Here is a 55068-nt window from a genome sequence, read left to right as displayed (position 1 = left end):
CCTTGACCAGGCGCTCCCAACCATTGGGCAGGTCGTGGGCCACGCCGCCGATGCGGTACCAGGCCGGGTGCAGACGGAAGCCGGTGATGGCCTCGATGACCTTGTAGGCACGCTGACGGTCGGTGAAGGTGAAGAACACCGGGGTCATGGCGCCGACGTCCTGGATATAGGTACCCAGGAACAGCAGGTGGCTGGTGATGCGGAAGAACTCGGCCATCATGATGCGGATGGTGTCGACGCGGTCTGGCACTTTAATGCCGGCCAGCTTCTCGACCGAGAGCACGTACGGCAGGTTGTTCATCACGCCGCCGAGGTAGTCGATACGGTCGGTGTACGGGATGAAGCTGTGCCAGGACTGGCGCTCGGCCATCTTCTCGGCACCACGGTGGTGGTAGCCGATGTCCGGTACGCAGTCGACGATTTCTTCGCCATCCAGTTGCAGGATGATACGGAAGGCACCGTGAGCCGAAGGGTGGTTCGGGCCCAGGTTGAGGAACATGTAGTCCTCGTTGGTGCCGGAGCGCTTCATGCCCCAGTCTTCCGGACGGAAGCGCGCGGCTTCTTCTTCCAGCTGTTGCTTGGCCAGGTTGAGGCTGAACGGGTCGAATTCGGTGGCGCGGGCAGGGAAGTCCTTGCGCAGCGGGTGACCTTCCCAGGTCGGCGGCATCATGATGCGCGTCAGGTGCGGGTGGCCAGGGAAGTCGATACCGAACATGTCCCAGACTTCACGCTCGTACCAGCTGGCGTTCGGCCAGATACCGGTCACGGTCGGGACGCTCAGGTCGCTTTCGCTCAGCGCGACCTTGATCATCACGTCGCTGTTACGCTCCAGCGACATCAAGTGGTAGAACACGGTGAAATCGGCGCCGCTCGGCAGCCCCTGGCGCTTGGTGCGCAGACGCTCGTCCACGCCATGCAGGTCATAGAGCATGACATACGGCTTGGGCAGGTTGCGCAGGAAGGTCAGGACCTCGACGAGCTTGGCGCGCCCCACCCACAGCACCGGCATACCGGTGCGTGTGGCCTGGGCGGTGAAGGCGTCAGGGCCGAAACGGTTATTGAGTTCGACGACCACATCCTGGTCGTCTGCCTTATAAGGCGGGATATACAGAGCACTGCCTGTAGTCATGGTTTTTTATCGCTTTCGGTCAACGTAAAGAATGAGGCCAGGTTTTCGTTCTATAAAAGAAGCGGGCTGGATCAGACTTCGTCGGGGCTGCGCAGATTGGTGACTGCGATTCGCTGTTCGCGGCGCGCATCCTTTTGCGAAGGCATCTCGGCGCGATACACGCCTTGATCGCCGACGACCCAGGACAGCGGGCGACGCTCCTTGCCAATCGATTCCTGCAACAGCATCAAGCCTTGCAGAAATGCTTCGGGGCGGGGCGGGCAGCCAGGCACATAGACGTCCACGGGCAGGAACTTGTCCACCCCTTGAACGACCGAGTAGATGTCGTACATGCCACCGGAGTTGGCGCACGAACCCATGGAGATAACCCACTTCGGCTCGAGCATTTGCTCATAGAGACGCTGGATGATCGGCGCCATCTTGATGAAGCAGGTACCGGCGATAACCATGAAATCCGCCTGGCGCGGCGAGGCCCGGATAACTTCGGCGCCAAAGCGCGCGATGTCGTGGGGCGCCGTGAAGGCGGTGGTCATTTCCACGTAGCAGCACGAAAGGCCGAAGTTGTACGGCCACAGGGAGTTTTTACGCCCCCAGTTGACCGCGCCACTCAGCACGTCCTCCAGCTTGCCCATGTAGATGTTTTTGTGGACTTGGTCTTCTAACGGGTCGGAAACGGTTTCCCGTTCGCCGATGGGGTATTGCTCGTTAGGAGCATCCGGGTCGATCCTGGTGAGATTGTATTGCATCGCCAAAGCCTCATTGTTTCAGCTTCGCTTGCCGCTTACGACGAGCTTCCGGAGCCCAATCAAGGGCGCCCACTCGAAATAGGTAGACAAGGCCTGCCAACAGAATTGCTATGAAAACGAGGGCTTCGACGAATCCGGTCCAGCCGCTTTCGCGGACGGACACAGACCAGGCAAAGAGAAAAAGGGCTTCGATATCGAAGATCACGAAGAGCATCGCGACCAGATAGAATTTGGCTGAGAGCCGCAAGCGGGCGCCACCTGTAGGTAGCATGCCCGACTCGAACGGTTCGTTTTTGCTGCGGCCCCAGGCTTTTGACCCAAGGAGGCTGGAGACGCCGAGCATGAAGGCACAGAGGCCGACAACACCGAGGAGGAAAATGGCAAAGCCCCAGTTGTGGGCCATGAGTCCTGTCGCTTCGGTCATGCTGGAAATCCTTAACAGAGAGCAAAGGTCTCTGAGCTCGAAAAAGTAATGATGCAGTGACGATATGTCGCAGCGCAGTCAACCGCGGTGATTTTATGGCTAAACACCGGGCAAGTAAAATTGCGATAGCGAAATTATTCGTTGGAATAAGGACATAGTGCACCTCAATGGGGCTGTAACCCTTACAGGGTGGGCATTAGCGGGCATTTAATCAAATCTGTTTTGTTTAACCGGTAACGAAGCTTTTAAATGCCAAATGATAATGAATATTGTTTGCGCGGAGGTTTAAGCGAGTGTTTCTCGTGTGGCGCGGGAAGTTGCCGTTACTTGCTTGAATGTCGCGAGTGTTGGCGTGGATCTTTTAACCGATTTATCTGCAGCGAATACCGCTCTGGATCAAGATTTGCGCAAAATTTTCAGGCAGATCACATTTCCCCATGTGGGAGGGGGCTCAGTCCAGGCAAAAAAACGCCCCGAACCAGTCGGGGCGTGATTGTTGTGCGGCACGGCGGTTAGGTCTTCCCTGGGGCCGCCGTGGCCGTGTACCCGATCAATCAGTGAAACTGTTCTTCTTCGGTCGAGCCGGTCAGCGCGGTCACGGACGAGGTGCCGCCCTGGATCACGGTGGTCATGTCGTCGAAGTAGCCGGTGCCCACTTCCTGCTGGTGCGCCACGAAGGTGTAGCCCTTGGCGGCGTCAGCGAATTCCTGCTCCTGCAGCTTCACATAGGCGGTCATGTCGTTGCGGGCGTAGTCGTGCGCCAGGTTGAACATGCTGTGCCACATGTTGTGAATGCCGGCCAGGGTGATGAACTGGTGCTTGTAGCCCATGGCGGACAGTTCGCGCTGGAACTTGGCGATGGTCGCGTCGTCCAGGTTCTTCTTCCAGTTGAAAGAAGGCGAGCAGTTGTAGGACAGCAGTTGGTCCGGGTATTCCTTTTTGATCGCTTCAGCAAAGCGACGGGCTTCGTCCAGATCCGGCTTGGCGGTTTCGCACCAGATCAGGTCGGCGTACGGCGCGTAGGCCAGGCCGCGAGCGATAGCCTGGTCCAGGCCGGCGCGTACTTTGTAGAAGCCTTCCTGGGTACGTTCGCCGGTCACGAACGGCTGGTCGTACGGGTCGCAGTCCGACGTCAGCAGGTCAGCGGCGTTGGCATCGGTACGCGCCAGGATGATGGTCGGCGTCCCGGCAACGTCAGCGGCCAAGCGCGCAGCGGTCAGCTTCTGTACGGCTTCCTGGGTCGGAACCAGTACCTTGCCGCCCATGTGGCCGCATTTTTTCACGGAAGCCAGTTGGTCTTCGAAGTGAACGCCGGCAGCGCCTGCTTCGATCATGCTCTTCATCAGCTCGTAAGCGTTCAGTACGCCGCCGAAACCGGCCTCGGCGTCAGCCACGATCGGTGCGAAGTAGTCGATGTAGCCTTCGTCACCTGGGTTCTTGCCGGCTTTCCACTGGATCTGGTCGGCACGACGGAACGAGTTGTTGATGCGCTTGACCACGGTCGGCACGGAGTCCACCGGGTACAGCGATTGGTCGGGGTACATGGACTCGGCGGAGTTGTTGTCCGCCGCCACTTGCCAGCCGGACAGGTAGATCGCCTGGATACCGGCTTTCACCTGTTGGACTGCCTGGCCGCCAGTGAGGGCGCCCATGCAGTTGACGAAATCTTTGTCGGGGCGGAAGGAAGGCTTGGCACCTTGGGTGACCAGGTTCCACAGCTTCTCGGCGCCGAGTTTTGCAAAGGTGTGCTCGGGTTGAACCGAGCCACGCAGGCGGACGACGTCAGCAGCGGAATAAGCGCGGGTTACGCCTTTCCAGCGTGGGTTTTCAGCCCAATCTTTTTCAAGGGCTGCAATTTGCTGTTCGCGTGTCAGTGCCATGGGGAAAAACCTCGTCGCATAGGTCTAGGTGGAAAAGTCCTTTTGCCTGCCACGCAATCGTTGCGCGGTAGGGCGGCTCGCTGACCAGAGGCATAGGCGGTCAAGCCAGGTTCGACGGGGGAGGCGACGGGGTGAACGAAGGGCTCAAGGGAGAAAGTGAGCAGGTAGGGGCGAACCGAGAACAGTCTTTGGGCGTCGTGGGCCGTTGGACATTCTGCAGTGTGTTGCCGGGTTACCTGGTTAGCTTCCGTCCCTCGGGACAACTTCGTTCCAGTCGCAACCAACGTCAAACACACCTTGTGGGCGGTACAGACACGAATCGGCTCAGGTGGGTAGCTTAGAGCGGCGATCCGAAGACCCTTGCCAGGGCCTCTGATTAGCGGGAGCGAGGCCATCATGCCCATGCTTTTTTGGATCGTCAAATGTTTTGTAGTGCTTTTTTTGAAGCACTACATCTTTAGTCTAATACGACTCATCAGTCAGTTTTTGGTGCTTCAGTTCAGGGTGTCGACCTTGACCCGTAAAGTCAGGTCGTCGCGCCCCTGGGTAGCGTAGCTGCGGGTTGTGGAGGATTTATCGGCCTGGGTTTCACGATTGACGCCTGCCAGGGATATCCATTCGCCCAAGCGCCCGCTGACGGTTGTGTCGGTACTTTGCACGTTCACTACATCGGGACGTTCCTGGCTCATGCGGTCACGGTTGGTACTGATCGCCAGGTGTACGGTCTCGCCAGTGACGCTGGCGGTCACATAAAAGCCCTGGGTGACATTGCGATATTGGGTCTGGTTTTGCGGGCGCCCGTACGCGTCGGGTTGGGTGGTGGTCAGCGGGACGCTCTGGCCTACCTGGATCAGGGCCGGCACGCCTTCACTGGCCTGGATCTGCTGGATGCCGCCGTCGCGACTGGCGGTGCCATAGCTGATGATGCGGGTCTGGCTGTCGCCGCTGTTTTGCTGGTTGGTTTCGTTGGTGTCGACGGTGATCAGCAGGCGCTTGGCCGGCGTGTCGAGTTGGGCGAGCAGGGCGCGCAGCTCTTCGATCTTGCCGGGCTCGGCTTTGACAATAAGCTGGTTGCCGTAAGCGCTGACGGTGCCGTCCTTGCCGATGAAGTTCTGTGCTACAGGCAGCAGGTCGGCGCTGGTGCGGTTGCTCAGGTTGACGACTTGGGTGTCGGCCATGGCCGAGACGCTGGCGGTCAGCAGGAGTGCGGTGAGCAGGGTGCGTAGGGACATGTCCGTTATCTCTGCGAGTCATTTGGGCTTGATAGTGCCAGTTTGTCGGCCTGGCGGGTCGCATATTGAATCGTAGACGGCAAAATGCCCTGGCTGGCAGGGCATTTTGGGGTGTTGCTGAGATAGCTATCGGGAGCAAGCCCCCTCCCACACTTGACCGAGTACATCCTTTGGAATGCGGCCAATGTGGGAGGGGGCTTGCCCCCGATGGCGGCGACTCGGTCTTGAGTCAGCCCCCGCGCACCATATCGACGTGCGGAATCCCGACTTCAAGAAACTCGTCACTGACGATCTCGAAGCCCAGCCGCTCATAAAACGGTGCGGCATACACCTGAGCGCTGAGAAACTGCTTGGTCTGGCCGCGTTTTTCAGCTGCTTCGATCACGGCCTCCATCAGCTTGTCGCCCACCTTCAGCCCGCGCCAGTCCTTGAGCACCGACACGCGGCCGATCTCGCCGCTGGGCAGCAGGCGCGCGGTGCCAATCGCAAAGTCGCCTTCGAATGCGAGGAAATGCATGGCGTCCGCGTCGTCCGCGTCCCATTCCAGCTCCGGTGGAACCGATTGCTCAGCGATAAATACCGCTTCACGAATGCGCCGAATCTCGTCGATATCCTTTCGCCAGTCCGCGACACTTACGTGAATCTTATTCATCGGCAAACCCCAAGCTCCCTTGCTTGACCAATTCGCACAGCAGGTCGCGACCGTCTTCGTCGGCGAGCCACTCGCCGAGGTTTTCGCTGTGCAGCGCATCGGCCGAGCACACCAGTTTCAACAGCTCGCGCAGTTTGCCTGGCAGGTAACGGCTCTGGCCGCTGGCGAACAGCAGTACATCATCATCCACTTCGGACCAGGCCATGCGCGCGCTAGGGTTGCGCACCAGGATCGCGCCGTCCTGCAGGCTGCCGAGGAAGTCTTCTTCGCCCACGTCTTCGCCCGCTACCAGTTCCGGGTAGCGTGGCTCGGTCATGAACTGGCCGAACCAGGTCAGCAACATGCGCTCGTCGCTCATGTGCTCGGCCAGCAGGCTCTTGAGGCGATCAAGGGCGTCGCTCTGGATCTGATGCGGGTCGCTGACGGGCTGGGCGTCGGCGTCGGTGTAGCGCTCTTCGTCCGTCAGGTACTGGGCGAGGAAGTCGGTGAAGTGGGTCAGTACTTCGGCGGCGCTCGGGGCGCGGAAGCCGACCGAGTAGGTCATGCAGTCATCTTCAGCGATGCCGTAGTGTGCCAGGCGCGGCGGCAGGTAGAGCATGTCGCCCGGTTCCAGCACCCATTCGGCACTTTCTTCGAATTCGGCGAGGATGCGCAGGTCAGCGTGTTGCAGCAGTGGGCTTTCGGAGCTGCACATCTGGCCGATCTTCCAGTTGCGCTTGCCTTGGGCTTGCAGCAGGAACACGTCGTAGTTGTCGAAGTGCGGGCCTACGCTGCCGCCTGGCGCGGCGAAGCTGATCATCACGTCATCGATGCGCCAGCTAGGCAGGAAGCGGAACTGCTCCAGCAACTCGGCCACTTCCGGTACGAACTGGTCGACCGCTTGTACCAGCAGGGTCCACTCGCGTTCCGGCAGGGTGCTGAAGGCGTCTTCGGCGAACGGGCCGCGGCGCAGTTCCCATGGGCGCTCGCCGTGTTCGATCACCAGGCGCGATTCGACTTCTTCTTCCAGGGCCAGGCCGGCCAGTTCGTCGGCGTCTATCGGGCTTTCGAAGTCAGGGATGGCCTGACGGATCAGCAGCGGTTTTTTCTGCCAGTAATCGCGCAGGAATTCCCGTGCCGTGATGCCGCCCAAAAGTTGAAGAGGGATATCAGGATTCATGTGTAACCTATTGAAAAAAAGCACTTTTCAGACTGAAATAAAAACGCCCGGCGCGGCCGGGCGTCTCAAGGGTCTTGCGATGATCAGATGCGCTTGGCTTGGGCCACGGCGTTGCCGATGTAGTTGGCCGGGGTGAGCAATTTCAGCTCGGCCTTGGCAGCGTCCGGCATGTCCAGGCCGTCGATGAAAGTTTGCAGCGCTTGCGGGCTGATGCCCTTGCCACGGGTCAACTCTTTGAGCTTCTCGTAGGGGTTTTCGATGTTGTAGCGACGCATCACGGTCTGGATCGGCTCGGCCAGTACTTCCCAGCACGCGTCCAGGTCGGCGGCGATTTTCTGCTCGTTGAGCTCCAGCTTGCTGATGCCTTTGAGGCTGGCTTCGTACGCGATCACGCTGTGGGCAAAACCCACGCCGAGGTTACGCAGTACAGTGGAGTCGGTCAGGTCGCGCTGCCAGCGGGAGATCGGCAACTTGCTGGCCAGGTGCTGGAACAACGCGTTGGCGATGCCGAGGTTGCCTTCGGAGTTTTCGAAGTCGATCGGGTTGACCTTGTGCGGCATGGTCGACGAACCGATTTCACCGGCAATGGTGCGCTGCTTGAAGTAGCCCAGGGAGATGTAGCCCCAGATATCGCGATCGAAGTCGATCAGGATGGTGTTGAAACGCGCAATCGCGTCGAACAGCTCGGCAATATAGTCGTGCGGTTCGATCTGCGTGGTGTACGGGTTGAAGCCCAGGCCCAGTTCGTCTTCGATGAAGGCGCGGGCGTTGGCTTCCCAGTCGATCTCAGGGTAAGCCGACAGGTGGGCATTGTAGTTGCCGACAGCGCCGTTGATCTTGCCCAGCAGCGGAACGGCAGCGACTTGAGCGATTTGACGCTCCAGGCGGTACACCACGTTGGCCAGTTCTTTGCCCAGGGTGGTCGGGGAGGCGGGTTGACCGTGGGTGCGCGACAGCATCGGCACAGCAGCGAAGCGGATCGCCAGTTCGCGGATGGCTTCGGCGGTCTGGCGCATCAGCGGCAGCATCACGTCATCACGGCCTTCGCGCAGCATCAGGGCGTGGGACAGGTTGTTGATGTCCTCGCTGGTGCAGGCAAAGTGGATGAATTCACTGACCTGGGCCAGTTCCGGCAGCTTGGCCGCTTGCTCCTTGAGTAGGTACTCAATGGCTTTGACGTCGTGGTTGGTGGTGCGCTCGATCTCTTTGACACGCTCGGCGTGCTCCAGAGAGAAGTTTTCCGCCAGGGTGTTCAATACAGCGTTGGCCTCGGCGGAAAACGCCGGCACTTCGCTGATGGCGCGGTGACTGGCCAGGCGCTGGAGCCAGCGCACTTCAACCAGTACACGAGCACGGATCAAGCCGTATTCGCTGAAAATAGGGCGCAGGGCCTGGGTTTTGCCGGCGTAGCGGCCGTCAACAGGGGAAACCGCAGTGAGCGAAGAGAGCTGCATGGGGTGTTCTCGGACAGTCGGGCAACGAAATGGGGCGCGTATCATACATGAAAAAATCCGCCAGTCCGTTGCCAACTGACCGGCGTATTACGCGTAACGGCTTGAAAATAGCGTGCTGGTGCGACTTATTCGTTGCGCATCAACGGGTAAAGCTCTTTGAGCAATTTGCGCCGGCTGATCACTAGTTGCCAACGATGACCGCCCAACTGGCGCCACAACCGCGCCGAACGAATACCGGCCAGCAGCAGCGCACGGATTTTCGAGGCGTTGTTCGGTTGTTGCAGGTTGCGCATGTCGCCGTGCACCTGGATCCGTTGGCGCAAGGTACTCAAAGTATCCTGGTACAGCGCGCCGCAGGCGGCGATCACGTTTTCGTGAGCCGTGCCGAAGTGCTCGACCTGGGATTGGATCTGCGGCAGGCGTTTGCCGATGGTTTCCAGCATGTCGTCGCGCTTGGCCAGTTGCCGCTCGAGGCCGAGCATCGACAGGGCATAGCGCAGCGGCTCGCGCTGCAAGGTGCTCGGGTCGCGCTCCAAGGCGCCGATCAGCGCGCGGTAGCCTTCACGCAGCGCGAGGTCGTCGCCGCCGTAGACTTCGAGGGTGTCCTTGGGGTCGCGGATCAGCAGGCTGCCGAGCATGCAGGTCAGGCCCGCTTCGGTGACCTGGCCGGTCTTGGCGATCTTGTCCACCAGCACGGCAGACAGAAATACGCCGCCCAGTGCGGTCAATTGCTCCTGGGTCGGGCTCATGCCGGGTTGCTCCAGGCCTGCGCGACTTCAATCACGCCGCCGCCCAGGCAGATTTCACCGTCATAGAACACCACGGATTGGCCAGGCGTGACCGCGCGCTGCGGGTCATCGAAGGTGGCGCGGTAGCCCGAAGCGGTTTTTTCCAGGGTGCAGGGTTGGTCGCTCTGGCGATAACGCACTTTGGCGGTCAGGCGGCGCGGCGTGCTCAGGTCGATCGGGTTGACCCAATAGATTTCCGAAGCGAGCAGGGCGCCGGAGAACAGCAAAGGGTGTTCGTTGCCCTGGCCGACGATCAGTACGTTGTTTTCCAGGTCCTTGACCAGCACGTACCACGGCTCTTCACCGGCGTCTTTGAGGCCGCCTATGCCCAGACCCTGGCGTTGGCCGATGGTGTGGTACATAAGGCCGTGGTGGCGACCGATCACTTCACCATCGGTGGTTTTGATGTCGCCCGGTTGTGCCGGCAGGTATTGCTTGAGGAAGTCGCTGAAGCGGCGCTCACCGATAAAGCAGATCCCGGTGGAATCTTTCTTCTTGGCGGTGGCCAGGCCATGTTGCTCGGCGATCTTGCGGACCTCGGGCTTTTCCAGTTCGCCGACCGGGAACAGGGTCTTGGCGATCTGTTCGCCGCCGACGGCATGCAGGAAGTAGCTCTGGTCCTTGTTCGGGTCCAGGCCCTTGAGCAGTTCGGTGCGGCCGTCGATATCGCGGCGACGCACGTAGTGGCCGGTGGCGATCAGGTCGGCGCCGAGCATCATGGCGTAGTCGAGGAACGCCTTGAACTTGATCTCGCGGTTACACAGGATGTCCGGGTTCGGCGTGCGACCGGCCTTGTATTCGGCCAGGAAGTGCTCGAACACGTTGTCCCAGTACTCGGCGGCGAAATTGGCGGTGTGCAGCTTGATACCGATCTTGTCGCACACGGCCTGCGCATCCGCCAGGTCGTCCATGGCGGTGCAATATTCCGTTCCATCGTCTTCTTCCCAGTTCTTCATGAACAGGCCTTCCACCTCATAACCCTGCTCCATGAGCAGAACGGCGGAAACGGAAGAGTCCACGCCGCCGGACATGCCGACGATGACGCGCTTCTTTTGTGTGGCAGAAGGGGCTGGATCACGCATAGGGTTTCAACGGGTGTCTTGAAAAAGGACGCGATTCTAACAGGCCTGGGCCCGCAAGGCTAAAGAGAAGGGCGGATCAATTCCAGGCTGTGGCGCTGGCCGGCCAGATAATCATCGATACAGCGGATGATCAGCTCGCTGCGCCAGTCGTCGCGCAGGGCCATCAGTTCGTCACGGGTGAGCCAGCGGGCGCGGACGATGCCTTCGTCGAGTTGATAGCCCGGGTGGTGTTGCAGGGCCTTGGCGATAAAGCACACGCGCTGATAGGTCACGCCGTTGCTCGGTGCGGTGTACAGGTAGATGCCGACGATGCCGGTGGCTTCGACGTCCCAGCCGGTTTCTTCGAGGGTTTCACGCACGGCGGCTTCCGTCAGGGTTTCGTGCGGGTCGAGGTGGCCGGCGGGCTGGTTGAGCACGGCGCGGCCGCCCTTGAGTTCTTCGACCATCAGGAACTTGCCGTTGTCTTCGACGATGGTGGCGACGGTGATGTGGGGTTGCCAGGTCATGAATGGCTCTCGAATGCAGGTGGGGGCTAAATCATCCTGCATGATACGCCGGACATGGCTGGGCTGCTCAAAACGTAGCGGTGGCCTGGGCTTGCGGGGAGAACGTCAATATCACTTCGTTATTCGGCCCAGCCTGCCATTTCTGTACATCCTGCGGGTTCTTTTCGTTGCGAATAATGCACTTCCATTCCACCTTTTCATCGAGCTGGACGCCCGAAAAACGCACCTGGCCGGTCCATGTCGGGTAGTTGGATGGGCTGAGTAAAACGGCGTTGGCGGGGTCCCATTTTCCGACTTCTGGGTGCGAGCCAACCACATAAACGCTATATCCTTGCGTTGTGACGCCGTTCTGGCAGGTAAAGCTCGCGTTGAGGAAGTATGTCATCTGGACGTTTTGGCCAGCGTTTGCCAGGGGCAGCAGCGCAAGTAAGAAAGCGCCCAGTGGCAATAAATAGTAGGTGCGCAACATTTGATGGTCTCCCGGTCTCGGCTCAGTCGTCACGGGATAAGGATGGCCCTCAGGGGGCTGGGGGGCACCTGTTAGAACTTACAGTTCATTAGAGTTTTTCGCGATTGTTCTGCCATCGGGAGCAAGCTCCCTCCCACATTTGAATCCGGTTTATTTGCTGGAAACAGAAACCCCGGCACAAGGCCGGGGCTTCTTTTGCATCGTTACAACCTTACTTCAACTTGGCAATCGCCGCGTTGAGGGTGTTGCTTGGGCGCATGGCCTTGCTGGTCAGCTCTGGGTTCGGCGCGTAGTAGCCGCCGATGTCCACTGGCTTGCCCTGTACGGCGTTGAGTTCGGCAACGATGGTTGCTTCGTTCTCCGCCAGGGTCTTGGCCAGTTCGCCGAACTGCGCTTGCAGTGCAGTGTCTTCGGTCTGGGCGGCCAGGGCTTGGGCCCAGTACAGCGCCAGGTAGAAGTGGCTGCCGCGGTTGTCGATGTTGCCGACTTTGCGCGATGGCGACTTGTTGTTGTCCAGGAACTGGCCGGTGGCCTGGTCCAGGGTCTTGGACAGTACCAAGGCTTTCGGGTTGTTGTAGGTCACACCCAAATGCTCAAGGGAGGCGGCCAGGGCCAGGAACTCGCCCAGGGAGTCCCAACGCAGGAAGTTTTCTTCCAGCAATTGCTGCACGTGCTTGGGTGCCGAACCGCCGGCGCCGGTTTCGAACAGGCCACCGCCATTCATCAGTGGCACGATCGACAGCATCTTGGCGCTGGTGCCCAGTTCCATGATCGGGAACAGGTCGGTCAGGTAGTCGCGCAGTACGTTGCCGGTTACCGAGATGGTGTCCAGGCCCTTGCGGGTGCGTTCCAAGGTGAACTTCATGGCGTCGACCGGCGACATGATGCGGATGTCCAGGCCTTCGGTGTTGTGGTCTTTCAGGTAAGCCTGAACTTTCTCGACCACGACGCCGTCGTGCGCACGCTTGGGGTCCAGCCAGAAGATGGCCGGGGTGTTGCTGGCGCGGGCACGGTTGACGGCCAGCTTGACCCAGTCCTGGATCGGCGCGTCCTTGGTCTGGCACATGCGGAAGATGTCGCCGGCTTCGACGTTCTGTTCCATCAGCAGGTTGCCCTTGCTGTCGGTGACGCGGACTACGCCGTCGGCCTTGATCTGGAAGGTCTTGTCGTGGGAGCCGTACTCTTCGGCTTTTTTAGCCATCAGGCCAACGTTCGGCACGCTGCCCATGGTGGTTGGGTCGAAGGCGCCATTGGCCTTGCAGTCTTCGATGACGGCTTGGTAGATGGTGGCGTAGCAGCGGTCTGGAATCACGGCCTTGGTGTCGTGCAGTTGGCCGTCGGTGCCCCACATTTTGCCGGAGTCACGGATCATGGCCGGCATCGAGGCGTCGACGATCACGTCGCTCGGCACGTGCAGGTTGGTGATGCCTTTGTCGGAGTTGACCATCGCCAGGGAAGGGCGAGCGGCGTAGACCGCCTGGATGTCCGCTTCGATCTGCGCTTGCTGGTCGGCCGGCAGCGCCTTGATGCGTGCGTACAGGTCGCCGATGCCGTTGTTCAGGTTGAAGCCGATCTGTTCCAGCACGGTGGCGTGCTTGGTCAGGGCATCTTTATAGAACTCGGCAACGATCTGGCCGAACATGATTGGGTCGGAGACCTTCATCATGGTGGCTTTGAGGTGCACCGACAGCAATACGCCTTGTTTCTTGGCGTCTTCGATTTCAGCGGCGATGAACGAACGCAGGGCGTTTTTGCTCAGCACGGCGCTGTCGAGGATTTCGCCGGCCTGGGCGGTGGTCTTTTCTTTCAGGACGGTGGTGGTGCCATCCTTGCCGACCAGCTCGATTTTGACAGCATCGGCCGCTTCGATCTGTACGGCTTTTTCGCTGCCGTAGAAGTCGCCGCTGCTCATGTGGGCAACGTGGGATTTGGAGTCGGCAGCCCAGGCACCCATTTTGTGCGGGTGCTTGCGCGCATAGTTCTTGACCGACAGCGGTGCGCGGCGGTCGGAGTTGCCTTCGCGCAGTACCGGGTTCACGGCGCTACCCTTGACCTTGTCGTAACGTGCGCGGGTTTCTTTTTCCGCGTCGGTGGTTACGGTTTCCGGGTAGTCCGGCAGGGCGTAGCCCTGGGCCTGCAGTTCTTTGATCGCGGCTTGCAGCTGCGGGGTCGAAGCACTGATGTTAGGCAGCTTGATGATGTTGGCTTCGGGGGTAACGGCCAGGGCGCCCAGTTCGGCGAGGTGGTCCGGTACAGCCTTGGTGCCCAGTTGCTCGGGGAAGCTTGCGAGGATGCGCCCGGCGAGGGAAATATCGCGGGTTTCCACGGCAATATCAGCGGAAGCGGTGAAGGCCTCTACGATAGGCAGCAGTGAATAGGTGGCGAGGGCTGGGGCTTCGTCGGTGAAGGTGTAGATGATCTTCGAGCGGGTGGGCATATTCGGATTAACTCTCTTCTTTGCTGAAAGCGTGCGCAGAAACTCGAGATGCGCCGAGTGGAGCGCGTTCGTTCAAAGTCATCCATGAGCGAAAGGTCGAGGTTTCTTCGCGGTGATGTTGGGTTGCATCAGTCGAGCGTCAAGCGGGTGGACTATTGTATTAGTCCTGCTTTTGGCGGAAGGCGCCGCTCTTTATTTGCAGAAACTGGAGCGGTCCGCCGTCGTGACTCTTTGGTCAGCGGCGGCATTATACATAGGTCGCTATGCTTACGCCGAGCCTTCATACAAAAGGTGTGTCGTCCATTGGTCTAAAGGTCGCAGGTACCGGGTTGCGCCTAAAGTCGCACGATGTGCTCAAGATTGGCGTTTTTCCCTTTGCTTTCAGGCTTGTAGGCGGCAATTTATGCTGTTTTCGATGCAAATGAGCATGGCGCGAGGTTTCAGTCGCCATTTATCTGGAGTAGGCTCGAACGCAGCCAGATGTTCAATCCATAGATGGAGTTCAGCATGGGATACAAGAAGATTCAGGTTCCGGCAGTCGGCGACAAAATCACCGTCAACGCAGACCATTCTCTCAATGTTCCTGACCAACCGATCATCCCTTATATCGAAGGTGACGGTATTGGCGTCGACATCAGCCCGGTGATGATCAAGGTGGTCGACGCAGCTGTTGAAAAGGCCTACGGCGGCAAGCGCAAGATTTCGTGGATGGAGGTGTACGCCGGCGAGAAGGCGACCCAGGTCTACGATCAGGACACCTGGCTGCCCCAGGAAACCCTCGATGCGGTCAAGGATTATGTGGTGTCCATCAAGGGCCCGCTGACCACACCGGTCGGTGGCGGGATCCGGTCGTTGAACGTGGCGCTGCGCCAGCAACTTGACCTCTATGTGTGCCTGCGCCCGGTGCGCTGGTTTGAAGGCGTGCCCAGCCCGGTCAAGAAGCCTGGCGACGTGGACATGACCATCTTCCGCGAAAACTCCGAAGATATTTACGCCGGGATCGAGTGGAAGGCCGGCTCGCCGGAAGCGATCAAGGTGATCAAGTTCCTCAAGGAGGAAATGGGCGTCACCAAGATCCGTTTTGACCAGGATTGCGGGATTGGCGTCAAGCCGGTTTCCAAGGAAGGTACCAAGCGCCTGGCGCGTAAGGCCCTTCAATACGTAGTGGATAATGATCGCGATTCGCTGACCATCGTGCACAAAGGCAACATCATGAAGTTCACCGAAGGGGCCTTCAAGGAATGGGCCTACGAGGTGGCCGCTGAGGAATTTGGCGCGACCCTGCTTGATGGCGGGCCGTGGATGCAGTTCAAGAACCCGAAGACCGGCAAGAATGTGGTGGTCAAGGATGCGATTGCCGACGCCATGCTCCAGCAGATCCTGTTGCGTCCGGCCGAATATGACGTGATTGCTACCCTCAACCTCAATGGTGACTACCTGTCCGACGCCCTGGCGGCGGAGGTGGGCGGTATCGGTATTGCGCCGGGGGCGAACCTGTCCGATACCGTGGCAATGTTCGAAGCCACCCACGGCACTGCGCCAAAATACGCGGGCAAGGACCAGGTCAACCCGGGGTCGTTGATTTTGTCGGCGGAAATGATGTTGCGCCACATGGGGTGGGTCGAGGCGGCCGACCTGATCATCAAGGGTACCAATGGTGCGATTTCGGCCAAGACCGTGACCTATGACTTCGAGCGGTTGATGGAGGGCGCCAAGTTGGTGTCGTCGTCGGGCTTTGGTGATGCGCTGATTTCGCATATGTAAGGCTCAAGCCATAAAAAACGGCGGCCCCACATTGATTGGGGGCGGCCGTTTTTTTTCGCGAGCTACGCGCTCGACGGTGGATCAGGCCGTTTGCTTCTTTTCTTTATGAGCGTGGGAGGGTACGGTTTTTTCCGTTGATTCGACTTTCACTGCATCGATGTTCACTGCGTGCAGCCCTTTCGGTCCTTGAATGATTTCAAAGCTCACCACCTGGCCAGCTTTCAGCGTTTTGTAACCATCCATAATGATCGCTGAGTAATGCGCAAAAAGATCCTCAGTTTTTCCTTCTTCATTCACAAAGCCATATCCTTTGGCGTTGTTGAACCACTTGACCTTGCCATTGATCTTGACGCCAGACATACCCATTTCCTTCTGCACCAGACTCCATCACTGGAGTATCATCCAGTTTATCCGTCCTAACCCGAATAAATAAGGTTGACTGCGCGGACCTTTTTTACCCACTGTGGGTTCTATTGGTTGTAACACCGATTTGCCGATAGTCAAGGCGACCAGTCGGTCAGAGTTGAATTTCTGACAGCTCGCCCCCACCACTGTATTTGAACCACTGACGAACCTTTCTTTCCATGCATGCAATCAGCCAGATTCGACTAACATTCAATCAGGATCGACCGGATCACGAACACGATGACGACGGTTCTGCGGGCATTGCTGTCAAAGAGGCCAAGCCTGCTTTACAGGCGCCGCCGATGTACAAGGTGGTTTTGTTCAATGATGACTACACACCGATGGATTTCGTCGTCGAAGTGCTCGAGGTGTTTTTTAACCTGAACCGCGAGTTGGCGACCAAGGTAATGCTGGCCGTTCACACAGAAGGACGGGCAGTATGTGGAGTGTTTACCCGTGACATCGCCGAGACAAAGGCCATGCAGGTCAACCAGTACGCCAGGGAAAGCCAGCATCCGCTACTCTGTGAAATCGAGAAGGACGGTTAACGCCGACCACTTGGGTATGAGGTGAAGCTATGTTAAACCGCGAGCTCGAAGTCACCCTCAATCTTGCCTTCAAGGAGGCTCGTTCGAAGCGTCATGAATTCATGACCGTCGAACACCTTTTGCTGGCACTTTTGGACAATGAAGCTGCCGCCACCGTGTTGCGTGCGTGCGGCGCCAACCTCGACAAACTCAAGCATGACCTGCAGGAGTTTATCGACTCCACCACGCCACTGATCCCCGTGCATGACGAGGACCGCGAAACCCAGCCGACCCTGGGCTTCCAGCGGGTATTGCAGCGCGCTGTGTTCCACGTACAGAGCTCCGGTAAGCGTGAAGTCACTGGCGCCAATGTGCTTGTGGCGATCTTCAGCGAACAGGAAAGCCAAGCAGTGTTCCTGCTCAAGCAGCAGAGCGTTGCCCGCATCGATGTCGTCAACTACATCGCTCACGGTATCTCCAAGGTGCCTGGGCACGGCGATCATTCCGAGGGTGAGCAGGATATGCAGGACGACGAGGGCGGTGAGTCTTCTTCTTCAAGCAACCCGCTGGATGCCTATGCCAGCAACCTCAACGAGCTGGCGCGTCAGGGGCGGATCGATCCGCTGGTGGGGCGTGAGCTTGAGGTTGAGCGTGTAGCGCAGATCCTGGCGCGTCGTCGCAAGAACAACCCATTGCTGGTGGGCGAGGCGGGTGTGGGTAAAACCGCGATTGCCGAAGGTCTCGCCAAGCGTATTGTCGACAACCAGGTCCCGGACCTGCTGGCCAACAGTGTCGTCTACTCCCTTGATCTGGGTGCGTTGCTCGCCGGGACCAAATATCGCGGCGATTTCGAGAAGCGCTTCAAGGCGCTGCTCGGTGAACTGAAAAAACGCCCACAGGCGATCCTGTTTATCGATGAGATCCATACGATCATTGGTGCCGGTGCGGCATCCGGTGGCGTGATGGACGCCTCCAACCTGCTCAAGCCATTGCTGTCGTCGGGTGATATCCGCTGCATCGGCTCGACCACGTTCCAGGAATTCCGTGGGATCTTCGAAAAAGACCGTGCCCTGGCGCGTCGCTTCCAGAAAGTCGACGTCTCCGAGCCTTCGGTCGAAGACACCATCGGCATCCTGCGCGGGCTCAAGGGGCGTTTTGAGGCGCACCATGGCATCGAGTACACCGATGAGGCGCTACGTGCCGCTGCGGAGCTTGCGTCGCGCTACATCAACGACCGTCACATGCCGGACAAGGCTATTGACGTGATCGATGAAGCGGGTGCCTATCAGCGCTTGCAGTCGGTCGAGAAGCGGGTGAAGCGCATCGATGTACCTCAGGTCGAGGATATCGTGGCGAAGATCGCGCGGATTCCGCCAAAACACGTCACCAGCTCCGACAAGGAGTTGCTGCGTAACCTGGAGCGCGACCTCAAGCTGACCGTGTTCGGCCAGGATGCGGCTATCGACTCGCTGTCTACCGCGATCAAGTTGTCGCGTGCGGGCCTCAAATCGCCGGACAAGCCTGTTGGTTCGTTCCTGTTCGCCGGTCCTACCGGTGTCGGCAAGACCGAGGCGGCGCGGCAGTTGGCCAAGGCCATGGGCATTGAGCTGGTGCGGTTCGACATGTCCGAGTACATGGAGCGCCACACTGTGTCGCGCCTGATCGGTGCGCCTCCGGGCTATGTCGGCTTCGACCAGGGCGGTCTGTTGACCGAGGCAATCACCAAGCAACCCCATTGCGTATTGTTGCTCGATGAAATCGAAAAGGCCCACCCGGAAGTCTTCAACCTGCTGTTGCAGGTCATGGATCACGGGACCCTGACCGACAATAACGGGCGCAAGGCGGACTTTCGCAACGTGATCGTGATCATGACCACTAACGCCGGTGCCGAAACGGCTGCGCGGGCTTCGATCGGCTTTACGCATCAGGATCACTCCTCCGATGCGATGGAAGTGATCAAGAAGAGCTTCACGCCGGAGTTCCGTAACCGTCTGGACACCATTATCCAGTTTGGTCGCCTCAGCCATGAGGTTATCAAGAGCGTGGTGGACAAGTTCCTTACCGAGCTTCAGGCGCAGTTGGAAGACAAGCGCGTGCAGTTGGATGTAACCGACGCGGCGCGCAACTGGCTGGCGGAGGGTGGTTACGACGCGGCAATGGGCGCGCGCCCAATGGCACGTCTGATCCAGGACAAGATCAAGCGGCCATTGGCCGAAGAGATCCTGTTTGGCGAACTGTCCGACCATGGTGGCGTGGTGCATATCGACCTGAAGGATGGCGAGCTGACCTTCGAGTTCGAAACCACGGCTGAAATGGCCTGATAGCGGGTTGCAACAAAGCAAAAGGCGCCGAAAGGCGCCTTTTTGCTGCCTTGGAATACGGTCATCAAAACAATTACAGATCAAATGTGGGAGGGGCTTGCCCCCTCCCACAGAATTGCTCAGTGCTTGAGAAATCCTATGCACACAAAAACGCCCGGCATAACCGGGCGTTTTGTATTGACTTGCTTAGCGAGCGCGGTAAGTGATGCGCCCTTTGCTCAAGTCATAGGGCGTCAGCTCGACGCGCACTTTGTCACCGGTAAGAATACGAATGTAGTTCTTGCGCATCTTGCCGGAGATATGCGCGGTTACGACGTGCCCATTTTCCAACTCCACACGAAACATGGTGTTGGGCAGGGTGTCGACGACAGTGCCTTCCATTTCGAAGCTGTCTTCTTTCGACATGCAGTAAAGCCCTCGGTATCCAGTGAATGGCCCGGTGCAACTGCGCCAGGCAAAAGCGGCGTGCATTGTGCCCGAAAAAGGGTGTTTAAGCCAAGGGGTTCTAGTTAAGCGTGACCCATCTTTGATTAATCAGTAGCTCAATGGGCCGATATTGGGTCTTGTAGTTCATCTTTTTGCAGTTTTTTATCCAATATCCGAGGTACACCGCCTCCAGTTCCAGGCGCAGCGCCTCGCCGATTTGCCACAGGATCGCAAAGCGCCCGAGGCTACGGCGCTCCTCGGCCGGCTCGTAGAAGGTATAGACCGCCGAAAGGCCGTTCGGCAGCAAATCGGTCACCGCCACGGCCACCAGGCGGCCGTCCGCACGAAACTCGTAGAACCGCGAAAAGGGCAGGTCGCGCACCAGAAACGTTGAAAACTGGTCGCGGCTGGGCGGGAACATATCGCCGTCGGCGTGCCGTTGCTCGATATAGCGTTGGTAAAGATCGAAATACTCTTCGGTAAAGCGTGGCTTGCTCGACGTCACTGTCAGGTCGGCGTTGCGCTTGAGAATGCGCTTCTGGTTGCGGTCCGGCAGAAACTGAGCCACGGGAATGCGAGCCGGCACGCAGGCATTGCAGTTCTGGCAATGGGGCCGGTACAGATGATCGCCACTGCGCCGAAACCCCATTTCCGAGAGATCGGCGTACACGTGCACGTCCATAGGCTGGCTGGGGTCGAGGAACAGCGTGGTGGCCTGCTCGTCGGGCAGATAGCTGCAAGAGTGGGGTTGAGTGGCATAGAACTTCAAACGCGCCAACTCGGTCATGATCAACCCTCGGGGTAAGCTTTGAAATAAGTGTAAGCCAGGTGGGCGAATGTCGCCTACGAAACCCACGGCCCAGAGCTGGGTTGGTCCAGATGGTTGCGCAGAAAGCCGGCGAAGTCGCTGCGCGATATGGCGCGAGCGCCCAGGCTGTGCAGGTGATCATTGGGCATCTGGCAGTCGATCAGCACAAAACCCCAGGCCTTCAGTTGCCCGACGAGCGTGGCAAAGCCGAATTTGGAGGCGTTGTCGGCGCGGCTGAACATCGACTCCCCGAAAAACAACTGGCCCATCGCCAAACCATACAGGCCGCCCACCAGCTTGCCGTCGTCCCACACCTCCACCGAATGCGCGTAGCCGCGTTGGTGCAGTTCCAGGTAGGCAGCTTGTATGCCTTCGGTGATCCAGGTGCCATCGGCATACGCGCGCGGCGCGGCGCAGGCCTGGATAACGGCGGCGAAGTCCTGGTCGAAGGTCACGCGGTAACGCTGCTGGCGCAACAGTTTACCCAGGCTGCGCGATACATGCAGTTCGTCCGGAAAGATCACCGTGCGTGGGTCCGGCGACCACCAGAGGATCGGCTGACCCTGTGAGAACCACGGAAAGCAGCCGTGGCGGTAGGCTTGCACCAGCCGCTCGGCCGACAGGTCGCCGCCCGCGGCCAGCAGGCCGTTGGGTTCGCGCATGGCTTTGGCCAGCGGTGGGAAGGTCAGGGAGTCGCGTTGTAACCAAGTCAGCATGGTATCCAGGCTTACGGAAGGGGAGGGGAGTGGCAGGGATGGCGCCTGCCCCAAACGTGTTGATTATTGTCGACGCAGCGCCATCGGGCCAGCCCGAATCAGCCATGAAGGTGGATTAGCGTGAGCGGGTGTTTCTGCAACTCTATGCCTGAGGCGTGGTCGTAATCGGGTCTGAGCCATGCAGGCCATTTGCCAAGCTGGCCTGGATTGGTAAAAACAGCTCATAAGCCTTTGTCAGCAAAGACAATGCATGCTCAAATTGAGCACCTTATGACACGCCAATTGACTGGGCTGCCGGCTGAGTGGCAGGGCGTGGCATCGGAGACACAAACCCGTACAATGCGGCCATTGTGGCGTTATCGCCGTTTCGTGAATCAATCGCGCAGTGTTAAAAGTAGATCGTTCATTTTTCAGCTGCTCGGATTGGGCAGTATGTATCGTCATTTAACAGATGGACGCGCTAAAGGCGCAGGAATAGACCCGTTTTGAAGAAATCCACCGCAGCACCCAAGACAGTCGTGCCGGCCTGGCGCCAGCACCTGCATTATCGCCTCAAGGAAGGTGCGCTGATCGCGATCGGCGCGTTGTGCCTGTTCCTGATCATGGCGTTGCTCACCTATGGCAAGGACGATCCGGGCTGGAGCCACAACAGCAAGATCGACGATGTGCAGAACTTCGGCGGGCCGGTGGGCTCCTACAGCGCCGATATCCTGTTCATGGTGCTCGGTTACTTCGCTTACATCTTTCCCTTGCTGCTGGCGATCAAGACCTGGCAGATCTTCCGCCAGCGCCACGAGCCGTGGCAATGGAGCGGCTGGCTGTTTTCCTGGCGCCTGATCGGCCTAGTGTTCCTGGTGCTCTCCGGCGCGGCGCTGGCGCATATTCATTTCCATGCGCCTACCGGCCTGCCGGCGGGCGCGGGCGGGGCGCTGGGCGAAAGCCTTGGCGACCTGGCGCGCAAGACCCTGAATATCCAGGGCAGCACCTTGATGTTCATCGCGTTGTTCCTGTTCGGCCTTACGGTGTTCACTGACCTGTCGTGGTTCAAGGTGATGGACGTGACCGGCAAGATCACCCTTGACCTGCTGGAGCTGTTCCAGGGCGCCGCCAATCGCTGGTGGGCGGCCCGTGTCGAGCGCAAGCGCATGGTCGCGCAACTGCGTGAAGTCGACACCCGCGTCAACGAGGTGGTGGCCCCAAGTACGCCGGACCGCCGCGAGCAGGCCAAGGTCAAGGAACGCCTGATCGAACGCGAGCAGGCCCTGAGCAAGCACATGTCGGACCGCGAGAAGCAGGTGCCGCCGGTGATCGCTCCCGCGCCGCCCAAGGCCCCCGAGCCGAGCCATCGCGTGCAGAAAGAGAAGCAGGCGCCACTGTTTGTCGACAGCGCGGTTGAAGGCACCTTGCCGCCCATCTCGATTCTTGACCCGGCTGAAAAGAAACAACTCAATTATTCCCCGGAATCCCTGGCGGCCGTCGGCCACCTGCTGGAAATCAAGCTCAAGGAATTCGGCGTCGAGGTCTCGGTTGACTCAATCCACCCCGGCCCGGTGATCACCCGTTACGAAATCCAGCCGGCCGCCGGTGTGAAAGTCAGCCGCATCTCCAACCTGGCCAAGGACCTGGCCCGCTCCCTGGCCGTGACCAGCGTGCGTGTGGTGGAGGTGATTCCCGGCAAGACCACTGTGGGTATCGAGATCCCTAACGAAGACCGCCAGATCGTGCGCTTCTCAGAGGTGCTGTCGACGCCGGAATACGACAACTTCAAATCGCCGGTCACCCTGGCGCTGGGTCACGATATCGGCGGCAAGCCGGTGATCACTGACCTTGCAAAAATGCCTCACTTGTTGGTGGCCGGTACCACCGGTTCCGGTAAGTCGGTGGGCGTGAACGCGATGATCCTGTCGATTCTGTTCAAGTCCGGCCCGGATGACGCCAAGCTGATCATGATCGACCCGAAGATGCTGGAACTGTCGATCTACGAAGGCATTCCGCACCTGCTCTGCCCGGTGGTCACCGACATGAAGGACGCCGCCAACGCCCTGCGCTGGAGCGTTGCCGAGATGGAACGCCGCTACAAGCTGATGGCGAAGATGGGCGTGCGCAACCTGTCGGGCTTCAACGCCAAGGTCAAGGAAGCCCAGGACGCCGGCACGCCGTTGACCGACCCGCTGTACAAGCGCGAAAGCATCCACGACGAAGCGCCATTGTTGAGCAAGCTGCCGACCATCGTGGTCGTGGTCGATGAATTCGCCGACATGATGATGATCGTCGGCAAGAAGGTTGAAGAACTGATCGCCCGTATCGCCCAGAAGGCGCGAGCGGCCGGTATCCACTTGATCCTCGCCACCCAGCGCCCATCGGTGGATGTGATCACCGGTCTGATCAAGGCCAACATCCCGACGCGCATGGCGTTCCAGGTATCAAGCAAGATCGACTCGCGCACCATCATCGACCAGGGCGGCGCCGAGCAATTGCTGGGCCATGGTGACATGCTCTACATGCCGCCAGGCACCAGCCTGCCGATCCGCGTGCACGGCGCCTTTGTCTCCGACGATGAGGTTCACCGCGTGGTGGAAGCCTGGAAGCTGCGCGGCGCCCCGGAATACAACGACGATATCCTGGCGGGTGTCGAAGAGGCCGGCAGTGGCTTCGACGGCGGCAGCGGCGGTGGCGACGATGACGCCGAGACCGACGCGCTGTACGACGAAGCCGTGGCATTCGTGCTGGAAAGCCGCCGGGCCTCGATTTCCGCCGTGCAGCGCAAGCTGAAGATCGGCTATAACCGCGCTGCCCGCATGATCGAAGCCATGGAACACGCCGGCGTCGTCACCGCAATGAACACCAACGGCTCGCGTGAAATCATCGCCCCCGGGCAGATGCGCGACTGATCCCGTGCCGCGTGGCAATACGCGGCACGTCCTGACTACTCAATGAGGACTCCCATGCGCCTTATCCGCATGCTGTTGTTGCCGGCCCTGGCCCTGACCGCTGTTTCGGCTCACGCTGACCCGGCTTCGGTGGCCAGCCTGAAGAACCTGCTGGACAAATCCCAGACCCTGACCGCGCGCTTCTCCCAGCTGACCCTGGATGCCGGTGGCACCCAGTTGCAGGAAACCGCGGGGGAGATGGCCGTGCAGCGCCCAGGGCTGTTCTACTGGCACACCGAGGGCAAGGCCGAGCAGACCATCGTTTCCGATGGCCAGAAGGTTACCCTGTGGGACCCGGACCTGGAGCAGGCCACCATCAAGAAGCTGGACCCACGCCTGAACCAGACTCCAGCGCTGCTGCTGTCGGGTGATGTGTCGAAAATCAACGACAGCTTTGACATCACCTCCAAGCAGACCAGCAACGTCATCGAGTTCACCCTCAAGCCCAAATCCAAGGACACGCTGTTTGACACGCTGTCCCTGTCGTTCGGCAACGGCGTGATCAACAACATGCGCCTGGTCGACAGTGTGGGCCAGCGCACCGATATCCTGTTCAGCGGGGTCAAGGCCAACCAGCCGGTACCTGCGTCCAAGTTCAAGTTCGACATCCCCAAGGGTGCCGACGTGATCCAGGAATAAACTGCCCAGAGGTTTCAAACGCTGCCCATGGACCTGTTTCGAAGTGACCCGATTGCCCAGCCCCTGGCCGCACGCTTGCGCTCGACCAACCTGGATGAGTACGTCGGTCAGGAACACCTGCTCGCTCGCGGCAAGCCTTTGCGCGAAGCCCTGGAGCAGGGTGCGCTGCATTCGATGATTTTCTGGGGGCCGCCGGGGGTGGGTAAAACCACCCTGGCACGGCTGCTGGCGAAAGTCTCGGATGCGCACTTTGAAACAGTCTCGGCGGTGCTGGCCGGGGTCAAGGAGATCCGCCAGGCGGTGGAGGTCGCCAAACAGCAGGCTGGGCAGTACGGTAAGCGCACGATTCTGTTTGTCGACGAAGTGCACCGGTTCAACAAGTCGCAGCAGGATGCGTTCCTGCCGTATGTTGAGGACGGCACGCTGATCTTTATCGGCGCCACCACCGAAAACCCCTCGTTCGAACTGAACAATGCCTTGCTCTCGCGGGCGCGGGTCTATGTGCTCAAGAGCCTGGATGAAGGGGCGATGCAAAAGCTGCTGCAGCGTGCCTTGAGCGAAGACAAAGGCCTGGGCAAGCGCCAACTGAGCGTCAGCGACGAAGGCTTCAAGATCCTGCTCACCGCCGCCGATGGCGACGGCCGACGTTTTCTCAACCTGCTGGAGAACGCCTCCGACCTCGCCGAAGATGGCAGCGAAATTGGCGTCGACCTGTTGCAGAGCCTGCTCGGTGACACCCGTCGTCGTTTCGATAAGGGCGGCGAAGCCTTCTACGACCAGATCTCGGCGCTGCATAAATCCGTACGCGGCTCCAACCCGGACGGTGCGCTGTACTGGTTTGCGCGGATGATCGACGGCGGCTGCGACCCGTTGTACCTGGCCCGCCGCGTGGTACGCATGGCCAGCGAAGACATCGGTAACGCCGACCCCCGCGCACTGAGCCTGTGCCTGGCCGCGTGGGACGTGCAGGAACGCCTCGGCAGCCCGGAAGGCGAGTTGGCGGTAGCGCAGGCCATCACTTATCTGGCCTGCGCGCCAAAAAGCAACGCGGTGTACATGGGCTTCAAGTCGGCCCTGCGTGCGGCGGCCGAACACGGCTCCCTCGAAGTGCCGATGCACCTGCGCAATGCGCCGACCAAGTTGATGAAGCAACTGGGCTACGGTGATGAATACCGCTACGCCCACGATGAACCGGACGCCTATGCCGCCGGTGAAGACTACTTCCCCGATGAGCTTGAGCCCTTGCCGCTCTACCAGCCGGTGCCCCGTGGCCTGGAGTTGAAGATCGGTGAGAAGCTCAATCATCTGGCCGCACTCGATCGTTTAAGTCCCAGGCAGCGGAGAAAATCATGATTCCCTTGGTGGTCGCCGTCTCGGCGGGCGGTATCGCGGGTACACTGCTGCGCTTTGCGACGGGTAATTGGATCAGCGCGAATTGGCCCAAGCACTTCTATACCGCGACGCTGGCCGTTAATATCGTGGGCTGCCTGTTGATCGGCGTTTTATATGGCCTGTTCCTGGTGCGCCCCGAAGTACCGATTGAGGTGCGCGCCGGGCTGATGGTTGGCTTTCTTGGCGGCCTGACGACCTTTTCATCCTTTTCACTGGATACCGTACGCCTGCTGGAAAGCGGGCAAGTGCCGCTGGCGATTGGCTACGCTGCCATCAGTGTATTCGGCGGGCTGCTCGCCACCTGGGCCGGCCTGTCCTTGACCAAACTTTGATAAACGAGAGACCGACATGCTCGATTCCAAACTGTTACGTAGCAACCTTCAGGACGTAGCGGACCGCCTGGCATCCCGTGGCTTTGCCTTGGATGTTGCGCGCATCGAAGCGCTGGAAGAACAGCGCAAGACCGTCCAGACCCGCACCGAAGCACTGCAGGCTGAGCGTAATGCGCGTTCCAAGTCCATCGGTCAGGCCAAGCAGCGCGGCGAAGACATCGCGCCGTTGATGGCGGACGTCGAGCGCATGGGCACCGAGCTGTCCGACGGCAAGGTCGAGCTGGAGGGCATTCAGTCCGAGCTGGATTCGATCCTGCTGGGCATCCCTAACCTGCCGCACGAGTCCGTGCCGATTGGCGAAGACGAAGACGGCAACGTCGAAGTGCGCCGCTGGGGCACGCCAAAAGCCTTTGATTTCGAGATCAAGGACCACGTCGCCCTGGGCGAATTGACCGGTGGCCTGGACTTTGAGACCGCCGCCAAAATGTCTGGTGCGCGCTTTGCGCTGCTGCGCGGCCCGATTGCGCGCATGCACCGTGCCCTGGCGCAGTTCATGATCAACCTGCACACCGGCGAACATGGCTACGAAGAGGCCTACACGCCTTACCTGGTTCAGGCGCCCGCACTGATGGGCACCAGCCAGTTGCCGAAGTTCGAAGAGGACCTGTTCAAGATCAGCCGCGATGGCGAAGCCGATCTGTACCTGATCCCGACGGCCGAAGTGTCGCTGACCAATATCGTGGCCGGCGAGATCCTCGACGCCAAGCAACTGCCGATCAAGTTCGTCGCCCACAGCCCGTGCTTTCGCAGTGAAGCCGGTGCGTCGGGGCGTGACACGCGCGGCATGATCCGTCAGCACCAGTTCGACAAAGTCGAGATGGTCCAGGTGGTTGAGCCGTCGACCTCCATGCAAGCCCTGGAAGGCCTGACCGCCAACGCCGAACGCGTGCTGCAACTGCTGGAGCTGCCGTACCGCGTCCTGGCGCTGTGCACCGGCGACATGGGCTTCAGCGCCGTGAAGACCTACGACCTCGAAGTATGGGTGCCGAGCCAGGACAAGTATCGCGAGATCTCGTCGTGCTCCAACTGCGGTGATTTCCAGGCCCGTCGCATGCAGGCGCGTTTCCGCAACCCTGAAACCGGCAAGCCGGAACTGGTACACACCCTTAACGGCTCCGGTCTGGCAGTAGGCCGTACCCTGGTCGCCGTGCTGGAAAACTACCAGCAGGCCGACGGTTCGATCCGTGTGCCGCAGGTGCTCAAGCCGTACATGGCGGGCGTCGAGGTCATCCGCTAAATGGAATTTCTGCCGCTGTTTCATAACCTGCGCGGCAGTCGCGTGCTGGTGGTCGGTGGTGGGGAGATTGCCTTGCGCAAATCCCGGCTGCTGGCCGACGCCGGTGCCGTGCTGCGAGTGGTTGCTCCCCAGATCGAAGACCAGTTGCGTGAGCTGGTGCTGGGCAGTGGCGGGGAACTGATTTTGCGCGGTTATCAGGAGGCCGACCTCGACGGTTGCACCCTGATCATCGCCGCGACCGACGACGAGCCCCTGAATGCGCAAGTCTCCAGCGAGGCCAAGCGTCGTTGCGTACCGGTCAATGTGGTGGACGCGCCGGCCCTGTGCAGCGTGATTTTCCCGGCGATCGTCGACCGCTCGCCGTTGGTGATTGCAGTGTCCAGCGGCGGCGATGCGCCGGTGCTGGCACGCTTGATCCGCGCCAAACTGGAAACCTGGATTCCGTCCACTTACGGCCAATTGGCCGGGTTGGCGGCGCGTTTTCGGGCCCAGGTCAAGGGGCTGTATCCGGACGTGCAGCAGCGCCGTGCGTTCTGGGAAGAAGTGTTCCAGGGCCCGATTGCCGACCGCCAGTTGGCCGGGCAGGGCGACGAGGCCGAGCGCCTGTTGATCGACAAAGTCAACGGCGCACCGCCGCACGCGCCGGGTGAAGTCTACCTGGTGGGCGCGGGCCCCGGTGATCCGGACCTGCTGACCTTCCGTGCGCTGCGCCTGATGCAGCAGGCTGATGTGGTGCTGTACGACCGTCTGGTGGCCCCGGCGATTCTTGAGCTATGCCGACGTGATGCCGAGCGTGTGTACGTCGGCAAGCGTCGCGCGGACCATGCCGTGCCGCAGGACCAGATCAACCAGCAACTGGTGGATTTGGCCAGGCAGGGCAAGCGCGTGCTGCGCCTCAAGGGCGGCGACCCGTTTATTTTTGGGCGCGGGGGCGAAGAGATCGAGGAACTGGCGGCCCACGGCATCCCGTTCCAGGTGGTGCCTGGCATTACGGCCGCCAGCGGCTGCGCGGCGTATGCCGGGATTCCGCTGACCCACCGTGACTATGCGCAGTCGGTACGCTTTATCACCGGTCACCTGAAGAACGGTACTTCGGATCTGCCTTGGCAGGACCTGGTCGGGCCCTCACAAACGCTGGTGTTCTACATGGGCTTGATTGGCTTGCCGATCATCTGTGAGCAGTTGATCAAGCATGGACGCGCCGCCGATACCCCGGCGGCGTTGATCCAGCAGGGCACCACGTCCAACCAGCGCGTGTTCACCGGCACCCTGGCGGACTTGCCTCGCATGGTGGCGGAGCATGAAGTGCATGCGCCGACACTGGTGATCGTGGGTGAGGTGGTGGTATTGCGCGAGAAACTGAAGTGGTTTGAAGGCGCTCAGTCCCAGGTGTGAGGCTTAAAAGCATCGGGAGCAAGCCACCTCCCACCTTTGGAACGCATTCCAGGTGTGGGAGGTGGCTTGCTCCCGATGCGGCCATCCATCACACCCTATCTTTTGGATCAGCTCCAAACCCCTGAACCCACCAGCCGCGCCCGATCATGCTTGCCCTCAAACCGCTGCAACGGCCCTTTCGGCACAATTGCCGTCGGATTGATCGTCCGATGGCTGGCGTAGTAATGCCCCTTGATGTGCTCGAAATCCACGGTCTCGGCCACGCCAGGCCACTGGTACATCTCCCGCAGCCAATTGGACAGGTTCGAAGAGTCCGCGATCCGCCGCAGATTGCATTTGAAGTGGCTGTAATACACCGCATCAAAGCGAATCAGCGTGGTAAACAAGCGCACGTCAGCCTCGGTCAGGTGTTCGCCGGCCAGGTAACGATGGTCGTCCAGGTGCCGTTCCAGATGATCCAACTCGGCAAACACATCATCAAACGCGCTTTCATACGCTTGCTGTGATGTGGCGAAGCCTGCGCGATATACGCCGTTGTTTACGGCCGGGTAGATGCGTTCGTTCAACGAATCGATGGTTGCGCGCAGCGGCTGGGGATAGAAATCCAGCGTGTTGCCGGTCAGCCCGTTGAACGCGCTGTTGAACATGCGAATGATCTCGGCGGATTCATTGCTCACAATGCGCTTGAGCTGCTTGTCCCACAGCACGGGCACGGTGACGCGGCCGGTGTAGTCGGCCGTGTCGGCGGTGTAGCGCTGGTGCATATAGGTAAAGTCGTCGAGGGCATCGCCGGTGGAACCGTGAGCCTTATCGAACGTCCAGCCGTTTTCCAGCATCAGCCAACTGACCACGGACACGTCGATCAAGCTTTCCAGGCCCTTGAGCTTGCGCATGATCAGCGTGCGGTGGGCCCAAGGGCACGCCAAGGACACGTAGAGGTGATAGCGACCGGCCTCGGCCTTGAAGCCACCTTCGCCGCTCGGGCCAGGCTGGCCATCGGCGGTCACCCAGTGGCGGCGCTGGGCCTGTTCGCGCTGGAAGGCGCCGTCCGCGCTACTTTCGTACCACTGGTCTTTCCAGTGTCCTTCGATCAGCAAACCCATGATTGGCTCCTCAACTAATAAGCGTTGGAGCCCAGTCTAAAGGGATGAGTTCGAACTAAAAGCGCAAAGACTGCGGGTGAATAATCGATTAAATCGATCTGTCCCGTGCATCCCAGTACTGCCGGGCCAATTCGAACGCCTGTTCCCGTGATTGCCCCAGGCCACGCAAGGCCAGTGCCATGGTGGCGGTCAGCGCCAGTTGCGGGTAGCTGTCCTCGACGTCGCCACGCCACAGCGCTTTCAGATGCTCGGGTTCCAGGGTCGCCGGTTTGACGTGGCGCTGGGCGGAGAGGGCGGGCCATTCTTCATCCCAGCTTGCGCCGCCGGTGGTGCCGTAGAGGTGGCTGGCCGTGTCCGGGTTGATCTCGATTTCGCCGCCGTCACCCTTCACCACAATCACGTTGTCGCCAAGCAGGCCGCTGGCATCGCGGTGAACGCCCTGATAACCCGGATGGAAAATACTTTGCAGGCCGCAGCGCGCATTCAGCGGGTTGAGCAGGCGCGCCAGGGAGTGGATCGGCGAGCGCAGGCCCAGGGTGTTGCGCAGGTCGATCATGCGTTGCAACTGCGGCGCCCAGTCGCCCAGCGGGATAAATGCCAGGTTGCCTTGCTCGTAGGCACTTTCGACCTGCTGCCAATTGCGGCACAGCGGGATCTGCAGGGTGTGCAGCAATTGCTCGGTGTACAACCGGCCGGCCGTATGAGCGCCGCCGCCGTGCATGAGAATGCGCACGCCGTTGTGTGCCAGGCATTTGGCCGCCAGCAGGAACCACGGCAGATGGCGTTTTTTACCGGCGTAGGTCGGCCAGTCGATAGCCACATTCAGCGCGGGTGCGTTCAAGCGTTCGCGCACGGCTTCGGTGAAACCGGCGAGCTCTTCCGGGCTTTCTTCCTTGTGGCGCAGCAGCATGAGGAAGGCGCCGAGCTGGGTGTCTTCGACTTTTTCGTCGAGCAGCATGCCCATGGCTTCGCGAGCTTCCTCGCGGGTGAGGTTGCGCGCGCCGCGCTTGCCTTTGCCCAGGATGCGCACGAACTGCGCAAACGGGTGCTCGGCCGGTGTTTCAAGAGTGAGTGGGGCAAAGTCGGTCATAAGCAATTCGTCGGCCGGGGCAGGCCCGCCAGCTTGGCGGCGAGTTTGGCGGGAGTGCCATTGAACAGTTTGTTGAGATGCAGGCTGTTGCCCTTTTCCGGGCCCAGCTTCAGGGCGGTGTACTTGATCAGCGGGCGGGTGGCCGGGGACAGCTGGTACTCGGCATAAAACCCGCGCAGCAGTTCAAGGATTTCCCAGTGGGCCGGGGTCAGTTCCAGGTGTTCGGCGGCGGCCAGGGCATGGGCCACCTCGTGAGACCAATCGTTCAGGTCGACGAGATAGCCGTCCTTGTCCAGTTCGAGGCGGCGCCCGCCCAGGGTCAGGGTGTTCATAGCCAGGTGTTGACCTTGTCGTAGTCGATCGACAGTTGCACGAAACCTGGGAAGTCCACGCTGTCGGCCCAGTCCGGCAGCGGCAGATTGCGCGCCTGCATGTCTTCGCTCAGCACGAACACCTTCACGCCCTGGGTTTGCAGGGCCGCACTGTGCAGCGCATAGGCGCCATCGCCGCAGAGCAGGATCGCGTCCCTGTTGCCGCACACACGCAGGCAACTGTCGAGGCGGCTATCGGTAAACGGGGAATGAGACAGCACATGTAAAGTCGACATCAGAGGGTAATCACCTGGTCGTAACGGTCAATCAGCTTGGAGATAGCGTCGCTGTCCAGCGGCTGGGCGCTGGCGGGCGGGGCGAGCCCGCGTTCGGCCAAGCTGTGGCGGCAGGCGAACACTTCTTCGACGCCAAACAGCTCCAGCGCCTGCAGATTGGCACTCAAGTCTTTTTGCTGCACGGCCTTGGCGTTCTGGTGCGGTGCCAACTGGAACACGCCATCGTCCATAAACAGCAGGCCGATGGGCAGATCAAACGCGCCACCGGCCAACACGATATCCAGCGCCTCGCGCGCGCTCGGCCCGGACCACGGCGCCTGGCGACTGATCACCAATAAGGATTTGGACATGTCACGGCCCTCCAAAACAGATCAGGCGGTCGGCAGCCTGGATCGCATCATGCAACTGCCCCAGGCCCGACAGCGCCCACGGCGCGTCCAGGTTGATCGCGCTGCGTTGATAGCGCGTGGCCTCTTCGCTGTTGAGCACGCCACGGCGCAACGCGGCGGCGATGCACACCACGCCGTCGAGCTGGTGTTGGCTGACGAACTCACGCCATTGTCGGGCAATGTCTTGCTCATCCTGGGGCGCAACGATGGTGTTGGATGCGCTGTACACGCCATCCTGATAAAAAAACAGCCGCACAATCTCGTGGCCGCCGGCCAGCGCCGCCTGGGCGAACAGCAAGGCGCGGCGCGAGGAGGGTGCGTGGGCCGCGGAATACAAGGCAATCGCAAACTTCATGGAACACTCGGCAAGCAAACGTGAGCCAATGATAAAGCCGCCGCCGCGAAAAAGCCCGCCGTGATCAAAACGGTCACTGCCGGTGACTGTTCCGGCGATTGCCGGTAGGGCCAAGGCTGCCTAGTCTGTGGTCAGTCGAATCGCAAATGGAGTTCGTATGTCAGGTCCCTTGGCGTCCCTCAAAGTGTTGGATTTTTCTACCTTGCTGCCCGGCCCGTTCGCATCGTTGATGCTCGCGGACATGGGCGCCGAGGTGCTGCGTATCGAATCGCCCACGCGTATGGACCTGTTGCGTGTGCTGCCGCCCCATGACCGGGGCACGTCGGCGGGCCATGCCTACCTCAACCGCAATAAGCGCAGCCTGGCGCTGGACCTCAAGCAGCCCGAAGCGCTGGAGATCGTGCGCGCGCTGGTCACAGGCTACGACATCGTGCTGGAACAGTTTCGCCCCGGCGTGATGGAGCGCCTGGGCCTGGGGTATGAGGCGTTGAAGGCGATCAACCCGAGGTTGATCTATGTGTCGATCACCGGCTATGGCCAGACCGGCCCCTATAAGGATCGTGCCGGCCACGATATCAACTACCTGGCCCTGGCGGGGCTGGCCAGCCACACCGGGCGCCAGGGCAGCGGGCCGTTGCCGTTGGGCGTGCAACTGGCGGACGTGGGCGGCGGTTCTTTGCACGCGGTGGTGGGGTTGTTGGCGGCGGTGATCGCCCGACAGCAGAGCGGGGTGGGGCAATACCTGGATGTGAGCATGACCGACTGCTCATTCAGCCTCAACGCTATGGCGGGTGCGGGTTACCTGGCGTGCGGGGTAGAGCCTGGGTGGGAAAAACACGCGCTCAATGGGGGCAGCTTCTACGATTACTACCGATCCCGCGATGGCCGCTGGATGTCGGTCGGCAGCCTGGAGCCGGCGTTTATGCAGCAGTTATGCATGGCGTTAGGGCGGCCCGAGTTGGCTGCGTGGGGCCTGGACCCGGAGCGACAACCGGCGCTGAAACAGGCGTTGCAGGTGGAATTCGAGACGCGCAGTTTTGACGAACTGTGTGTGCTGTTTGCCGAGCTGGATGCGTGTGTGGAGCCCGTGTTGAGTTTCGCCGAGGCGGCGGAACATCCCCAATTGAAAGCGCGCGAACTGGTGAGCCAAGTACCCCGGGGCGATGGCTCGACACAGGCGCAACTGGCCTGCCCGCTGAAGTTTTCCGAGGGGTTGCCGGCGCCTCGGCATATGGGTGTCGCGGTGGGTGCGCACAGTGATGAGGTGTTGGCGCAGTTGGGGCTGAGTGCTCAGCGCATAGCCGAACTGCGGCACGCCAAGGTGGTTGGGTGACTGATCTGGCGCTATCGGGGGCTTGCTCCCGATAAGGTCCCTATTCCACCCGGGTTTCCCCGGTAAACACCAGGGTCTGCCGACACCGCCTGCACAAATACCGCCGCCCCTGGCCCACCATTCCATGGCGCTGCGGCGAAAATGGAAAGTCGCTGTCGGCACACGGGCAACGGTAGATGTAGCGCGTCACCTGGCGGCGTTTCACGGCATAGGTGTGACAACGGTCCGGCGGCAGTTCGTAGACCCCACGCATGATCAATTGCCATTCCTCGCCATGGGGCTGGATGCGTTCGCCGAATAATTGGTGAGCGATCAGGTGCGCCACTTCGTGGGCTACGGTCTGCTTCAGGAAATGTTGGCTGTTTTCACGGTACAGCTGTGGGTTGAAGCGCAGCAGGTTCTCGTGCAAATGCGCGACACCGGCTTTTTGGCCCCGCAGCTTGAGGCTGACCTGGGGGCGTTTGAAGCTTCGTTTGAAAAAGAATTCGGCTTGCAGGAAACACTCTTCGACGCGGGTATTGAGTTGCTCGGGCATGCTGTACCTATCTCCAGAGAGGCCCAGTATGCCGCACAACCGTGTGTTTCCGAATCTGTCAGGCGCCGAATGGTCGTGCATCACGCACAAAGCCACCTTGCGGTGGCTTTGCCTTGGGGGTTGTCGGGTCAGTTGGTATAAATCGGGCCTACGCCCAGGCCCCAGACGATCACGGTGAACGCCATGATCGCTACCAGCACCACAAGGCCTACAGCCAGCACCGAGCTGGAAAACAGAAAGCCTTCGTCCGGATCGATGTTCATGAAGGTCGGCAACCCTACATACAGCAGGTACACCGTGTAGCAGATCGCCGCCGTGCCCACGACCATGCCCAGCCACATATGCGGGTACAGCGCGGCCAGCCCGCCGATAAACAGTGGCGTGGCGGTGTAGGTGGCAAAGGCCACGCAGCGCGCCATGCTGGGGCTGGCATCATAGGTGCGCGCCATCCAATGAATGAAGGCGCCCATCACCGCCACGCCGCCGAGCATGGCCGCGTACGACATGATGGTCATCCATAACGCGCTTTCCTGGGTCAGCATCACCGGCGCGCGGTTGCCGATGACCCAGCCGACCTGGGTGGTGCCGATAAACGCTGAAATCGCGGGGATCGCCGCGAGAATCAGGGTGTGAGTGAAGTACATGTGGCCGATGCTTTCTTCTTTATCGCCACGGATTTCCCGCCATTCCTGGTCGGGATGGGTAAACAGCCCCACGACGTGATGGATCATGCCAGTCACTCCTGTCGTTATTACCATCGCCCCCCATCGGAGCGCCCACGGGCCAAATGGCCTGAAAGGTCTGGATATGTGTGCGACCTCATGTCGCAGTATAGGAAGGTATGACCGGAATGACTGTAGGGCCTTTAGAGCAAATCGCGCTGTAAATACCGGGCGTAATCGCGCCGAGGTCTGTGGCAGGCATGCATTTTAAGGGGGGAGGTAGCTTGCTCCCGATGGCAGTGGGTCGGTTAATAAACAGGCGCCCGATATAACGCGTCGGGAGCAAACCCCCGCCCACCATGGAACTCGGTCGTTCATGAAGGTAAAATGCTGCGCTTTTCGTCACACACCTTTAGCGGATCCAAGCGCAATGGGCACTCTCACGGTCAACCAGAACAAACTGCAAAAACGCCTGCGCCGCCTGGCCGGTGAAGCAGTCGCCGATTTTAATATGATCGAGGATGGCGACAAGGTCATGGTTTGCCTCTCTGGCGGTAAAGACAGCTACACCATGCTCGACGTGCTGTTGCACCTGCAAAAGGTCGCGCCGATCAAGTTCGAGATCGTCGCCGTCAACATGGACCAGAAACAACCGGGCTTTCCCGAGCATGTGCTGCCGGCCTATCTGAAAGCACTGGGCATCGAGTACCACATCGTCGAAAAAGACACGTATTCGGTGGTCAAGGAGCTTATTCCGGAAGGCAAGACCACCTGCTCGCTGTGCTCGCGCCTGCGCCGTGGCACGCTCTATACGTTTGCCGACGAAATCGGCGCGACCAAGATGGCCCTGGGTCATCACCGTGACGATATCGTCGAGACCTTCTTCCTGAATATGTTCTTCAACGGCTCGCTCAAGGCCATGCCGCCCAAGCTGCGTGCCGATGACGGACGCAATGTGGTGATTCGCCCACTGGCGTATTGCAACGAGAAGGACATCCAGGCCTACTCCGACCTCAAGCAGTTCCCGATCATCCCGTGCAACCTGTGTGGCTCCCAGGAAAACCTGCAGCGCCAGGTGGTCAAAGAGATGCTGCTGGATTGGGAAAGCAAGACGCCAGGCCGTACCGACAGTATCTTTCGCAGCCTGCAGAACGTGATCCCGTCGCAGTTGGCCGACCGCAACCTGTTCGACTTCACCAGCCTGAAAATTGATGAGACCGCAGCGTCGCGTTTCGTCAATGTTGTGAACCTCTAACGTTTTTCAACGCTCTGAAAGACGGCGCTCACAGGCGCCGTTTTCATTTTCTATCCCCAGGAGAGGGCATGCGCGATTACAAGTGGCTGCACGAATATTGTCTGAACCGCTTTGGTTCAGCGGCCGAGTTGGACGCCCATCTGCCTGTACCCAAGACCCCTGAGCAATTGCGCAGGATCAGTGATGACCGCTATCTGTCTACCCTGGCTTTGCGGGTATTCCGTGCGGGCTTGAAGCACAGCGTGGTGGACGCCAAATGGCCGGCGTTCGAGCAGGTGTTTTTCGGTTTCGACCCGGAAAAAGTCGTGCTGATGGGCGCCGAGCACCTTGAGCGCCTGATGCAGGACACGCGGATCATCCGGCACCTGGGCAAGCTCAAGAGCGTACCGCGCAACGCGCAGATGATCCTCGACATTGAGCAGGAGAAGGGCAGCTTCGGTGCGTTTATCGCCGACTGGCCGGTGACCGACATCGTCGGGTTGTGGAAGTACCTGAGCAAACACGGCCATCAACTGGGCGGGCTGTCGGCGCCGCGTTTCTTGCGCATGGTCGGCAAGGACACGTTCGTGCCGAGCTATGACGTAGTGGCGGCCCTGAACGCACAGAAAATCGTCGACAAGGCCCCCACCAGTCTGCGCGATTTGGCAGCGGTGCAGGGCGCGTTCAACCAGTGGCACGCCGAGAGTGGGCGGCCGATGTGCCAGTTGTCGATGATGCTGGCGTATACGGTGAATCACTGAGGCTCAGGTGAGGCTGCCGCCAGCCGCCGGTTCAACTGATGCCGCCAGCGTACGTACAGCAGCGCCGTACAAAACACCGCCAGACTCGCCAGCATCTCCAGCACCCCGAACCCCTGCCGGTTCGGGTCATAGGCCGCCAGCGCGCCCTTGATGAAATACAGGTTCACCACAAAGCACATCCACGAATGCCCTCGTGCGCTGCCGACCAAGATCCCCGGCGCCAGCACCAGCAGTGGCACCAGTTCGATCAGCAGGATCACCCACGGCCGTGCGCCATGCAGGTCGGCCACAAACAGGTAATACACGCACAACAACCCCACCAGGGCGAAGAACGCCAGCAGGCTCAGCGCCCGAGCAACCTTGACACGCGGCTCCAGCCACGCCTGGGGCGGCAGAACCTTAGGTTTTCTGGCCACGGCCGTTCTCCAGCAGCGTGGCGGTGGTGGCCAGGCGCAGGCCCAAGGCCCGGCACAGCGCGATTTCATGTTGATCGAGCAGGCGCTTGCCGTCTGGCCCGGAATGGTGGCTGGCGCCATACGGCGTGCCGCCGCCTTGGGTGTCGAGCAAGGCTTGTTCGCTGTAGGGCAGGCCGGTAATCAGCATGCCGTGGTGCAACAACGGCAACAGCATCGACATCAGTGTGGTTTCCTGGCCGCCGTGCAGGCTGGCGGTGGACGTAAACACCCCGGCCGGCTTGCCGACCAGCGCGCCGGTGAGCCACAGGTTGCTGGTGCCGTCGAGGAAGTACTTGAGCGGCGCGGCCATGTTGCCGAAACGTGTCGGGCTGCCCAGGGCCAGGCCCGAGCAGTGCTTGAGGTCGTCGAGGCTCGCATACAACGCGCCTTCGTCCGGAATGCTCGGCGCCACGGCTTCACACTCGGTGGAGATCGCCGGCACGGTACGCAGGCGCGCTTCCATCCCGCCTTGCTCGATGCCCCGGGCGATTTGCCGGGCCATTTCACTGACCGAGCCGTTGCGGCTGTAATACAACACCAGCACGTACGCAGTGGTCACGGCAGAATCTCCAGCAGGTTTTCCGGTGGGCGGCCAATGACGGCCTTGTCGGCGGTTTCCAGGATCGGGCGTTCCATCAACTTGGGGTGCGCGGCGATAGCGGCGATCAGTTGCGCTTCGCTGAGGCTGGCGTCGGCCAGGTTGAGGCTTTTGTATTCGTCTTCGCCAGTGCGCAGCAATTGGCGCGCGTTGAGCCCGAGCTTGGCGAGCAGGGCCTTGATTTGCGCGGCGTTCAGTGGGGTTTCCAGGTAGCGCACGACGGTGGGAGTGAGGCCGCGCGCTTCGAGCAGTTCGAGCGCACCGCGGGATTTCGAGCAGCGCGGGTTGTGATAAAGCGTCAGATCGGTCATGTGCGGGTCGCATCTTGCGTAAGGTGGCGAGTATTCTACCCGCGCGGCGCCCCGTCCTTAAACCGTAAGAGGCGATAGCTCGCAGCCAACGTTCATTTTTGCGAAGGATTACCCCATGACAAGTCGACTGATCGGTGCATTGGCGATCATTACAACCCTGCTGCTCAGCGGCTGCGGGAATGACTACGGTGTTGACCAGTACGGTCAGAAAGTCGCGGCCCAACGTTTGGACAAGCAATGGCTGGTGGTCAACTACTGGGCGGAGTGGTGTGGCCCGTGCCGCACGGAAATCCCTGAACTCAACGCCCTGGCCGAACAACTCAAGGCGCAGAACGTGGGGGTGTTCGGGGTCAACTTCGACAATGTGCAGGGGGAAGAGCTGAAGGCGGCCAGCGACAAACTGGGCATCAAGTTCACCGTACTGGCGCAGAACCCGGAAGGGATCTTTGATATTCCGCGCAGCGAAGCACTGCCGGTCACCTACATCATCGATGACAAAGGCAAGGTGCGTGAGCAGCTGATGGGTGAGCAGACGGCGCAGGGCGTACTGGCCAAGCTCAAGGCCTTGCGCGGTTAAAGCAACACCTCAAATCAAATGTGGGAGGAGCAAGCCCCTCCCACATTTGGATCTCGATCCAGTCGGAGTCAGGATCAGCCTTCTTCAAGCCACAAGCGAATCGGCTTGCCCTCGGCCGGCCAGAACCGTGTCTGTTCGATCGGCGAGATGTCCCAGCGCTGCACGCCTCGCAGGGCCTGGAAGAAGCGGTTTTCCTGCTCCATCAAGGCTTCGCCGCACAGCTTGCGGGTGCTGCCCAGCGTGCCGAAGGTGAGCGTGTTGCCGTCCAGGGTGTACGGTGCAAACCAGTGGTTGCAACCGCCATTGCCATAGGCGCGACCATCGGCGCCGAGGGTCACGGTCAGGTGCGCGTAATCCATCAATGGCCGCTCACCGATCCACTCCACCACGTAGCTGTGATCTTGCTTGAGTTTTACCCCGTCACCGGCGCAGCCATTCAGGGCAGCCCCGATGGCGGCGAGCAGCAGCAAGCGTTTCATTGCGCAGCCTGCTGGCATTTCGGGCAGCGGTGCTTGTCGCCTTCGCTGGTCCAGCCCAGTTCTTTGATACGCGCGTTGGCGGCGGGTTGCAGCGGCTCTTTGGTCAGCTTGGTTTCCACCGCGAATTCAAACTCCAGCACGCTGTCGCAGCTGTCGCAGTTGACCTTCCAGGTGTGAATTTCCAATTCGCCGAATTTGGGCCCCTGAGCCATGGCGACCCATTGGCCGGCCGGGCGGATGGAGTAACGCGCATCGCCTTCGACGGTCAGGCGCATCGACAGGGTTTTACTGCCGCGCAGGGTGACGATCAGTACGTCGCCATGCTTGATCGAACCACCGTTGCCGGTGACTTGGTAACGGCCCGGCACCAGGGCGCGGCATTCGATCAGGGTGTGTTGCGGGCTCAGCAAGCTGAAGCGGAAATCGTGTTCGGCCATGGATCCTCCAAATAGGCGCGGCATCCTATCACGGGTGCCGGCCTATCATGAGCCTGGTATGTGACCGCTGATCATCCCTCCACGCGGTTTTGTACCTTGCCGCCGGCCCATGCGGCAATGTTGCTCAGCGTGGTGCCGGCAATCGCCGCCAGCGCTTCGCGGGTAAGGAACGCCTGGTGCGCGGTGATGATCACGTTGGGGAAGGTGAGCAGGCGCGCGAGCACGTCATCTTGCAAGGGCAGGTCGGAGCGATCCTCGAAAAACAACTGGGCTTCTTCTTCGTAGACATCCAGCCCCAGGTAGCCGAGTTGGCCGTCCTTGAGCGCGTCGACCAGCGCCGGGGTGTCCACCAGCCCACCGCGGCCGGTGTTGATCAGCATGGCGCCGGGCTGCATCTGCGCCAGCGAACCTGCGTTGATCAGGTGTTTGCTGTCGGCGGTCAGAGGGCAATGCAGGCTGATGATTTGGGCCTCGGTCATCAGCTCGGGCAGGCTGACATAGCGCGCGCCCAGGGCTTGGACCTGTGGGTTGGGGAAGGGGTCGTAGGCCAGCAACGTGCAGCCGAACCCGGCCATGATCTTGGCGAAGGTCGCGCCGATCTGGCCGGTGCCGACCACGCCGACGGTCTTGCCCACCAGGTCGAAACCGGTCAGGCCGTGCAGGCTGAAGTCGCCGTCGCGGGTGCGGTTGTAGGCGCGGTGCAGGCGGCGGTTCAGGGCGAGGATCAGCGCCACCGCGTGTTCGGCCACGGCGTGGGGCGAGTAGGCCGGTACGCGCACGATGGTCAGGCCCAGGCGTTTGGCGGCGGCCAGATCGACATGGTTATAGCCCGCCGAGCGCAGCGCGATGAGCCCGGTGCCGCCCCGGGCCAGGTGCTCCAGCACCGGCGCGCTGAGGTCGTCGTTGATAAAGGCGCAGACCACTTCGTGGTGTTCGGCCAGGGCCACGGTGTCGAGGTTGAGCCGGGCCGGCTGGAATTGCAGTTCCAGGCCCGCCGGCAAGGGTTCGCCGAGAAAACTGTCGCGGTCGTAGGTTTGGCTGCTGAAAAGAATCACGCGCATCAAAGGCGTCCTTATTGATAAGTTCAGGCGCTGATCCGCGCTTCACTGGCCAGCCGGGCGATGGCCATTTCCAATTCGTCCAGCGCGCTCATGGCCTTGGCATCGTCCTGTTTGAGCAGGGTTTCGGCACGTTGGCAGGCGGCGCGCAGTTGCGGCACGCCACAGTAGCGGGTGGCGCCGTGCAGGCGGTGGACGCGTTCGATCAGGGCAAGGTTGTCACTGGCGGCGCGGGCGACGTTGATGGCCTCGCGATCGGCTTCCAGCGAGGCCAGCAACATGGCGAGCATATCCGCCGCCAGGTCAGCCTTGCCGGCGGCCAGGCGCAACCCTTCCTCATGGTCCAGCACCGGCAGTTGCACGCCCGGGCCGAGGCCTTCCGTGGCGCGCTCCGGCCCTTGATTACGCAGGGCCAGGCCCGTCCATTTCAGCACCACCTGCGCCAGTTGCCGTTCGCTGATGGGTTTGGTCAGGTAATCGTCCATGCCGCTTTGCAGCAAGGCCCGTTTTTCATTGGCCATGGCGTGGGCCGTCAAGGCGACTACCGGTAATGGCGTGCCGTGGCGTTCGCTTTCCCACTGGCGAATCGCCTCGGTGCTTTGGCGTCCGTCCATGCCGGGCATTTGCACGTCCATCAACACCAGGTCGTAGGTGTCCTGTTTTACCGCGTCGACCGCTGCATAGCCGCTTTCTACCGCGCGCACCTTCGCGCCCATGTCTTCAAGCAGTGTTTGCACCAGCAGCAAGTTCGCCGGGTTGTCGTCCACACACAGCACGCGCGGCGCACGGCTGGCCAGCGGCTCGCCCGGTTCGTTGCGCGACGGGCGCGGGCTGATCAGGTCGGCCAGCGCCCGGCGCAGCTTGCGGGTGCACGCCGGCTTGGCCTGCAACTGGCTATTGGGGTTGGGCACCGATTGGTTGAACAGCATCTGTTCGGTGGTCGGGCACAGGATCAGCACTTTGCAGCCCAGGTGCTCCAAGTCCCACAGATGTTGGTTGAGGCGCTCGGGCGGAATGTCGTTGGCGGTCACGCCGAGCACTGCCAGGTCAATGGCCTGCTCGGTCTGATGGGCGCTGGTGATGCCGTTGGTCAGGCTTTCCAGGGTATTGAACGGCGTGACTTCAAGGCCGCAGTCTTCCAACTGATGCTGTAAGGCCTGGCGTGCCAGCTCATGGTTTTCCAGCACGGCCACGCGATGGCCCAGCAGCGGCGCGCAAGGCAGGTCTTCGACATCATCGCGGGTCTTGGGCAGGCTCAGGCTGATCCAGAACTCCGAGCCTTCGCCCGGCGTACTGTCGACGCCGATTTCACCGCCCATCTGTTCGATCAAACGCTTGGAAATCACCAGGCCCAGCCCGGTGCCGCCCGGCTGGCGCGACAGCGAGTTGTCGGCCTGGCTGAATGCCTGGAACAGCGCGCGCACGTCCTGGCTGGACAGGCCGATGCCCGTGTCCTGCACGCTGATGCGCAGTTGTACGCTGTCTTCCTGTTGGTCCTCGATCATCGCGCGGGCCACGATAGTGCCCTCGCGGGTGAACTTGATCGCATTGCTGATCAGGTTGGTGAGGATCTGCTTGAGCCGCAGCGGGTCGCCCACCAAGGCCAGCGGCGTGTCGCGGTAGACCAGGCTCACCAGTTCCAACTGCTTGGCGTGCGCGGCGGGGGCGAGGATGGTCAGGGTGTCTTGCAACAAATCGCGCAGGTTGAACGGGATGCTGTCGAGCACCAGCTTGCCGGCCTCGATCTTCGAGAAGTCGAGGATCTCGTTGATGATGCCTAGCAGGTTATCGGCGGATTTTTCGATGGTGCCCAGGTAGTCGAGTTGGCGCGGTGTGAGTTCGCTTTTTTGCAGCAAGTGGGTAAAGCCCAGGATGCCGTTGAGCGGTGTGCGGATTTCGTGGCTCATATTGGCCAGGAACTCCGATTTGATACGGCTGGCCTCCAGGGCCTCCTTGCGTGCCAGGTCCAGCTCGATGTTTTGGATTTCGATGGTTTCCAGGTTCTGGCGCACGTCTTCGGTGGCCTGGTCGACGCTGTGTTGCAGTTCTTCCCGGGCGTTTTGCAGGGTTTCGGCCATGCGGTTGATGCCCGAAGCGAGTTGATCCAGCTCCTGGCTGCCCAAGGCGGGCAAGCGGGTTTCCAGGTTGCCGTCCTTGAGTTGAGCCACGGCTTGTTTGATCAAGCCAAGCGGCGAGTTGATGGTGCGGCTGATACGCAACGCCAGGGCCGCGGTAAAAATCAGGCCGATGGCAATCAGCAACAGGCTGGCGAACAGGCTGCGATAGCCGCGCAGCAACATGCCGTTATGGGACAGCTCCACCTCGACCCAGCCCAGCAGGCGGTCGGCCTCATCGGGAATCCAGTCGCCCGCCAGGTTGCGGTGGCGGCCAAATACCGGCATGAGATAGCGAGTGGCGTCGTTGCCGGTGCGCTGCAACAGATGCGAACTGTTGCCGACCGGCGGCTGGTTGAGCATGGTCGGGCCGGCGTGGGCGAGGGGCGCGCGGTCTGGCGCAAGGAAGGACACGGCGCGTACGTCCGGTTGTTCCAGCGATTGGGTGGCGATGCGCTCCAGCAGGTCGGTGTTTTTGCTGCTCAAGGCAGGCGCCACCAGGGGCGCCAATTGCTCGGCGATCATTTCGCCACGTTGCAGCAGTTGGGTCTGCAACTCCGAGAGCTGCATCCAGGTGAAATACCCGCCCAACAGCAAGGCCATCAGGCTGGTCGGTAATAAGGTCAGCAACAGTACGCGGCCTTTTATCCCCATTCTTCTAAGCACGCCACTCTCCTGCTACGACACTGATATCAATCTTCCGCGCCGGCATCCGGCCCGCGCCACCTGCGCAGTGTAGCCATTTGCACGGGGTGGAATCTTGCAAATTAACGACCGAGCGCAATCTTCGGGCACTCGGTGCCCGGCAGCGATTGCCTGCGGCGGGGTAATCTTGAATAATCAGCGATTGAGAATGACTTGCAGACGCTAATGAATCCCGCAGCCGTTGGCCTACCCAGTATCCTGACCATTGAAGATGACCCTGTGCTGGGCGCGTATGTGCACGAGCACCTTGGGCGCTGCGGCTTTCAGGTGACGTGGTGCCAAAACGGCCAACAAGGCCTGGAGATGGCACGCGCGCAGGCTTTCGACGTGGTGTTGATGGATATCCTGCTGCCGGGGCTGGATGGCTTGTCGGTCCTCACCCATTTGCGCCGCAGTCATTCGATCCCGGTGATCCTTATGTCGGCCCTGGGCGCCGAGGCCGACCGCATCAGCGGTTTTCGCCTGGGGGCCGATGATTACCTGCCCAAACCCTTCAGCATGGTCGAGCTGCGCGTGCGCATCGAGGCCATCCTGCGTCGGGTGGCCCTGGATCGCCGCCCCGCGCCGACCCTGGCACCGCTACGTGAGGATGCGCACAGCCTGCGTTTGGACGATGAACAGTGGGATGTGTTTTATCAGGAGCGCTGGGCCGGCCTGACCCGCAGCGAATATCGTCTGCTGGAAACCCTGCATCGCAATGCCGAAGAAGTCCTCAGCAAGGCTTTTCTTTATCAACAGGTGCTGCAACGTGGTTATGCACCCCATGACCGCAGCCTCGACATGCATGTCAGCCAGATCCGTCGCAAGCTCAAGGCCATCGGCTATAGCGAGCGCGAAGTGCGCACGGTGTGGGGCAAGGGCTATGTGTTGAGCGGTCATGACGACGGGCTTTAAGGCTTCGCTCAAACGGCTGCCGGGCAAGCACTCGTTATTCTGGAAGCTGGCCTGCCTGTTGATCGCCTTCTGTTTGCTGATGATTTGGCTCAGTTGGTCCTGGGGCCGGTACATGGAGCAACAGAACGCGTACCTGTCCGACGAGGCGAGGGTCACTTTGAGTGGTTATGCCGTCGGCGCCGAACAGGCCTGGAACCGTGACGGCAACGCCGGCGTTGACGCGTGGTTGCAGGCGATGCGCCAGCGTGAAAGCACCTGGGTGGGCGTGATCGGCAATGACTTGCAGTCGTTGAGCAGCTATCCACTGAGCGACACCGAAAGCCAGCGCCTGACATTCCTGCGCGGCCTGGATTGGCCGGTGAGTCGTCACATAAAGGGCTTGCCGTGGTTGAAGATCCCATTTGCGGTCGACCCAGGTGTCGGCTCGCTTGTGATCGAATTGCCGCAGCGCTTTATGCCGGGGCGTTACCAAGTGTTCTGGCGCGTCGTAACCAACGGCGTGATTCCCGGCCTGTTTACCTTGCTGCTGTGCATTGGCTTGTATCGGTTGCTGATCATGCCCCTCAATCAGTTGCGCGAGCAGGCCAATGCCTGGCGTGCCGATCAGTTGAACACGCGGCTGTCCCATGACGCGACCAGTCGCCAGGATGAATTGGGTGAGCTTGGTCGGGCCTTTGACCATATGTCCGAGCGCTTGCAGGGGACGATGGTTTTGCAGCAGCAGTTGCTGCGCGACATGTCCCATGAACTGCGCACGCCATTGAGCCGCCTGCGCGTGGCGTGTGACAGTGAGCAGGACCTGACGCAACTGCGCGACCGGCTGGGGCGGGAGATAGACGCCATGCAACGCCTGGTGGAAGACAGCCTGCAACTGGCTTGGCTGGATGCCGAGCGGGCACCGCTGCCCAAGGAGGATATTCAACTACAGGCCCTGTGGGACATGCTGCGCGAGAACGCGTGTTACGAAAGTGATTGGCCTGCGTCACGCCTGCCGTGCCTATTGGCCACTGACTGTTGGGTGCGGGGCAACCTGAATGCCCTGGCCCAGGCCCTGGAAAATATCCTGCGCAACGCTATCCGCCATTCCCCGGACGGCGGCGTTGTGTGCCTGGATGGACGGCGCGATGGCGCGTATTGGCACCTGTGGCTGGAAGACCAGGGTGCAGGGATCGATGAGCGGGATCTTGAGCGGATCTTTGCGCCGTTTACTCGCTTGGATGGCTCGCGGCCCGGCGACGGAGGGTTTGGGTTGGGGCTGAGCATTGCACGCAACGCGGTGCAGCGTCAGGACGGCAGCCTATGGGCGGAAAATACCGGCCAAGGCCTGCGGGTGCACCTGCGGTTACCGGCACGCTAGGCGTCAACCGCGACGCTGCTTGCGTTTCTTCCACTGGTGCGCGACCCACCAGCGCCAGTAACCCATGGTCAGGCAGTAGGCCAGTGCGCCCAGCACCAGCCCCAATACCACGGAGCCGAGGAGGAAGGGCTGCCACAACGTACTCAACTGGCCGCTGATCCATTCCCAGGTCAGGTCATCGGGCAGGCTGCGCGGCGGTACATTCATCAGCCAGGCGCCGGTCATATAGGTGCAGATAAACACTACCGGCATGGTGATCGGGTTGGTCAGCCAGACCAGGCTGATCGCGATGGGCATATTGCCACGTACCGTAATCGCCAATATTGCCGCCAGTAACATCTGCAACGGAATCGGGATAAACGCCGCGAACAGCCCCACTGCCATGGCGCGCGCCACTGAGTGCCGGTTCAGGTGCCAGAGGTTAGGGTCATGCAGCAACGTACCCAGAAACTGTAATGACTTGTGTTCCCTGATACTGGTGGGGTCGGGCATGTACCGTTTGAATAAGCGCCGGGGCATAAGGGGTCCAGGTCAGTTCGAGGGGCAAGTATGCGCGCATTCTATAAACAGAAAATTCAGACTTTGTGACAAAACATCATTGGGCGCGCTGAACCCCCCGCTATGACTGAATGGGTCACTTGAAAAGGATGATCCATGAAAACAGGGATGTTTACGTTGGCGCTGGGGCTACTTGCCTTACGTTTCCTGCCGGCGCTGCCGTCAGTGGGGTGGCTTATAGCCATGTTGGTGTTGGCGTTGATGTTGCTGCCTTTTCGCACCTTTGCACTGGCGTTTTTCCTGCTGGGGCTGAGCTGGGCGTGCATCAGCGCGCAGTGGGCATTGAATGATCGCCTGCAGCCTGCGCTCGATGGTCAGACGCGTTGGCTCGAAGGGCGTGTGATCGGCTTGCCGCAGCAGACCGCTACGGGAGTGCGTTTCGACTTGGCCGACAGCCGGTCGCGCAATGCGCGGCTACCTTCGCGTATCCGGGTATCCTGGCACGGCGGGCCAGCGGTGCGCAGCGGGGAGCGCTGGCGCCTGGCGGTGACACTCAGGCGACCGTCGGGGCTGCTTAATTTTCACGGGTTTGATCATGAAGCCTGGCTGCTGGCCCAACGCATCGGTGCCACCGGGTCGGTCAAGGACGGCGAACGCCTGACGCCGGCGCGCCATGCCTGGCGCGACACGGTGCGCCAACGCCTGCTGGCGGTGGATGCCCAGGGGCGCGAAGCCGGTCTGGCGGCGTTGGTGCTGGGAGATGGTTCCGGGCTGGAGGCCAAGGACTGGCAGGTGTTGCAGGATACCGGCACGGTGCATTTGCTGGTGATTTCCGGCCAACACATCGGCTTGCTGGCAGGGTTGATCTACGGGCTGGTCGCGCTGCTTGCGCGCTACGGTTGCTGGCCCCGCGCCTGGCCATGGCTGCGGTGGGCGTGCGGCCTGGCATTTGCGGCGGCACTGGGCTATGGCGTGTTGGCGGGGTTCGGCGTGCCGGTGCAGCGGGCCTGCGTCATGGTGGGGTTGGTGTTGTTGTGGCGTTTGCGCTTTCGTCATCTGGGGTTCTGGTGGCCGCTGTTGCTGGCGCTGGTCGCGGTGCTGATCCTTGAACCATTGGCCAGCCTGCAAGCCGGGTTCTGGTTGTCCTTTGCCGCCGTCGCTGTGCTGGTGCTGGCATTCGGGGGCCGCCTGGGGCCTTGGAGTGTCTGGCAGGCCTGGACGCGACCGCAATGGTTGATTGCCATCGGTTTGTTTCCGGTGCTGCTGGTGTTGGGGTTGCCGATCAGCGTCAGTGCGCCGCTGGCCAATTTGGTGGCTGTGCCGTGGATCAGCCTGGTGGTGTTGCCTCTGGCGTTGCTGGGGAGCGTGCTGTTAGGAGTGCCCCTTGCAGGAGAGTGGCTGCTGTGGCTGGCGGGTGGGGCGCTGGATGGGTTGTTCAGAGGTTTGGCATGGCTTGCGGGGCACGTGCCTGCGTGGATACCGGCTGAGGTGCCCCTGGTTTGTTGGTGGGTGAGCCTGGCGGGCGCGGTGCTGTTGCTGCTGCCCAAGGGCGTACCGTTTCGGGTGTTGGGTTGGCCGATGCTGCTGTTGGCGGTATTTCCCCCGCGCGAGCAGGTACCCCATGGACGGGTGGACGTGTTGCAGTTGGATGTGGGGCAGGGGCAGGCGTTGATCCTGCGCACGCGCCATCACACCTTGCTCTACGATGCGGGCCCGCGCTCGGGGGCGATGGACCTGGGCGCGCGCGTGGTGGTGCCGGCATTGAAAAAGCTTGGTGTAGGTGCGTTGGACATGATGCTGCTCAGTCATGCCGATGCCGACCACGCCGGTGGCGCGGCGGCCGTGGCCCGCGCACTGCCGGTCAAGCGTGTCGTGGGCGGCGAAACCGGGGGGCTACCGGCATTGCTCGACACCCAACCCTGTAGCAGCGGCGAGCAGTGGACCTGGGACGGCGTGATCTTCGAACTTTGGCAATGGCCTGATGCCACTGCCGGAAACCCCAAATCCTGCGTGTTGCAGGTGCAGGCCAATGGTGAGCGGTTACTGCTGACGGGGGATATCGATCGTGCCGCTGAGCGGGCGTTTCTCGACTCTCCCTTGGCGCTGCGCACCGATTGGCTGCAAGCCCCTCACCATGGCAGCCGCAGTTCATCGTCGTGGCCTTTTCTTCAGCGGCTGGCGCCTGGGTCGGTGTTGATTTCCCGGGGGCGTGGCAACGCGTTCGGTCATCCTCACCAGCAGGTCATGCAGCGCTATAAGGCCTTGGGCAGTCGGGTATACGACAGCGCCGAACAGGGGGCCGTGCGCCTGCAATTGGGGGCCTTCGCACCCCCGGTTGTTGCGCGCGGTCAACGCCGTTTCTGGCGTGAAGCGTTACCCTGATCCAGCGTTAACCGGCGCTGGAGCCTGCGACAGGCGGCGCCATGGCCGACAGACCCCGCTGCCAAACCTATATGGTAAAGTGGCGCACTTTTTCGAGGGGACATTCACTGTGTGGGAATTGGTCAAATCCGGCGGCTGGATGATGTTGCCGATCATCTTGAGCTCCGTCGCCGCACTCGGCATCGTTGCCGAACGCCTGTGGACTCTGCGCGCCAGCCGCGTCACCCCCGAGCATCTGCTGGGGCAGGTCTGGGGCTGGATCAAGAACAAGCAGTTGGACAAGGAAAAACTCAAGGCCCTGCGCGCCGACTCGCCGCTGGGTGAAATCCTCGCAGCGGGCCTGGCCAACTCCAAGCATGGCCGCGAGATCATGAAGGAATGCATCGAAGAGGCCGCCGCCCGGGTTATCCATGAGCTGGAGCGCTACATCAACGCCCTCGGCACCATCGCCGCCATGGCCCCGCTGCTCGGTTTGCTGGGTACGGTACTGGGCATGATCGATATTTTCAGCTCGTTCATGGGTTCGGGCATGAGTACCAACGCCGCTGTGCTGGCCGGTGGTATTTCCAAGGCGCTGATCACCACGGCGGCGGGCCTGATGGTCGGTATTCCTTCGGTGTTTTTCCATCGTTTCCTGCAACGGCGCATCGATGAACTGGTGGTCGGCATGGAGCAGGAAGCCATCAAGTTGGTGGAAGTGGTTCAGGGCGACCGTGACGTGGACCTCGTCGGGGGCACAGCGTGAAATTTCGCCGCAAGCAACGGGAAAACGTTGATATCAACCTCGCGTCGCTGATCGACGTGGTGTTTATCCTGCTGCTGTTTTTTGTCGTCACCACCACCTTCACCCGGCAGACCGAGCTGCGTGTCGACTTGCCGGAAGCGGTGAGCGGTTCGCCGGCCGAAGACCAGGAGGTCAAGCAGATTGACATCGCCATCAGCGCCGACGGCGTGTTCTCGGTGAATAACCAGGTGCTGGAGAAAAACGACCTCGCCAGCCTGATGGTCGCCTTGGAAAAAGAGTCCGGGGGCGATACCAAGATGCCGTTGTCCATCAGTGCCGATGGCAAGACCCAGCATCAGGCCGTGATCACCGCGATGGATGCCGCCGGCAAGCTGGGTTTCAGCCACCTGCGCATGAGCACCGTCGAGGCGGCGAGCCAACCCTGATGGCCATGTCCGATCGTTTGCTCAAGGCCTGGTACGAGGGGCATCCGGCGCTCACCCTGTTGCGGCCGCTGGAGTCACTGTATCGCCGTATTGTGGCGCGCAAGCGCGCGCGGTTCGTGGCGGGCGAGGGCGATATTTATCAGTCGCCGGTGCCGGTGGTGGTGGTCGGTAACATTACCGTGGGGGGCACCGGCAAGACGCCGTTGATCCTGTGGTTGATCGAACACTGCCGGCGCAGCGGCGTACGCGTGGGCGTGGTGAGCCGTGGGTATGGTGCCAAGCCGCCGCGCTTGCCGTGGCGCGTCGAGGCCAGCCACAGCGCCGAGGTGGCGGGGGATGAACCTTTGCTGATCGTACAGCGTTGCGGCGTGCCCTTGATGATCGACCCCGACCGCAGTCGCGCGGTCAAGGCACTGCTGGCCAGCGAACCTCTCGACCTGATCCTCTCTGATGACGGCCTACAGCACTACCGTCTGGCTCGCGACCTGGAGTTGGTGCTGATCGATGCCGCCCGTGGCCTGGGCAACCGCCATTGCCTGCCGGCCGGGCCATTGCGCGAGCCGGTGGAGCGTTTGCAGAGTGTGGATGCGCTGCTTTATAACGGCGCCGGCTCAGATCGCGACGATGGTTTTGCCTTTCGCCTGCAGCCCAGCGCGCTGATCAACCTGCAGACCGGCGAGCGCCGCTGCGTCGAGCACTTCGCTCCGGGCCAGCGGGTGCATGCGGTCGCCGGTATCGGCAACCCGCAACGTTTCTTCAACACCCTTGAAACGCTACACTGGCAACCCATCCCCCATGCGTTTGCCGACCATGCGCCGTACAGCGCCGAGGTCCTGAATTTCACGCCGTCGCTGCCGCTGGTCATGACCGAAAAAGACGCGGTCAAGTGCCGCGCCTTTGCCCGGCCCGACTGGTGGTACCTTGCGGTGGATGCGTTGCCGTCGCCGGCGTTCGTCGCCTGGTTCGACACGCAACTGATGCGCCTGCTGCCTGACCGACTCTTGCCTTAAAACGCTTCTTTCCAGGAAACACTCATGGACACCAAACTGCTCGACATCCTCGCTTGCCCGATCTGCAAAGGCCCGCTCAAGCTCAGCGCCGACAAAACCGAGCTGATCAGCAAAGGCGCCGGCCTGGCGTACCCGATCCGTGACGGTATCCCGGTGATGCTTGAAAGCGAAGCACGCACCCTGACCACCGACGAGCGTCTGGATAAATGACCACTGCCTTTACTGTTGTCATTCCCTCACGCTACGCATCGACCCGCCTGCCGGGCAAGCCGCTGCAACTGATCGGCAGCAAGCCGATGATCCAACTGGTGTGGGAACAGGCCTGCAAAAGCAGCGCAGAGCGCGTGGTGGTGGCCACCGATGACCCGCGTATTATCGAAGCCTGCAAAGGTTTTGGTGCCGAGGCGGTACTGACCCGCGAAGACCATAACTCCGGCACCGACCGCCTGGCCGAAGTCGCCACTCAGCTTGGCCTGGCGCCTGACGCCATTGTGGTCAATGTGCAAGGTGACGAGCCGCTGATTCCGCCAAGCGTGATCGACCAGGTGGCCGCCAACCTGGCGGCCCATGGTGAAGCGCGCATGGCGACCCTGGCGGAGCCGATTGAAGACATTGAAACGCTGTTCAACCCGAACGTGGTCAAAGTGGTCAGCGATATCAACGGCCTAGCGCTCACCTTCAGTCGCGCGACCTTGCCTTGGGCGCGTGACGCCTTCGCCAAAAAACGTGATGTGCTACCGGCAGGCGTGCCTTATCGCCGCCATATCGGCATCTACGCCTACCGCGCCGGTTTCCTGCATGACTTCGTCAGTTGGGGCCCATGCTGGCTGGAAAACACCGAATCCCTGGAGCAACTGCGTGCCTTGTGGCATGGCGTGCGCATCCACGTGGGCGATGCCCTGGAAGCGCCGCCGGCGGGTGTCGACACCCAGGAAGACCTTGATCGCGTTCGTCGCCTGCTGGGGGCTTGATGGAGGTTCTGTTTGTCTGTCTGGGCAATATCTGCCGCTCGCCCACTGCTGAAGGTGTGCTGCGGCACAAGTTACGCGAAGCGGGGCTGGCCGGCCGGATCGAGGTGGCATCCGCCGGTACCGGCGAATGGCATATCGGCAACCCGCCGGACCAGCGCAGCCAGCGTGCGGCGCTGGAGCGCGGTTACGATTTGTCGGCCCAACGTGCGCAGCAGGTCTCCCGCGCCGATTTTGCGCGCTATGACCTGATCCTGGCCATGGACAACAGCAACCTGCGCAACCTCAAGGCGCTGCAACCGGGGCAAGGCAAGGCTGAGCTGGATTTGTTCCTGCGCCGCTACGACTCGGAAGTGGACGAGGTGCCAGACCCTTATTACGAAGGCGAGCAAGGTTTCGAGCGGGTCTTGGACCTGATCGAACGAGCCTGTGATTTATTGGTGATCGAATTGAAGGGGCGGTTATGACCTTGCAAGTACGTGCGCAGGTATCGCTCAAGCCATTCAACAGCTTCGGTATCGACGTGCGCGCCCGGCTGTTCGCCGAGGCCCATAGCGACGCGGATGTGCGCGAAGCCCTGGCCTGCGCCGCCGCGCAGGCGCTGCCGCTACTGGTGATTGGCGGTGGTAGCAACCTGCTGCTGACTCAGGATATTTCAGCGCTGGTTTTGCGCATGGCCACTCAGGGCATTCGCGTGCTGCACGATGATGGCGTGCATGTGGTGGTCGAGGCCGAAGCGGGCGAGGCATGGCACCCGTTCGTGCTGTGGACGCTGGCGCAGGGCTTCTGCGGTCTGGAAAACCTCAGCCTGATTCCCGGCACCGTCGGCGCAGCCCCGATGCAGAACATCGGCGCCTACGGTGTGGAGATCAAGGACGTATTCGCGGGCCTCACTGCGCTGGATCGCCAAACCGGCGAGCTGCGGGAGTTCACCCTGCAAGAGTGTAACTTTGCCTACCGTGACAGCCTGTTCAAACACGAGACCGGGCGTTGGCTGATCCTGCGCGTGCGCTTTGCCCTGAGCCGCGCCAGCCACCTCAAGCTAGACTACGGCCCGGTGCAACAACGCCTGGCCGGGCAGGGGATTACCGAGGCGACGCCGAGCGATGTCAGCCGCGCGATTTGCAGCATCCGCAGCGAAAAACTGCCGGACCCGGCCGTGCTGGGCAATGCCGGCAGCTTCTTCAAGAACCCGTTGGTACCCGAGGCCCTGGCCGAAAAGCTGCGGGCGCGGTACCCGGATCTGGTGGCCTACCCTCAGGCTGACGGGCAAATGAAGCTTGCCGCAGGCTGGCTGATCGACAAGGCCGGTTGGAAGGGCTTTCGTGACGGCGATGCGGGCGTACACAAATTACAGGCGCTGGTACTGGTCAATTATGGCGGCGCCACGGGGCAAGACATTGCCAACCTGGCCCGGTGCATCCAGCGTGACATCTCTGAGCGTTTTGAGGTCGAGCTGGAAATGGAACCCAACCAGTACTGACGTCCTGCTCTTTGATAAAAAAATGCCCCGCATCTTTCGATACGGGGCATTTTTATGTGGCTGGCAATCAGTCGTCGCGGCTCATGATGCCGAAGATCTGCAACAGGCTGATAAACAGGTTGTAGATCGACACATACAGGCTGATGGTCGCCATGATGTAGTTGCGCTCACCGCCGTGGATGATGGCGCTGGTCTGGAACAGGATGCACACGGAGGAGAACAGCACAAAACCCGCGCTGATCGCCAGTTGCAGGCCGCTGATCTGGAAGAACATGCCTGCAACCACCGCCGCCAGCAATACGAAGAAGCCCGCGGTGATGAAACCGCCCAGGAAGCTCATGTCCTTACGGGTGATCAGCACATAGGCCGACAAACCACCAAACACCAGGGCCGTCATGGCAAATGCCGAACTCACCACTTGCGCGCCGCCGGCCATGCCGAGGTAACGGTTGAGGATAGGGCCGAGGATAAAGCCCATGAAACCGGTCAAGGCAAACGCCGATACCAGGCCCCAGGCCGAGTCACGCAGCTTGTTGGTCAGGAAGAACAGACCATAGAAGCCGATCAGCACCACAAAGATGTTCGGGTAGCCGACGCGCATCTGCTGCGCCACGAACGCCATTACTCCGCTGAAAGCGAGGGTAAGGGCGAGCAGGCCATAGGTGTTGCGCAATACGCGGCTGACTTCAAGCTGCTCAGCCTGCGCGTTACCATTCACTGCGTAATTCTGTTCGCGCATGGCGACACTCCTTCGGTTTTGAAACGTTCAGTCGCAAAGATCATAACAGACGCTCTGTAACAAGCTATGGCGAGAGTTTGACAGTGTGTTTCATTCGGGTATTATGGCGCCCGCTGAGACAGGATGGCCTACAATAATCCTGCAATGCACAAGGGAAATTGGCAGAGTGGTTGAATGCACCGGTCTTGAAAACCGGCGAACGTTAATAGCGTTCCCAGGGTTCGAATCCCTGGTTTCCCGCCAAACATGAAAGAGAAATCCCGCAAGCCAGGGGCTTTGCGGGATTTTTTTTGCCTGTGATTTGTGTTTCTACCCCCGTCTGTACCCCCGTTTGTGGCGGGATTGGCAGGGCCCGTGTGGGTCGGTATGGCGGAGGGGGGAGCAAAAAGTGACAGGCCGGCAGCAGTGCAACGGTTTAAGCCTGTGCGATAGGGCTGGTACTTCGACGAGTCTGTCAGCGCCAAATGTGTGGGCTGTCGACGTGCTTGGTGGCGCCCGAGAGCAGCCGTACTGGCGAACATGCACATGACTTCCTTGGCGCGTGGAAAGGCAAGCTGGTCTGCGATGACTTCGTGGGCTACAAGGCCAGCTTCGAGCTGGGTATCACCGAAATTGGCTGCATGTCCCACGCACGCCGTAAGTTCTTCGAACTGCAGGTGGCAAACAAAAGCCAACTGGCCGAACAGGCACTGCACTCAATCGGCGGTCTGTACGAGATCGAGCGGCAAGCCAAAGGCATGAACGATGAAGACTGCAGGCAATTACGTCAGAAGATAGCGGAGCCCATCGCAAAGAAACTGCATGAGTGGATGCTGGCTCAGCGCGAACTTGTGCCAGAAGGCTCGGCGACGGCC

57 protein-coding genes, 1 tRNA gene and 1 pseudogene (2 of these 59 cut by a window edge) are annotated in these 55068 nt (G+C 60.8%); 25 read left to right on the top strand and 34 right to left on the bottom strand.

The features are described 5' to 3' along the window. From nuoC to KSS96_RS17755, 13 genes are all read right to left on the bottom strand, one after another. Positions 1-1129 carry the 5' portion of an NADH-quinone oxidoreductase subunit C/D gene (gene nuoC, locus KSS96_RS17815; protein WP_217855159.1) on the bottom strand. The gene continues 656 nt to the left of window position 1, outside the view, so the window shows 1129 of its 1785 coding nt (coding positions 1-1129); the start codon lies at positions 1127-1129; the stop codon falls past the left edge of the window. A 71-nt stretch (positions 1130-1200) separates the two neighbouring features. Beyond that, on the bottom strand, positions 1201-1875 hold the full coding sequence (locus KSS96_RS17810) for a NuoB/complex I 20 kDa subunit family protein (RefSeq protein WP_017527180.1): 675 nt from the start codon (positions 1873-1875) through the stop codon (positions 1201-1203). 10 nt (positions 1876-1885) lie between these two features. Further along, positions 1886-2299 carry an NADH-quinone oxidoreductase subunit A gene (locus KSS96_RS17805; RefSeq protein WP_003219575.1) on the bottom strand — a complete coding sequence of 138 codons (414 nt, stop codon included), beginning with the start codon at positions 2297-2299 and terminating at the stop codon, positions 1886-1888. 554 nt (positions 2300-2853) lie between these two features. After that, on the bottom strand, positions 2854-4179 hold the full coding sequence (aceA, locus tag KSS96_RS17800; RefSeq protein ID WP_003174717.1) for an isocitrate lyase: 1326 nt from the start codon (positions 4177-4179) through the stop codon (positions 2854-2856). Positions 4180-4673: 494 nt separating this feature from the next. Beyond that, a complete protein-coding gene (locus KSS96_RS17795) occupies positions 4674-5411 on the bottom strand; it encodes a secretin N-terminal domain-containing protein (protein WP_017527181.1) in 738 nt (245 codons plus the stop codon). 229 nt (positions 5412-5640) lie between these two features. Next, entirely contained in the window at positions 5641-6063 is a 423-nt protein-coding gene (locus tag KSS96_RS17790) for a GNAT family N-acetyltransferase (protein WP_017527182.1), read from the bottom strand. Then, entirely contained in the window at positions 6056-7222 is a 1167-nt protein-coding gene (locus tag KSS96_RS17785) for a ribosomal protein uL16 3-hydroxylase (RefSeq protein ID WP_017527183.1), read from the bottom strand. Before KSS96_RS17785 ends, KSS96_RS17790 begins: the two co-directional genes overlap by 8 nt. A gap of 83 nt (positions 7223-7305) precedes the next feature. Next, positions 7306-8676, bottom strand: coding sequence for an adenylosuccinate lyase (gene purB, locus KSS96_RS17780; RefSeq protein WP_065877430.1), 1371 nt, complete (start codon positions 8674-8676; stop codon positions 7306-7308). Between the two features lie 125 nt (positions 8677-8801). Continuing rightward, positions 8802-9425 carry a high frequency lysogenization protein HflD gene (gene hflD / locus KSS96_RS17775; RefSeq protein WP_065877428.1) on the bottom strand — a complete coding sequence of 208 codons (624 nt, stop codon included), beginning with the start codon at positions 9423-9425 and terminating at the stop codon, positions 8802-8804. Then, on the bottom strand, positions 9422-10546 hold the full coding sequence (mnmA, locus tag KSS96_RS17770) for a tRNA 2-thiouridine(34) synthase MnmA (protein ID WP_017527186.1): 1125 nt from the start codon (positions 10544-10546) through the stop codon (positions 9422-9424). The genes hflD and mnmA overlap by 4 nt, the downstream gene beginning before the upstream one ends. A gap of 59 nt (positions 10547-10605) precedes the next feature. Next, positions 10606-11052 carry an NUDIX hydrolase gene (locus KSS96_RS17765; protein WP_017527187.1) on the bottom strand — a complete coding sequence of 149 codons (447 nt, stop codon included), beginning with the start codon at positions 11050-11052 and terminating at the stop codon, positions 10606-10608. A 67-nt stretch (positions 11053-11119) separates the two neighbouring features. After that, positions 11120-11521, bottom strand: coding sequence for a carbohydrate-binding module family 20 domain-containing protein (locus KSS96_RS17760; protein ID WP_017527188.1), 402 nt, complete (start codon positions 11519-11521; stop codon positions 11120-11122). 211 nt (positions 11522-11732) lie between these two features. After that, a complete protein-coding gene (locus KSS96_RS17755; RefSeq protein ID WP_116077862.1) occupies positions 11733-13958 on the bottom strand; it encodes an NADP-dependent isocitrate dehydrogenase in 2226 nt (741 codons plus the stop codon). A 507-nt stretch (positions 13959-14465) separates the two neighbouring features. On the opposite strand from KSS96_RS17755, the gene icd reads away from it, so the two are divergent. Further along, complete coding sequence (gene icd / locus KSS96_RS17750; RefSeq protein ID WP_065877767.1) at positions 14466-15722, top strand: NADP-dependent isocitrate dehydrogenase; 1257 nt, start codon at positions 14466-14468, stop codon at positions 15720-15722. An 81-nt stretch (positions 15723-15803) separates the two neighbouring features. On the opposite strand, the gene cspD is transcribed toward icd, so the two are convergent. Continuing rightward, positions 15804-16082, bottom strand: coding sequence for a cold shock domain-containing protein CspD (cspD, locus tag KSS96_RS17745; protein WP_065877426.1), 279 nt, complete (start codon positions 16080-16082; stop codon positions 15804-15806). A 224-nt stretch (positions 16083-16306) separates the two neighbouring features. On the opposite strand from cspD, the gene clpS reads away from it, so the two are divergent. Further along, positions 16307-16675 carry an ATP-dependent Clp protease adapter ClpS gene (clpS, locus tag KSS96_RS17740; RefSeq protein WP_065877424.1) on the top strand — a complete coding sequence of 123 codons (369 nt, stop codon included), beginning with the start codon at positions 16307-16309 and terminating at the stop codon, positions 16673-16675. A gap of 29 nt (positions 16676-16704) precedes the next feature. Then, a complete protein-coding gene (gene clpA, locus KSS96_RS17735) occupies positions 16705-18975 on the top strand; it encodes an ATP-dependent Clp protease ATP-binding subunit ClpA (protein WP_065877422.1) in 2271 nt (756 codons plus the stop codon). Positions 18976-19161: 186 nt separating this feature from the next. Here the strand turns inward: clpA and infA are convergent, their stop codons facing one another. From infA to aat, 3 genes are all read right to left on the bottom strand, one after another. Next, positions 19162-19380, bottom strand: coding sequence for a translation initiation factor IF-1 (infA, locus tag KSS96_RS17730; RefSeq protein WP_002553999.1), 219 nt, complete (start codon positions 19378-19380; stop codon positions 19162-19164). Positions 19381-19480: 100 nt separating this feature from the next. Further along, positions 19481-20188 (bottom strand): arginyltransferase, encoded by a 708-nt coding sequence (locus KSS96_RS17725; protein ID WP_017527193.1) that lies wholly within the window; start codon positions 20186-20188, stop codon positions 19481-19483. 56 nt (positions 20189-20244) lie between these two features. Beyond that, positions 20245-20925 (bottom strand): leucyl/phenylalanyl-tRNA--protein transferase, encoded by a 681-nt coding sequence (aat, locus tag KSS96_RS17720; protein ID WP_017527194.1) that lies wholly within the window; start codon positions 20923-20925, stop codon positions 20245-20247. Between the two features lie 485 nt (positions 20926-21410). On the opposite strand from aat, the gene ftsK reads away from it, so the two are divergent. The 6 genes from ftsK to cysG are packed head-to-tail and all read left to right on the top strand — an operon-like array spanning position 21411 to position 28910. Beyond that, positions 21411-23816, top strand: coding sequence for a DNA translocase FtsK (gene ftsK, locus KSS96_RS17715; RefSeq protein WP_017527195.1), 2406 nt, complete (start codon positions 21411-21413; stop codon positions 23814-23816). Positions 23817-23870: 54 nt separating this feature from the next. After that, positions 23871-24494 carry an outer membrane lipoprotein periplasmic chaperone LolA gene (lolA, locus tag KSS96_RS17710; protein ID WP_016975527.1) on the top strand — a complete coding sequence of 208 codons (624 nt, stop codon included), beginning with the start codon at positions 23871-23873 and terminating at the stop codon, positions 24492-24494. A 27-nt stretch (positions 24495-24521) separates the two neighbouring features. Then, complete coding sequence (locus tag KSS96_RS17705; protein WP_017527196.1) at positions 24522-25847, top strand: replication-associated recombination protein A; 1326 nt, start codon at positions 24522-24524, stop codon at positions 25845-25847. Continuing rightward, a complete protein-coding gene (crcB, locus tag KSS96_RS17700) occupies positions 25844-26218 on the top strand; it encodes a fluoride efflux transporter CrcB (protein ID WP_017527197.1) in 375 nt (124 codons plus the stop codon). The genes KSS96_RS17705 and crcB overlap by 4 nt, the downstream gene beginning before the upstream one ends. 16 nt (positions 26219-26234) lie before the next feature. Then, the gene (gene serS, locus KSS96_RS17695) at positions 26235-27515 is read left to right on the top strand and encodes a serine--tRNA ligase (protein WP_017527198.1); all 1281 of its coding nucleotides are present in this window, start codon (positions 26235-26237) and stop codon (positions 27513-27515) included. Then, positions 27516-28910: a siroheme synthase CysG gene (gene cysG / locus KSS96_RS17690; RefSeq protein WP_017527199.1), complete on the top strand. Its 1395-nt coding sequence runs from the start codon at positions 27516-27518 to the stop codon at positions 28908-28910. A 107-nt stretch (positions 28911-29017) separates the two neighbouring features. On the opposite strand, the gene KSS96_RS17685 is transcribed toward cysG, so the two are convergent. The 6 genes from KSS96_RS17685 to tusD all read right to left on the bottom strand — a co-directional run bounded on the left by KSS96_RS17685 (position 29018) and on the right by tusD (position 32454). Further along, complete coding sequence (locus KSS96_RS17685) at positions 29018-30013, bottom strand: glutathione S-transferase family protein (RefSeq protein WP_065877418.1); 996 nt, start codon at positions 30011-30013, stop codon at positions 29018-29020. Between the two features lie 88 nt (positions 30014-30101). Beyond that, entirely contained in the window at positions 30102-31103 is a 1002-nt protein-coding gene (locus KSS96_RS17680; protein WP_065877416.1) for a glycosyl transferase family protein, read from the bottom strand. Continuing rightward, positions 31100-31435 (bottom strand): TusE/DsrC/DsvC family sulfur relay protein, encoded by a 336-nt coding sequence (locus tag KSS96_RS17675; protein WP_068937039.1) that lies wholly within the window; start codon positions 31433-31435, stop codon positions 31100-31102. Before KSS96_RS17675 ends, KSS96_RS17680 begins: the two co-directional genes overlap by 4 nt. Next, positions 31432-31710 (bottom strand): sulfurtransferase complex subunit TusB, encoded by a 279-nt coding sequence (gene tusB, locus KSS96_RS17670; protein ID WP_068937038.1) that lies wholly within the window; start codon positions 31708-31710, stop codon positions 31432-31434. Before tusB ends, KSS96_RS17675 begins: the two co-directional genes overlap by 4 nt. After that, on the bottom strand, positions 31710-32060 hold the full coding sequence (tusC, locus tag KSS96_RS17665; RefSeq protein WP_068937037.1) for a sulfurtransferase complex subunit TusC: 351 nt from the start codon (positions 32058-32060) through the stop codon (positions 31710-31712). The genes tusB and tusC overlap by 1 nt, the downstream gene beginning before the upstream one ends. 1 nt (position 32061) lies before the next feature. Further along, positions 32062-32454 (bottom strand): sulfurtransferase complex subunit TusD, encoded by a 393-nt coding sequence (tusD, locus tag KSS96_RS17660; protein ID WP_065877414.1) that lies wholly within the window; start codon positions 32452-32454, stop codon positions 32062-32064. Between the two features lie 157 nt (positions 32455-32611). Here tusD and KSS96_RS17655 point away from each other — a divergent pair, with 157 nt between their 5' ends. Beyond that, positions 32612-33787, top strand: a complete 1176-nt coding sequence (locus KSS96_RS17655) for a CaiB/BaiF CoA transferase family protein (protein ID WP_065877413.1) — start codon at positions 32612-32614, stop codon at positions 33785-33787. A 40-nt stretch (positions 33788-33827) separates the two neighbouring features. On the opposite strand, the gene KSS96_RS17650 is transcribed toward KSS96_RS17655, so the two are convergent. Both KSS96_RS17650 and KSS96_RS17645 read right to left on the bottom strand, forming a co-directional pair. After that, a complete protein-coding gene (locus KSS96_RS17650; protein ID WP_017527207.1) occupies positions 33828-34322 on the bottom strand; it encodes a SprT family zinc-dependent metalloprotease in 495 nt (164 codons plus the stop codon). 128 nt (positions 34323-34450) lie between these two features. After that, a complete protein-coding gene (locus tag KSS96_RS17645; protein ID WP_017527208.1) occupies positions 34451-35053 on the bottom strand; it encodes a Yip1 family protein in 603 nt (200 codons plus the stop codon). Positions 35054-35414: 361 nt separating this feature from the next. Here KSS96_RS17645 and ttcA point away from each other — a divergent pair, with 361 nt between their 5' ends. Further along, complete coding sequence (ttcA, locus tag KSS96_RS17640; RefSeq protein WP_017527209.1) at positions 35415-36239, top strand: tRNA 2-thiocytidine(32) synthetase TtcA; 825 nt, start codon at positions 35415-35417, stop codon at positions 36237-36239. Positions 36240-36307: 68 nt separating this feature from the next. Continuing rightward, positions 36308-36979 (top strand): DNA-3-methyladenine glycosylase I, encoded by a 672-nt coding sequence (locus KSS96_RS17635; RefSeq protein WP_217855157.1) that lies wholly within the window; start codon positions 36308-36310, stop codon positions 36977-36979. On the opposite strand, the gene KSS96_RS17630 is transcribed toward KSS96_RS17635, so the two are convergent. From KSS96_RS17630 to arsC, 3 genes are read right to left on the bottom strand one after another with little or no spacing between them, the layout of a single operon-like run. Further along, complete coding sequence (locus tag KSS96_RS17630) at positions 36973-37395, bottom strand: DUF2069 domain-containing protein (RefSeq protein ID WP_017527211.1); 423 nt, start codon at positions 37393-37395, stop codon at positions 36973-36975. The two genes, KSS96_RS17635 and KSS96_RS17630, sit on opposite strands and share 7 nt — an antisense overlap. Next, positions 37379-37993, bottom strand: a complete 615-nt coding sequence (gene wrbA, locus KSS96_RS17625; protein WP_017527212.1) for an NAD(P)H:quinone oxidoreductase — start codon at positions 37991-37993, stop codon at positions 37379-37381. The genes KSS96_RS17630 and wrbA overlap by 17 nt, the downstream gene beginning before the upstream one ends. Then, positions 37990-38343 (bottom strand): arsenate reductase (glutaredoxin), encoded by a 354-nt coding sequence (gene arsC, locus KSS96_RS17620; RefSeq protein WP_017527213.1) that lies wholly within the window; start codon positions 38341-38343, stop codon positions 37990-37992. The genes wrbA and arsC overlap by 4 nt, the downstream gene beginning before the upstream one ends. Before the next feature lie 115 nt (positions 38344-38458). Here arsC and KSS96_RS17615 point away from each other — a divergent pair, with 115 nt between their 5' ends. Beyond that, positions 38459-38920: a TlpA family protein disulfide reductase gene (locus KSS96_RS17615; protein ID WP_017527214.1), complete on the top strand. Its 462-nt coding sequence runs from the start codon at positions 38459-38461 to the stop codon at positions 38918-38920. A 74-nt stretch (positions 38921-38994) separates the two neighbouring features. Here the strand turns inward: KSS96_RS17615 and KSS96_RS17610 are convergent, their stop codons facing one another. The 4 genes from KSS96_RS17610 to KSS96_RS17595 form a co-directional block, all read right to left on the bottom strand. Further along, complete coding sequence (locus KSS96_RS17610; RefSeq protein WP_017527215.1) at positions 38995-39399, bottom strand: META domain-containing protein; 405 nt, start codon at positions 39397-39399, stop codon at positions 38995-38997. Continuing rightward, positions 39396-39836, bottom strand: a complete 441-nt coding sequence (locus KSS96_RS17605) for a hypothetical protein (RefSeq protein WP_065877407.1) — start codon at positions 39834-39836, stop codon at positions 39396-39398. The genes KSS96_RS17610 and KSS96_RS17605 overlap by 4 nt, the downstream gene beginning before the upstream one ends. Positions 39837-39907: 71 nt before the next feature. Next, positions 39908-40897: a 2-hydroxyacid dehydrogenase gene (locus tag KSS96_RS17600; protein WP_065877405.1), complete on the bottom strand. Its 990-nt coding sequence runs from the start codon at positions 40895-40897 to the stop codon at positions 39908-39910. A gap of 23 nt (positions 40898-40920) precedes the next feature. Next, the gene (locus KSS96_RS17595; protein WP_217855155.1) at positions 40921-43674 is read right to left on the bottom strand and encodes a response regulator; all 2754 of its coding nucleotides are present in this window, start codon (positions 43672-43674) and stop codon (positions 40921-40923) included. Between the two features lie 204 nt (positions 43675-43878). On the opposite strand from KSS96_RS17595, the gene KSS96_RS17590 reads away from it, so the two are divergent. Together KSS96_RS17590 and KSS96_RS17585 are read left to right on the top strand one after the other, a co-directional pair. Beyond that, entirely contained in the window at positions 43879-44607 is a 729-nt protein-coding gene (locus tag KSS96_RS17590) for a response regulator transcription factor (protein WP_065877401.1), read from the top strand. Beyond that, positions 44591-45964 carry a sensor histidine kinase gene (locus KSS96_RS17585; protein WP_068937036.1) on the top strand — a complete coding sequence of 458 codons (1374 nt, stop codon included), beginning with the start codon at positions 44591-44593 and terminating at the stop codon, positions 45962-45964. Before KSS96_RS17590 ends, KSS96_RS17585 begins: the two co-directional genes overlap by 17 nt. A gap of 3 nt (positions 45965-45967) precedes the next feature. On the opposite strand, the gene KSS96_RS17580 is transcribed toward KSS96_RS17585, so the two are convergent. Further along, the gene (locus KSS96_RS17580; protein WP_017527221.1) at positions 45968-46483 is read right to left on the bottom strand and encodes a DUF2062 domain-containing protein; all 516 of its coding nucleotides are present in this window, start codon (positions 46481-46483) and stop codon (positions 45968-45970) included. Between the two features lie 135 nt (positions 46484-46618). On the opposite strand from KSS96_RS17580, the gene KSS96_RS17575 reads away from it, so the two are divergent. From KSS96_RS17575 to murB, 8 genes are all read left to right on the top strand, one after another. Next, on the top strand, positions 46619-48844 hold the full coding sequence (locus KSS96_RS17575) for a DNA internalization-related competence protein ComEC/Rec2 (RefSeq protein WP_225913294.1): 2226 nt from the start codon (positions 46619-46621) through the stop codon (positions 48842-48844). 109 nt (positions 48845-48953) lie between these two features. Next, a complete protein-coding gene (gene pocA / locus KSS96_RS17570; protein ID WP_017527223.1) occupies positions 48954-49589 on the top strand; it encodes a flagellar polar localization protein PocA in 636 nt (211 codons plus the stop codon). Beyond that, positions 49586-50014 (top strand): flagellar polar localization protein PocB, encoded by a 429-nt coding sequence (pocB, locus tag KSS96_RS17565; RefSeq protein WP_017527224.1) that lies wholly within the window; start codon positions 49586-49588, stop codon positions 50012-50014. The genes pocA and pocB overlap by 4 nt, the downstream gene beginning before the upstream one ends. Next, the gene (lpxK, locus tag KSS96_RS17560; protein ID WP_065877395.1) at positions 50014-51024 is read left to right on the top strand and encodes a tetraacyldisaccharide 4'-kinase; all 1011 of its coding nucleotides are present in this window, start codon (positions 50014-50016) and stop codon (positions 51022-51024) included. The genes pocB and lpxK overlap by 1 nt, the downstream gene beginning before the upstream one ends. Before the next feature lie 24 nt (positions 51025-51048). Next, positions 51049-51234: a Trm112 family protein gene (locus tag KSS96_RS17555; protein ID WP_003174668.1), complete on the top strand. Its 186-nt coding sequence runs from the start codon at positions 51049-51051 to the stop codon at positions 51232-51234. Further along, positions 51231-51995 (top strand): 3-deoxy-manno-octulosonate cytidylyltransferase, encoded by a 765-nt coding sequence (kdsB, locus tag KSS96_RS17550; RefSeq protein WP_017527226.1) that lies wholly within the window; start codon positions 51231-51233, stop codon positions 51993-51995. The genes KSS96_RS17555 and kdsB overlap by 4 nt, the downstream gene beginning before the upstream one ends. Continuing rightward, on the top strand, positions 51995-52459 hold the full coding sequence (locus KSS96_RS17545) for a low molecular weight protein-tyrosine-phosphatase (RefSeq protein ID WP_017527227.1): 465 nt from the start codon (positions 51995-51997) through the stop codon (positions 52457-52459). The genes kdsB and KSS96_RS17545 overlap by 1 nt, the downstream gene beginning before the upstream one ends. Next, a complete protein-coding gene (murB, locus tag KSS96_RS17540) occupies positions 52456-53475 on the top strand; it encodes a UDP-N-acetylmuramate dehydrogenase (RefSeq protein ID WP_065877393.1) in 1020 nt (339 codons plus the stop codon). Before KSS96_RS17545 ends, murB begins: the two co-directional genes overlap by 4 nt. Before the next feature lie 67 nt (positions 53476-53542). Here murB and KSS96_RS17535 read toward each other — a convergent pair whose 3' ends face one another. Then, on the bottom strand, positions 53543-54214 hold the full coding sequence (locus KSS96_RS17535; RefSeq protein WP_017527229.1) for a Bax inhibitor-1/YccA family protein: 672 nt from the start codon (positions 54212-54214) through the stop codon (positions 53543-53545). A 152-nt stretch (positions 54215-54366) separates the two neighbouring features. Here KSS96_RS17535 and KSS96_RS17530 point away from each other — a divergent pair. After that, a tRNA-Ser gene (locus KSS96_RS17530) sits at positions 54367-54457 on the top strand. Between the two features lie 260 nt (positions 54458-54717). After that, positions 54718-55068: pseudogene (gene tnpC, locus KSS96_RS17525) on the top strand (IS66 family transposase); its annotated part runs 309 nt beyond the window's last position; the annotation flags it as partial.

The sequence above is a fragment of the Pseudomonas asgharzadehiana genome, from assembly GCF_019139815.1.
In the GTDB taxonomy this organism is placed as follows: Bacteria; Pseudomonadota; Gammaproteobacteria; order Pseudomonadales; family Pseudomonadaceae; genus Aquipseudomonas; species Aquipseudomonas asgharzadehiana.
The sequence above is the reverse complement of the archived record's forward strand: the minus strand, read 5'-3'. Positions and strand labels throughout refer to the sequence as shown.

What these genes read in the sequence shown, in the direction of transcription:
- KSS96_RS17810 (WP_017527180.1), bottom strand. Translation starts at nt 1,875, where the DNA reads ATGCAATACAATCTCACCAGGATCGACCCGGATGCTCCTAACGAGCAA.
- KSS96_RS17805 (WP_003219575.1), bottom strand. Translation starts at nt 2,299, where the DNA reads ATGACCGAAGCGACAGGACTCATGGCCCACAACTGGGGCTTTGCCATT.
- aceA (WP_003174717.1), bottom strand. Translation starts at nt 4,179, where the DNA reads ATGGCACTGACACGCGAACAGCAAATTGCAGCCCTTGAAAAAGATTGG.
- KSS96_RS17795 (WP_017527181.1), bottom strand. Translation starts at nt 5,411, where the DNA reads ATGTCCCTACGCACCCTGCTCACCGCACTCCTGCTGACCGCCAGCGTC.
- KSS96_RS17790 (WP_017527182.1), bottom strand. Translation starts at nt 6,063, where the DNA reads ATGAATAAGATTCACGTAAGTGTCGCGGACTGGCGAAAGGATATCGAC.
- KSS96_RS17785 (WP_017527183.1), bottom strand. Translation starts at nt 7,222, where the DNA reads ATGAATCCTGATATCCCTCTTCAACTTTTGGGCGGCATCACGGCACGG.
- purB (WP_065877430.1), bottom strand. Translation starts at nt 8,676, where the DNA reads ATGCAGCTCTCTTCGCTCACTGCGGTTTCCCCTGTTGACGGCCGCTAC.
- hflD (WP_065877428.1), bottom strand. Translation starts at nt 9,425, where the DNA reads ATGAGCCCGACCCAGGAGCAATTGACCGCACTGGGCGGCGTATTTCTG.
- mnmA (WP_017527186.1), bottom strand. Translation starts at nt 10,546, where the DNA reads ATGCGTGATCCAGCCCCTTCTGCCACACAAAAGAAGCGCGTCATCGTC.
- KSS96_RS17765 (WP_017527187.1), bottom strand. Translation starts at nt 11,052, where the DNA reads ATGACCTGGCAACCCCACATCACCGTCGCCACCATCGTCGAAGACAAC.
- KSS96_RS17760 (WP_017527188.1), bottom strand. Translation starts at nt 11,521, where the DNA reads ATGTTGCGCACCTACTATTTATTGCCACTGGGCGCTTTCTTACTTGCG.
- KSS96_RS17755 (WP_116077862.1), bottom strand. Translation starts at nt 13,958, where the DNA reads ATGCCCACCCGCTCGAAGATCATCTACACCTTCACCGACGAAGCCCCA.
- icd (WP_065877767.1), top strand. Translation starts at nt 14,466, where the DNA reads ATGGGATACAAGAAGATTCAGGTTCCGGCAGTCGGCGACAAAATCACC.
- cspD (WP_065877426.1), bottom strand. Translation starts at nt 16,082, where the DNA reads ATGTCTGGCGTCAAGATCAATGGCAAGGTCAAGTGGTTCAACAACGCC.
- clpS (WP_065877424.1), top strand. Translation starts at nt 16,307, where the DNA reads ATGCATGCAATCAGCCAGATTCGACTAACATTCAATCAGGATCGACCG.
- clpA (WP_065877422.1), top strand. Translation starts at nt 16,705, where the DNA reads ATGTTAAACCGCGAGCTCGAAGTCACCCTCAATCTTGCCTTCAAGGAG.
- infA (WP_002553999.1), bottom strand. Translation starts at nt 19,380, where the DNA reads ATGTCGAAAGAAGACAGCTTCGAAATGGAAGGCACTGTCGTCGACACC.
- KSS96_RS17725 (WP_017527193.1), bottom strand. Translation starts at nt 20,188, where the DNA reads ATGACCGAGTTGGCGCGTTTGAAGTTCTATGCCACTCAACCCCACTCT.
- aat (WP_017527194.1), bottom strand. Translation starts at nt 20,925, where the DNA reads ATGCTGACTTGGTTACAACGCGACTCCCTGACCTTCCCACCGCTGGCC.
- lolA (WP_016975527.1), top strand. Translation starts at nt 23,871, where the DNA reads ATGCGCCTTATCCGCATGCTGTTGTTGCCGGCCCTGGCCCTGACCGCT.
- KSS96_RS17705 (WP_017527196.1), top strand. Translation starts at nt 24,522, where the DNA reads ATGGACCTGTTTCGAAGTGACCCGATTGCCCAGCCCCTGGCCGCACGC.
- crcB (WP_017527197.1), top strand. Translation starts at nt 25,844, where the DNA reads ATGATTCCCTTGGTGGTCGCCGTCTCGGCGGGCGGTATCGCGGGTACA.
- serS (WP_017527198.1), top strand. Translation starts at nt 26,235, where the DNA reads ATGCTCGATTCCAAACTGTTACGTAGCAACCTTCAGGACGTAGCGGAC.
- cysG (WP_017527199.1), top strand. Translation starts at nt 27,516, where the DNA reads ATGGAATTTCTGCCGCTGTTTCATAACCTGCGCGGCAGTCGCGTGCTG.
- KSS96_RS17685 (WP_065877418.1), bottom strand. Translation starts at nt 30,013, where the DNA reads ATGGGTTTGCTGATCGAAGGACACTGGAAAGACCAGTGGTACGAAAGT.
- KSS96_RS17680 (WP_065877416.1), bottom strand. Translation starts at nt 31,103, where the DNA reads ATGACCGACTTTGCCCCACTCACTCTTGAAACACCGGCCGAGCACCCG.
- KSS96_RS17675 (WP_068937039.1), bottom strand. Translation starts at nt 31,435, where the DNA reads ATGAACACCCTGACCCTGGGCGGGCGCCGCCTCGAACTGGACAAGGAC.
- tusB (WP_068937038.1), bottom strand. Translation starts at nt 31,710, where the DNA reads ATGTCGACTTTACATGTGCTGTCTCATTCCCCGTTTACCGATAGCCGC.
- tusC (WP_068937037.1), bottom strand. Translation starts at nt 32,060, where the DNA reads ATGTCCAAATCCTTATTGGTGATCAGTCGCCAGGCGCCGTGGTCCGGG.
- tusD (WP_065877414.1), bottom strand. Translation starts at nt 32,454, where the DNA reads ATGAAGTTTGCGATTGCCTTGTATTCCGCGGCCCACGCACCCTCCTCG.
- KSS96_RS17655 (WP_065877413.1), top strand. Translation starts at nt 32,612, where the DNA reads ATGTCAGGTCCCTTGGCGTCCCTCAAAGTGTTGGATTTTTCTACCTTG.
- KSS96_RS17650 (WP_017527207.1), bottom strand. Translation starts at nt 34,322, where the DNA reads ATGCCCGAGCAACTCAATACCCGCGTCGAAGAGTGTTTCCTGCAAGCC.
- KSS96_RS17645 (WP_017527208.1), bottom strand. Translation starts at nt 35,053, where the DNA reads ATGATCCATCACGTCGTGGGGCTGTTTACCCATCCCGACCAGGAATGG.
- ttcA (WP_017527209.1), top strand. Translation starts at nt 35,415, where the DNA reads ATGGGCACTCTCACGGTCAACCAGAACAAACTGCAAAAACGCCTGCGC.
- KSS96_RS17635 (WP_217855157.1), top strand. Translation starts at nt 36,308, where the DNA reads ATGCGCGATTACAAGTGGCTGCACGAATATTGTCTGAACCGCTTTGGT.
- arsC (WP_017527213.1), bottom strand. Translation starts at nt 38,343, where the DNA reads ATGACCGATCTGACGCTTTATCACAACCCGCGCTGCTCGAAATCCCGC.
- KSS96_RS17615 (WP_017527214.1), top strand. Translation starts at nt 38,459, where the DNA reads ATGACAAGTCGACTGATCGGTGCATTGGCGATCATTACAACCCTGCTG.
- KSS96_RS17610 (WP_017527215.1), bottom strand. Translation starts at nt 39,399, where the DNA reads ATGAAACGCTTGCTGCTGCTCGCCGCCATCGGGGCTGCCCTGAATGGC.
- KSS96_RS17605 (WP_065877407.1), bottom strand. Translation starts at nt 39,836, where the DNA reads ATGGCCGAACACGATTTCCGCTTCAGCTTGCTGAGCCCGCAACACACC.
- KSS96_RS17600 (WP_065877405.1), bottom strand. Translation starts at nt 40,897, where the DNA reads ATGCGCGTGATTCTTTTCAGCAGCCAAACCTACGACCGCGACAGTTTT.
- KSS96_RS17590 (WP_065877401.1), top strand. Translation starts at nt 43,879, where the DNA reads ATGAATCCCGCAGCCGTTGGCCTACCCAGTATCCTGACCATTGAAGAT.
- KSS96_RS17585 (WP_068937036.1), top strand. Translation starts at nt 44,591, where the DNA reads ATGACGACGGGCTTTAAGGCTTCGCTCAAACGGCTGCCGGGCAAGCAC.
- KSS96_RS17580 (WP_017527221.1), bottom strand. Translation starts at nt 46,483, where the DNA reads ATGCCCCGGCGCTTATTCAAACGGTACATGCCCGACCCCACCAGTATC.
- KSS96_RS17575 (WP_225913294.1), top strand. Translation starts at nt 46,619, where the DNA reads ATGAAAACAGGGATGTTTACGTTGGCGCTGGGGCTACTTGCCTTACGT.
- lpxK (WP_065877395.1), top strand. Translation starts at nt 50,014, where the DNA reads ATGGCCATGTCCGATCGTTTGCTCAAGGCCTGGTACGAGGGGCATCCG.
- KSS96_RS17555 (WP_003174668.1), top strand. Translation starts at nt 51,049, where the DNA reads ATGGACACCAAACTGCTCGACATCCTCGCTTGCCCGATCTGCAAAGGC.
- kdsB (WP_017527226.1), top strand. Translation starts at nt 51,231, where the DNA reads ATGACCACTGCCTTTACTGTTGTCATTCCCTCACGCTACGCATCGACC.
- KSS96_RS17545 (WP_017527227.1), top strand. Translation starts at nt 51,995, where the DNA reads ATGGAGGTTCTGTTTGTCTGTCTGGGCAATATCTGCCGCTCGCCCACT.
- murB (WP_065877393.1), top strand. Translation starts at nt 52,456, where the DNA reads ATGACCTTGCAAGTACGTGCGCAGGTATCGCTCAAGCCATTCAACAGC.
- KSS96_RS17535 (WP_017527229.1), bottom strand. Translation starts at nt 54,214, where the DNA reads ATGCGCGAACAGAATTACGCAGTGAATGGTAACGCGCAGGCTGAGCAG.